We start from the raw sequence: 57,671 nt of genomic DNA on the forward strand, positions 1-57,671 counted from the left end.
GGCACGCGCGCGACACTGGGCGGCGACTATCCGGAAGCGGCCATGTACACGACGAGAGATTTTCTCGTCAAGTATCCGAATACCGTGCAAGCGGTGACGAATGCGATCGTCGAGGCCGAGCGCTGGATGGCGCACGCAACGCCCGAACAGGTCGCCGCCGCCGTGCCGCAGCAATATGCGCTGGCCGAAAAGGATGTCTTCGCTCGTGCGTACGCCAACATGCGAAGCTGCATTTCGCGCGACGGCCTGATGACGGACGCCGCCGCGCATACCGTACACGATGTCCTGACCGCATTCGATCCCGAAATCGGCAAAGCATCGATCGATCTGAAGGCCACATACGACAACCGTTTCGTCGAGAATGCGGACAAGCGTTGAACCGAGGAGACCAGACATGGAGAGCGACATCCGCATCCTGGCGGAGGGCCTGATGTTCCCCGAGGGACCGGTGGCGATGGCCGACGGCTCGGTCGTGCTGGTCGAAATCGAGCGCGAGACGATCAGCCGCGTATCCGTCGACGGCAGCGTGAGCGTCGTCGCGGAAACAGGCGGAGGGCCGAACGGTCTCGCTGTGGGTCCGGACGGCGCTTTCTACATCTGCAACAACGGGGGATTCCTGTTCCGTACCGTTGCCGGGCTCAATCGCACTCGGCCGGGTATCCATCCAGGCTATACGAGTGGGCGGATCGAACGGTTCGACCCGCGCACGGGCACGCTGACGACGCTCTACGACCGCTGCGGCGATCATCCGCTGTGCGGGCCGAACGACATCGTGTTCGACCACGAAGGCGGTTTTTACTTCACTGATTTCGGCAAGAACCGGCTGCGCGATCGCGATCACGCGGGTCTTTATTACGCGCGAGCCGACGGGTCGATGATCGTCGAAGTCGCGTATCCGCTTACTACCGCGAACGGCGTCGGTCTGTCGCCCGACGATCGCGTGGTCTACGTCGCCGAAACAGAAACGGCGCGCTTATGGGCGTTCGACCTCGAGGAACCCGGCCGGGCGCGCAAGCATCCCTATCCATCGCCGCACGGCGGACGTCTCGTGTGCGGGCTTCCGGGCTACCAGCGATTCGACAGCCTGGCCGTGGACGCGGCAGGAAACATTTGCGTAGCGACGCTCGTCACCGGTTGCATCACCGTCGTCGCGCCGACCGGCGAGGTGGTTCGGCAAGTCATGGTGCCCGACGGCATGGTGACGAACATCTGCTTCGGAGGCGCCGACATGAAGACAGCGTATGTCACGATGTCCGGCACCGGGCGTCTGGGTGTGCTGTCGTGGCCGGACCCCGGATTGAGGCTAGCTTATTCGTGATTGCCGGGCTGCTGCTGCGCGCTTGCGAGCAGGTGTTTGAGGAAGAGCTGGACGGGTGCGGGAAGAGACTCCGCCTCACGCACGCAGATTTTCCAGTGCCGCTCGGCCCACGGTTCGTCCAGCAGGACAGCAACCAGCGGCGCCGAGCTGACGTAGCGCTCGGCGTGATGCTCGGGCACGAGTCCCACGCCAAGGCGCGCTTCGACCATGCTGCGCACCGGCTCGAAGCCATTGACCCGGATAGACAGCTTGAGCGGATGGTCGAGGTCTGCCGCCGCGCGCAACACCAGCGAATTCAGATAGCTTCCTTCCTGAGGCCCCACGAGCGGATATCGCGCCACCTCGCGAAACTTGAGACGGCCGGCACGGCCCAGCGGATGATCGGGCGGCATGATGACCACGAGGCGGTCGCTTCGGTACGGATAGACCTGCAGGCCGGCAGTTACCGTGGTGCCGCCGAACACGCCGATATCGGCAGTGTTTTCGGAAACGGCGCGCACGACAGCAGGGCTCAGGCTCTCCTGAAGGTCGATGCGCAAAGCTGGATGGAGATCCAGGAAATCGCGGATATCCTTGGCGATGTACTGGACGATGGTGGAGAGGCTGGCGTGTAGCCGGATCTGACCGCGAACGCCTTCCGCGTGGTCGAGCAATTCGCTTTCCATCTGCTGGATGTCGCGCAGCAGCGTCCGTGCGTGTTGCAGCAGTGCTGCCGCCGCGACGGTCAATTCCAGCCCCTTGTTGCTACGCACGAACAACGCCGTCTTGAGGATGTCTTCGAGCTGCGACATGCGCTTGCTGAGCGCCGAAGCCGCGATGTTCTCGAATTCCGCAGCCCGCGCGATGCTCCCGTGTTCGCAGACGGCGACGAAAAGCTTCAGCGATTGGAGGTCGAAGCGCAAGTGAATCTCCGGGGACGCGATCGCTCGCGCCGCGACGTTTTCATGACGCGAGAATAGCCATGGAGCCGGCAGGAAGTCAATCGAGCGCAGCCGTCAGGGTGTCTGCAACCCGCCGTCCATCAAGCGCGTCTGCGTCCATAGCGTGACGTTACGCTCGCACGGATACTTCGCCGCTTCACGCTCATCGAGATCGACGCCCAAGCCCGGCTTTTCGTTGGCATGAACGAAGCCGTTGCGAAACTGAGGAAGTCCCGGGAACACATCGAGCAGTGCCTCACGCGGACCTTTCAGTTCCTGAATCACGAAGTTCGGCGGCTCGGTGCCCGACCATTCCTGCACGCCGAAATTACGCGATGCAAGGTCGATATGAATGTTCGCTGCGTGCGCGAGCGGCGACATGTCGCCCGGACCATGCCAGGCTGTCCGCACGCCGAATTGCTCGGCGAAGATCTGCAGTTTTCGCGCCGCGGTGATGCCGCCGATCTGACTCAGATGCACGCGAATGAAGTCGATCAACCGCTCCGTAATCAGAAAGCGCCATTCATACGGATTGTTGAATAGCTCGCCTTGCGCCAGCGGCGTCGTGGTTTTCTCGCGCAGCTGGCGCATCCATTCGCCTTCTTCGAGCGCGATCGCATCTTCGAGAAAGAACAACTCGAAAGGCTCGAGCTCGCGCGCGAAGCGAATCGCCTCCACCGGCTTCAGACGCTCATGCACGTCGTGGCACAACGCGACATCGAAGCCGATCTTGCTGCGGATGCCATCGAACAGCTTGAGCGTGTCGCGAATGTACTTGCGGCTGTCGAGGTAAATGCCGTCCGCAGCGCCTTCCGGCGCATTCGATGGCGCGCGGCCGAAGGCCCCGCCGCCGTATCCGCCGCTTTGACAGCGAACATGCGTGATGCCCTGCTCGCGATATCGCTGAATGTTGTCGCAGAGTTCGTTGAGATCGCGGCCATCCGCATGACGATAGATCGGCACGCCTTCGCGCACCTTGCCGCCGAACAACTGATACAGCGGCATGTTCGCCTGCTTGCCCTTGATGTCCCACAACGCCATATCGATGCCCGAGATCGCGTTGTTTTCGATCGGTCCATTGCGCCAGTACGCGTTCTGATGCATCAATTGCCAGAGCTCTTCGATCGCCTCGGCATCGCGCCCGATCAGCAAGGGCCGCAAGTAATCTTCGATCAGGCACTTGACCGCGAGATGCCGGTACGCGAAGGTCGCGCAGCCGAGCCCATACAAGCCGGGCTGATTCGTCTCGACCCTGACGACGATGAGATTGATGCCTTCAGGCGCGGTCAGGATGACCTTGACGTCGGTGATGAGCGTTGCCATGAGTTATTTCACGAGAAGCGAAGTCACGGAATCGGACTTGCTGCCCGTGCCTCCCTTGGGTGTCGAGCGCTGGCCGGTCTGCGCGGGCACCAGCATCATGAGGACGACCGACGCGAGCAGCGCCGCGGCCATGAACACATACGATGCGGAAGGACTGCCCGTCGCACCGTTCAGATAGCCGACGAGCCACGCGCCGAGGAAGGCGCCGAGCGCACCGCACGCGTTGATGAGACCGATCGCGCCGCCGAGCACATTGCTCGGAATCAGCTCGGGGACGAGCGCGAAGAACGGTCCGTAAGGCGCGTACATCGTGGCGCCCGCGATCACGAGCAACGTGAACGACAGCCAGAAATTCGACGTGCCGACGAGATACGAACCCACGAACGCGACCGTGCCGATCAACAATAACGGCCACACGAAGAGCTTTCGATTGCGCGTTTTATCGGACAGATACGATGCGAGCAGCATCAAAACGATGGCCGCGAGATACGGCACGGCGGAGAGCCAGCCGACCGAGACGATATCGATCGTTTTCGACGCCGACTTCAGAATCGACGGCAGCCACATGATGAAGCCGTATACGCCGATACTCCACAACGCGTGAATGGCGCAGCACTTGAGCACGATGGACGAACGGAACGCCGCCTTGTAGTCCCGCACCGGCGCGATATGCGCCTGCTCGGACTTGAGGATGGCATCGAGATCGGCTTTCTCCTTGTCGCTCATCCAAGGAGCATCGGCGGGACGATCCTTTACCGTGAACCACCACACGATGGCCCACAGAATCGCGGGCACGCCTTCGATCACGAACATTTCGCGCCAGCCGAAGTTGCGAATGAGATAGCCCGACACGATCGACATCCACAACACCGTGACCGGATTGCCGAGAATGAGGAACGTATTCGCGCGTGAGCGTTCCGTGCGCGTGAACCATCGGCTGATGTACATGAGCATGGACGGCATCACCGCCGCTTCGACGATGCCGAGGATGAAGCGCAGCGCCATCAACGTCGGAATGTTGCTCACCATGCCGGTCGCGGCGGCGCATAGGCCCCACAAGATGAGGCTCGCGAAGATCAGCTTCTTGACGCTGTTCTTCTGTGCGTAGATCGCGCCGGGCACTTGAAACAGGCAGTATCCGAGGAAGAACAGCGAGCCGATCAGCGACGAGGTCGCCGACGTGATGCCCAGATCCTTGTCGATGCCCGCGGCCGCCGCAAAGCCGTAGTTCGCGCGATCCAGATAAGCGAGGCTGTACGTGATGAAGATGATCGGCATGAGATGCCACCATCTTTGCGGTGCGACCGTTTTGATGTTGTCCATGATGTCTCCGATGTCAAAGTACGGCGAGCCAGCCGCCATCGACGTAAATGATTTGCCCGTTCACATAGCTCGATGCAGACGACGCGAGGTACACCGCCGTACCGACGAGCTCTTCGGGCTTGCCCCAGCGTTGCGACGGATTGCTGTTCTTGACCCACCGGTCGAAGTCCGCGTTATCCACGAGCGCCTGGTTCATGTCCGTCAGGATGTAGCCGGGGCCGATCGCGTTCGCCTGAATATCGAATGACGCCCATTCGGCGCTCATGGCGCGCGTGAGCATCTTGATGCCGCCTTTTGCGGCCGTGTAAGGCGCAACGGTCGCGCGCGCGCCTTCGCTCGTAAGCGAACCGATGTTGATGATCTTGCCGCCGCGCTTGCGCTCGATCATGCGACGCGCGGCTTCCTTCGCGACGATGAATGCGCTCGTCAGATTGGTATCGATCACGCGTTGCCAGTCGGCGAGCGCGAGCTCGATCATCGGCTTGCGGAACTGAATGCCCGCGTTATTCACGACGATATCCACTTCGATGCCCTCCGCATCGCACGCGGCGAACGCAGCGGCAACCGACGCTTCATCGGTGACGTCGAATGCGCGGCCGCGTGCGTCGAAGCCTTGTGCCTGCAGACGGCCGACAGCGGCATCGACGGTTTCGGCTTTCGTGCCGTTGACGATAACGCGCGCACCCGCCCTCGCCAGTCCTTCCACGAGCGCGTAGCCAATGCCGCGCGCCGAACCCGTGACGAGGGCCGTTCGGCCATTGAGATCGAACAACTTGTTCATGCGTGTTCCCTATGTGATGCGGTCGAAACGTCGACGCGAGCGCGTCCGCGCAGCCTCTTTGGCGAGGCTGCGTTCCTGGTTGCCAAACGATGATGTATTGCTATGAAGGCGTGTCGTTCACGGTGCGGGCAAGCGCCGCGCGATCGTCGAAGTCCTTTTCCGCTCGTTCGATCAGCGTGAGCACGGCTTGCTCCGCCGCATGTGCATCGCCTTGTTCGATCGCGATGCACAACGCTTCGTGCATCGGCAGCGAGCGGGCGGGGCCGCCCTCGATCTCCGAGCTCAACTCAAAGCTCGTGCGCAGAATTGCGGAGAGCGCGTTTTGCATCTGCTGAACAAACTGGTTGTGGCATGCCGTGAGAATCGCACCGTGGAACGCGAGGTCCGCCGGCACGTATTCGCCTTGTCCTGCAACGGCGCGCTCCATCGCCTCGAATGCGCGACGCAACGCGATGCGGTCCTCGGGCGTCGCGCGCTTCGCCGCGAGCTTCGCGGCATTCGGCTCGATGATCGTGCGCAGTTCCATCAGGTCGCGGATGAGGTCGTCATCGACCACGCCCGAACGTGCGCGCCATGTGATGACGTCGGGATCGAACAACTGCCAGTGCGAGCGCGGCAACACGATCGTGCCGTGACGGCGCCGCACCTGCAGCATGCCTTTCGCGGACAGCGACTTCATCGTCTCGCGAATCGTGATGCGGCTCACCTGCATGAGTTCGGCGAGTTCGCCTTCGGCCGGCAGGATGTCGCCCGGCGCGAATTTGCCCGCGCAGATCTGTTCGCCCATTTGATTGAGGACTTGCCTGTGCAAGGTCGGCATTCAGCTCCCTCTAGATCATACGTATGATTTGGAAGGTAGCAGACGATCTTTCATCGGAACAATCGGGGTTGACCCGGTGCAAGTGCATTGCCGGACGCGCGCATCAAACCTTGATATAGGTCGGCTCAACCATTCGGCGGGGCAGTCAACCTTTTGTACGGCTAGGCGGGCCGTTTCCGTTTCTTTAACGTTGAGTCATCGCTGTGCCGGTCCTCGGCACGCCGTCAGATCCAAGCAAGAGAAGGAAACATCATGACGCTCGACCTGCTTTCGCAAGCCGGGACGCCGCGCGCGCCCCTGATCGAACTCGAAGACCGATGGCGCAGCCCAAGCCCGCGCGTGCTGCAGCCCGCAGCGGATGCGCAGTCCGAGCGAATGGCAATGTCTCGCTGGCTGCATCACGGCGAAGCGCCGCTCGAAGCCGTCAACGAAGGCAGCGGCACGCATCATTGCGTCAGCCTGAATCTCCGGTGCGCGCAACTGATCTTTCGTCATGCGGGGCGCAAGCTGCTGCACGGGCGCGTGCCGGCCGGCGTGGTGCAAGTGACCGCACCCGCGACGCGCGTCTCGGCCGTGTTCGAATCCGCGATGGATGTGCTGCATCTCTTCGTGCCGCAGCGGGCATTGGCGGAATGCTACGAGGATCTGTTCCAGCGGCCGCATGCGGGCGACATCGTGCTCGACGATCCGAAGCTGATACGCGATCCCGCGCTCGAACGTCTGGGACAAGCGCTCGCCGTCTGCAAGACGGAAGGCGCGGCGCCTGGCAGAGTGTTCATCGACAGCGTCGCTTGTGCAATCGTGTCGCGGCTCGTCGCGCGTCATTTCTCGGCGCCGGCCGTGCGCGGACGCGAGCCTTCGGCGCTGCCGCAATGGCGCATCAACCGCGTATCGGAGTTCGTCGAATCGCATCTGGCCGACAACATCAGCCTGGCCGACATCGCCGCGAGCACCGGACTCACACGGATGCATTTCGCTGCGCAATTTCGGCGCGCCACCGGCATGCGCCCGCACGAATACCTGCTGCAAAAGCGCATCGATCACGCGCAGGCGCTTTTGCGCACCTCGAAGCACAGCATTCTCGATGTCGCGCTTTCCTGCGGATTCCGCTCGCAGGCGCACTTCACGACGGTCTTCAAGCGTCTGGTCGGCGCTACGCCGAAGCACTGGCAGACGACGCTCGACGCGGCATGAGCGCTTTCCGATCGAATGGCGCGACTTCAATGAAACGCCGCCCCAGGGCGGCGTTTTCGTGTCCATCAACGAAGATCGTTCACTCTCCCGCGTGCGCGCCGCCCGCGAGCTTGCCGCGGAAGATGTGATACTGATAAAGGTTGTAGCCGATCATCACCGGAAAGACGAGTCCGATGCCGATGAGCATGAACGCGAGCGTCGGCGAGTCGGAAGCGGCTCCGAGAACGCCCAGCTTGCCCGGAATGAAATCGGGGAACACGCTGATCGCCAGTCCCGCGAAAGACAGCACGAAGAGCGCTACCGATGCGCGGAACGGCCCGCGCGAACTGCCGAGATAGAGCGATGCCATGATGAACGCAAACGCGGCCACGGCGCCGAGTCCAAGCACGATCAGCAGATGCATGACGCCCGGTTGCGACCACCGCGCATGACCGATATCGCTCCTGAACCACGTCGCCAGCGTGAGCGGCGCGGCGGCGGCCACCGTGAACATCGCGCTCAGCAGGGACATCCTGCGCGCCCATTGCTCGACCATGCCCGAGGTCTTCCCGACGAGCCAGGTCGCGCCGAGCAGGCAGTAGCCCGCGACGACGCCCATCGCCGTGACGACGACGAACACGAGCGCCACCTTGCCGGGCGCGAGCCCCGTGATGACCTTGCCGAGCACGACGCCCTGCGAGAGCGCCGCGATCAGGCTGCCGATGCCGAACACCTTGTCCCAGAGCGGACCCTGATCCACGCTATGACGAAACTCGATTGCGGCGCCACGCATGATCAATCCCGCGATCAGCGCCATGACGGGCAAATAGAGATGCTCCATCAGCAGCGCATAGGCGGCGGGAAACGCGCCGAACAGTGCGCCGCCCAGCACGACGAGCCACGTTTCGTTGGCGTCCCATACATGACCGATCGACTGGACCATGACATCGCGGTCGGCGGACTGCCTGCGCAGCAGCGTGAGGATGCCGACGCCGAGATCGAAACCATCGGTGACGACATAGAAGACGAGCATCAGCCCGATCAGGCCGAACCATGTATCGGCGAGCATCGTATGAACGGCACTATCCATTTGCAGACTCCTGAGTTCAGTAACCGGTGACGGCGTTCGCTTTCGATCGAGCCGTTTCGCCGGCCATAGCGGCGGGCGGCATGATGTCCAGATCGGGGCCGGCGCGCAGCCAGCGTCTTGCGAGCACGAAGAACGTGAACAGCAGCACGGCGTAGAAGGCGAGGAACATCGCGATGCTGAGCGAGACCGAAGAGGCCGGAACCGACGAGACGGCATCGCGCGTGCGCTGCAAGCCGTACACGACCCACGGTTGCCGGCCGACTTCGCGCACGATCCAGCCCGCTTCCACCGCCACGTAGGGCAACGGAATGCAGAGCACCCACGCGAGCAACAGCTTGCGCCGGGCGAGCAGCGCATCGAGCTTTCCGCGCGTCTTGCGCAGCGCATACGCGGGCATCGGCGCAGCGCCCGAATCTTTTTTCTTGTGCAGCATAAACACGTCTCCTGTGAGTTGTCGACCGGATTGCCGAACGCCGTGACACGCCGCATCGCATGCGGTATGCGGCGGCGCGGATCGACTGATGAGTTGATTGAAACGGCGGCTTCAGATCCGATCGGCCGAATTAAGCCGTTCTTCGAGCGAACGCTTGATGCGCATGATGTTCGATATCCCGAACGACAGTTGATCGATCGGTTGTTGCTGTGCAACGAGATAGTCCGATGCAATCCGATAGGCCATCGCGCGTTCGCGGAGCAGCGCATCGAGCGCGGCGACAAGCGTCGATATCTCGCCCGACGTCACTTCGACTTGCAAGGATGGTTCTTCGACGGCTACTGTAGCCGCTGCATTCAGGACGGCGGATGCCGCGTGTCTTTTGGAGCTACGCATATCGGTTCGATTCCGCACAGTTCTTTTTAGACGTACCGACGGGTCCGTTCTACGGCTTCAACCGCCCTGATGCGACGGTCCACCAGGGCGTCATTCAGAACTGGTGGCGACAAGGCATGATGGGTAGTGCAAAGGCACATTACGAGGGCATCAAGGCCTTTTCCGAAACGGACCAGACAGAAGATCTTCGCGCCATCACCGTACCCACGCTCGTTTTGCACGGTGAGGACGACCAGATCGTGCCAATCGGTGATTCGGCGAAGAAGTCGATCGAGTTACTCGAGAACGGAACTTAAAGACATATCCCGGCTATTCGCATGGGATGTTGACCGTCAACGCGGACGTGTTAAACGCTGATCGGCTGGCTTTCGTGCAGGCCTAAGCCGATGCCCGTTTCGCAGCACAGTCGTGAAGCGGGCAGCCTTCCGAAGTCGGCCAGTTTCGGCCGCTCGCCAAAGTGACAGGGTGGCCAGTCGAACGGCCAGTTCACTCTGGAAGCTGCCAAATCCTCAATGCGCGGATAGAAACTCCGACGTGAGGCGCCTGGAGCGCCACTCGCGGTCTATGGCACATGGCGGGTGAGAAGGCACGGTACGCTCTTGCGGTGGACCAACCTGTTGACATGCTGGACCTGCCTAGCGGGCTGACTACGGTATGTCGCACCTCTAGCTATTGGCTCGCAGCGACTCCGGACTGCGGACGCGATTCCGTGGTCGGCTGCACAAGGCGCGCATGCAGGTGTGCGCGCATTCAGGACACTGAGCCATACGCAGGTCGGTCTCATCGCGATGGTGCCGCATCTGTTCACGACGATCGTCTTGGTCCTGCGGTCGCACAGTTCGGGTCGCCGTAACGAACGCCGTATGCATTCGGCGATTCCGCTCGCACCTTGCCGCCGCCGCGCTGCTCGGCACAGGTTTGAAGACGAACCCGTATGTATCGGTCACGATAATCATCCTGAGCCTCGCCGGACTCTATGCGTTCAAGTCGCCGTTGTGGGCATTGCCTACGCTGTTTCTCACGCGCTCGACCGCGGCCGTTTCCATCGCGATCATCAAATCGGTGAGCAATCTCAGTGGCTTCGTCGGTCCGTTCGCGAACCACGCAGGCTTTCGAGGCGGACGAACTGCTGGCGTGGCACGCCTGATTCAGGCCCGTCCGCACGAGCCGATTCGGTGATTTCGGAGTCGACTGCTACTTCGCACAGGCCGTCCTCTTCGCTTCGCTCAACGAGAGAGTTTCGAGCGGCGCAGGTCGCGGGCCTGCGCAGGGCGAACGTACCGCTGCCCTGAACGACAGCAACGGACTTCGTCGCGAGTTAGATCTTGTTCACGCCCTGGTAGCCCCGAGACATGTGGTCAATCGACCGGTTGGCGTAGACGACCGAATACTCGCGAGTCTCTCACGGTCGATATCGGAAAATAATCTCGGCACGCTCGCCTCTTTGGACGAGTAGATAAAGGGGGCGCATACCGGTCCTGACAAAAGTCTGGAATTGTCGTCGCGGCGGAAATGCACACTCAGCGCGTCCCATGAGTACCCGACAGCGTGAGAACACGTCGTGTGTGCGCGCGCGTCGATCCGTCCGGTGGGAGACATCTCGTATGCCCGTTTGCGGCATCCGATTCGAAGGTCCACCGGCGGATCGGTTCCTCTCTCCTGCGCGGCCGCATTAACCATTTGCTCAATCTTGACGCTGTTTTTTTCAACTTGGAGATGACATCCCGCTGGCAGAATTTGATCATCGCCGGAACACATCAAAGAAAAGCTCACAGGCGCGGCCGTCCCGACACCGCTTCACCGGCTCAGTGAGCAACATGACGGAGACACAGACAAATGAAATACCGGACCGCGCTATGCGTCTGCGCCGCACTTCTGAGCGCCTCTTCCGCATGGGCGCAAGACGAGGAAGAGGACGCACCGCCGCCGAAACCCGTCGGCGCCAGCTCGGTGACGATGTACGGCTTGATCGATCAGGGTGTCGAATTCGTCAACAACGTCGCCACTGGGAAGAACCAGACCGCGAACGGATGGCGTACAGGAGATGGCACCGCCACCTCTTACTTCGGCGTCCGGGGCAGCGAGGATTTGGGTGGCGGAGTCAAGGCGATTTTCGACCTGCAGGGCGGCTTCAGCCCGACGACCGGCGCATCGAGACAGGGTGGGCGCATCTTCGGCCGGCAGTCGTATGTGGGTCTCGACGGGAAATATGGCCGCCTGACATTCGGCCGCCAGTACACGATGCGCTTCTTCGGCATCTCGTTCATCAATCCGTTCGGAACCGGCGCGCAAGGTCTGACGACGCTCGACAACGGCATCGCCAATGCGCGCGCCGACAACGCCGTGAGTTATCGCTATTTTCTCGGCGACTTCGAAGGCGGCGTCAACTACAGCTTCGGCCGCGATGCCGTCAACGGCAACAGCAATGTCGCGACCAACTGTCCGGGGCAGACCTCTCCGTCGAATCAGTGCCGGGAGTATTCGGCGTTGCTCAAGTACGAAGGCCACGTCTGGGGCCTGGCGACGTCATACGAGCGCAACTATGGCGGCACCTCCGCGACGTGGGGCGGCCTGACCTCGCCCGATCTCACGGATAGCCGCTTCACGTTGGGCGGATACTTCATGATCGCGAAGGCGAAGTTTGGCGTGGGATGGATCAGGCGCGTGAACGAAGGTATCGCCACGCCGAGAAGCAATCTCGTATGGGTGACAGGGACGGTTCCGGTGACGCCGTTCTTCCATATCGACGGGATGCTGGCGCAACTCAAATACGAGCATTCGCCCAACAAGGCGGTGATCGAAGTGCTGCGCGGCGAATACCTCCTTTCCAAGCGCACGCTTCTGTATGTGACGGGCGAGCATATCAACAACTCAGGCACGCTGGCGCTTGCGGCGACCACGCTGTCTCCGGTGCCGACACCTCCCGCCGGTGGATCGCAGATATCCGTGATCGCGGGCATCCGGCATACGTTCTAAGACAGAAATCGGAGAAGCTTCGGTTTCTCCGTTGCGGTTTCGTCCAGTGGTTCAGGCAGCGGTTGTCGCGGCGGCCCTCGCGGCCGACATATCGGCCACTGCGCCAAACGCCTGTTTCCGCTTCAGGCTTCCCACGCCGATATCCATGTCCTGCAAGTACGCGACCTCGCGCTCGCTCAGCGAAAGATCCCGCGAATAGGGCCGCTGGGTCTGATTGAAGTCCCAGATCGCCTGCGCCGATGCAGCGTCGAAGCGCTTCTGGGCGCGCTTGCGTGCATCGAAAAAGGCGTCGTGCGATGCGGGCGACATCAGAAATTCGTAGAGCGCGCCGTAGGCCGCCATCACCGAAACCAATCCTTCGTGCTTGCCTGCAAGCGCATCATTCGATGCATAAGCCGTCTGGAACACGCAGCGCGGTAATGCCTGCCACAGGTTGCCTCCGTCGATGACATGCAGGCCTGCATCGTCGTTGAGATGCGAGATGCTGGAGCAGCAGGCATCGGCGGCGCCGCTTGCCACCGCATCGAAACATTGGTCGTTGCTGCCATGATCGATGAATTCGATCAGCGAAGCGTCGATGCCTTTTTCCGCCATCAGTTGCAGCATGAGCGTATGCAGCAGGCCGAGCTTCGGGCCGACCGCAACGGTCTTTCCGCGCAGATCGTCGAGCGTCGCCGGGCCTCCGGGTCTCGCGAAGAGCGTCAGCGCGCACTTCTTCATGCCGGCCCCGACGATCTTCACGGGCGCACCCTGTTCGATGCGCGTGAGTACGAGGTTGTAACCGGAGACCATGCACACGTCGGCGGCCCCGCGCGTGATGGCATCGAACGGTCCGCTCGTGCCCGGCACCTGGATGATCCGCGCATCGACGCCGTAAGTCTTGAAGTAACCGAGTTCATCCATCAAGGCGTTCAGCGTGGCGTTTTCCGGTCCCGGATTGCTGACGATGCGAATGTCAGTGGAAGCGGCCCTGGCGATAAAAGGCGCGGCGAGGCCGCCTGCCGCCAACCCCATTCCCATGGCGCCTGCCTTGCGCAGGAAGCGGCGGCGCGTCGAGTCGTACGTCATTGCGCTTGTCTCCGAACGCCGGTCGAACCGGCTGAGTTGAGTGAAGCCCTTTGCGAAATACCTGGAAATACACGCTTGCCAGCCTGCATTAGCGCGTGACGAGCGGCGCGCGCCATGCTACGGCATGCACGGTCGAATTGTGCCAACGCGTACGCCCCCGGTCGATTGAGTAAAATGTCCGACGACTTAACCATTCGCTCATACCGGAAGAGGAGTGTGACGTGTCGGCGGAAATCGACTGGTATCTGCAGATCAACCTCAAGGCGCGGCACCTGCGGCTGCTCGTGACGATCGATACGTACCGCAATCTGAGTCAGGTGGCAGAAGTCACGCACGTCACCTTGCCTGCGGTGTCGAAGTCGCTGGCGGAACTCGAACGCGGGCTCGGTCTCTCGCTTTTTACGCGTACCGGGCAGGGCCTCGTACCCACGCCCTACGGGGAATGTCTGACGCGCCACGCGCACGCCATGCTTCACGTTCTGCATCAGGCGCGCGACGAATTGAAGGCGCTGAGCGCGGGCACCGAGGGCAAGATTGAAATCGGCGTCCTGCCGGTGTCCGCGTCCATTCTGCTGACGCAGGCGCTGAAACTGCTCAAGGAGCGCTCGCCCGGCACCAATGCGAAGATCGTCGAAGGCTCCGCCGCGACGCTCCTGCCGGACCTGTGGCAAGGTCATCTCGATCTCGTGGTCGGCCGCCTGCCGCCTCCCGATACGCTCGGCAGCTTCGACGAAAAGGAACTGCTCGAGGAACCGGTCATGCTCGTGACCGGGCGGCATCACCCGCTTGCGCGGAAAAAGTCGCTGCAATGGACGGATTTGCGTCCGTATCCGTGGATCCTTCCGCCCATCGGTTCGATCCTGCGCGATCCGCTCGAACGCGCACTGGAAGTGCACGACGTGCCGCTGACGAACAACTACATCAAGACCGTGTCGCTGCACGTGATTCGCGCCCATTTGCAGGTCTCCGACTGCATCGCGGTAATGGCGGATTCCTCCGCGCGCAACGCCGCGCATCCCCAGCCGCTCCATACGCTGCCGCTGACCCTGCCGCGCCTCTTGCGGCCCGCCGGCGTGCTGTGGAACCGCGCGCGCACCCTCACGCCGAGCGCGCAACTCATGCTTTCCTGCCTCGAAGATACGGCGCGGCGTCTCTCGGAAGAAGCGCGCGCGGCCCGCTGAGTTCGCGCCCGGGCGCGACGCAGAGCGCGCGCGCACCTTAACCATTCACTCAACTCGACGGCTGTTTTTCTCAAACCACCGTATGAAACCCGCTGGCACAATTGACTCACGCTCACCTGATAACGAGCGGCGACTCGAACTGCCACCGGTCACGAAGCGTTTCCGGTAAAGGCTGCGGCGGTTCCGCGCATCTACACGGAGACAGCAAGATCATGAACTACAAGAGCGCGCTAGGCGCTTGTGCAGCCCTGTTCGGCTTCGCGGCGACCGCATTCGCGGCCCCGGCATCCCGTCAATCCGTGGAAGATTTCTATCGCGGCAAGGCGTTGACGCTCGTGGTCAGCGCGGACGCCGGCACGCCGACAGACATCATCGCGCGTCAGTTCTCCCGCTTCTTCGTGAAGTACGTTCCGGGACATCCCAAGGCCATCGTGATGAACGTGGTGGGCGCGGGCGGCATGGTCGCGGCGGCCTCGCTGCAATCGCGGCAGCAAAGCGACGGCACCGTGATCGGATTCCTGCAGCGTAACAATCTCTACATTCCGCTGCTCGACGAACGGCAGAACCGCTTCGATCCGCGCAAGGTGCGATGGCTCGGCAGCCTCAACAAGGTCGAATACTGCCTGGTATCCATGACGCGATCCGGCGTGACCACCGCCGACGATCTCAGCAAGAAGAAGATGTATGTCGGCGCGACCGGCTTCGCCAACGAGGATCGCACGCTGCCGGCGCTGCTCGACGAATACCTGGGCGCGAAGATGAGCATCGTGCCCGGCTATACGGGCCGCGGCGAAGTGTATCTCGCCATGCAGCGGGGTGAGGTCGATGGCTGGGCGTCCACCATCGACGGTCTGCAACAGGGCGAACCGGTGCGGCTGCTCAAGACCGGCAAGATGAAGGTGCTGCTGCATCTGGGCTGGACCAGTCCCGCGGCGTTCGCCAATGTGCCGAACCTGTCTTCCTACATCACGCGGCCCGACGTGAAGGCGCTGTTCAATCTCTTCATTCTGCCGTTTCAGGCGGGCCGTCCCATCGCCGTGCCGAAGGACGTACCGCAAGACCGTCTCGACGCGCTGCGCGAAGCGTTTGCGCAGACCATCGCCGATCCGGATTTCATCGACGCCATGAAGCAGGCGGGTTATCCGATCGATCCGATCAAGGGCGACACGGTGGAGCAGATCGTCGCCCGGCTGTATGCGACGCCCGAAGCGCAACTCGAAGATGCCCGCAAGCTCATCTTCAGCGCACACTGACCACGGCCCGAAGGCACATCAACATCAAACGGACCATTCACATGACGCCCGAAATCATCGACATTCATCCGCATATCATTTCGACCGATACGGAACGCTATCCGATCGCGCCTCAGCACGGGCACCGCTCCACGTGGTCGGCGACGCGTCCCGTCACCTTCGAGCAACTGAACGCCGAGATGGATGAAGCCGGCGTGTCGAAAGCCGCGATTGTGCATTCGTCGACGACCTACGGCAGCAACAATTCGTATGTCGCCGACAGCGTGGCGCGGTATCCGGACCGCTTCACGGGCGTCTATTCCTTCGACGTGATGGCCCCCGACGCGCTGACGGCCTTCGACTACTGGCTCGCGCGCGGTATGGGCGGCATCCGGCTTTTCACCGGCGGCGCCACGCATCAAGGCGACGGAAGCTGGCTCGTCAATCCCGCGACGTTCCCGGTCTGGCAACGCTGCGCCGAACTCGGCATGACGATGGCCGTCCAGACCACGCCCGACGGTTTGTCGATGGTGGCGGAACTGGCCGAGCGCTTTCCCAACGTGAAGATCGTGCTCGATCACTGCGGCCGCCCGAATCTGGAACAAGGCCCGCCATATGCGAACTGCGCCGCGCTGTTCTGGCTCGCGAAATACGACAACGTCTACATGAAGATCACGCCGCGCACGTTCGATCTCGCGCAGGCGGCGCCCGGCGGCGCGGAACCGTTCTTCGCGAAGCTCGTGGAAGTGTTCGGCGCGGATCATCTGGCGTTCGGCTCGAATTATCCGGCTTCGGCAGGACCGCTGAAAACGCTCGTAGAGCAAGGCAATGCGTGCTTCGCGGCGCTGAGCGACGAGGAACGCGCATGGGTATGGGGAGGGACCGCAAAGAAGCTCTATCCGATGCTGGCCGGCTGAGCATCGCACCTGCGCTTGGCTGCGACATCAATACAGGTGAGCCGACGAAGCTCGCCATTCCATCAGGATGAGACATGGAGTTCTTCAACGATGCAACGTTGATGGCGGCGGGACACGCGCTATCGACGCTCCTGCAGTTCAACCGGATCATCTTTCTGGTGTTCGGCGTGACGGTCGGGCTCGCAATCGGCTTGCTGCCCGGCATCGGCGGGCTGACGGGCTTTGCGCTGCTCGTGCCCTTCACGTACACGATGGACCCGTACGCCGCGTTCGCGATGCTGCTCGGCATGGCGTCCGTCATCACCACCTCGGACGTGATTCCCGCCGTGCTCTTCGGGGTTCCTGGCCACGCGGCGTCGCAGGCCACGGTGCTCGACGGCCTGCCGATGACCCGGCGCGGAGAAGCATCTCGTGCATTGAGCGCCTGCTATATGTCGTCGCTGATGGGCGGGCTGATCGGCGCGGTCATTCTTGCCGTGTCGCTGCCGCTGGTGCGCCCCTTCGTGCTGTCGATCGGCACGCCGGAGATGTTGTCGCTCACCGTGTTCGGCGTGTCGATGGTGTCGGCGCTGTCGGGCAACGCGCCGCTGCGTGGCGTCGTGGCGGCATGCTTCGGCATTCTGGTCGGCATGATAGGCACCAATGTCGCGACCGGACAGATGCGCTGGACCGGCGATATTCTTTACCTTCAGGACGGCATTCCGCTGGTGCCGATCATCCTCGGCATCTTCGCGTTGCCTGAACTGTGCGAGCTGGCGATCCGGCGCGCGGCCATTGCCGAGAACGTGCAATTCACATCAAGGCAGGGCATGCGTCAGGGCGTCATCGACAGTTTCCGCAACTGGTTTCTCGTGCTGCGCTGCGGCGGTCTAGGCGCGATCCTCGGCGCGGTGCCGGGCATCACCGGCGCGGTGACGGACTGGATCGCATACGGCCACGCGTTGCAGACCGCCAGAGGCGCGAGGGAAACCTTCACCAAGGGCGACGTGCGCGGCGTGATCGCGCCCGAGGCGGCGAACAACGCGCGGGAAGGCGGCAGTCTTGTGCCGATGCTTTCGTTCGGCGTGCCCGGCGGCGCGGCCCAGGCCATCCTGCTCGGCGCAATGATGGTGCACGGCTTCATTCCCGGCCCCGACATGCTCACGCGCCATCTCGACTTCACCTACTCCATGGTCTGGTCGATCGCGCTCGCCAACATCTTCGGCGCGGGCCTGTGCTTTCTCCTGAGCGGCCAGTTCGCCAAGGTCTCGACGCTGCGCTACACGCTCATTCTGCCGGTGATCATGCCGGTCATCTATGTCGGCGCGTTCCAGGGTTCGCGAAGCTGGGGAGACCTCTTCGTGCTGCTCATCGCCGGCGTGATCGGATGGACCATGAAGCGGCTCAGATGGGCGCGTCCGCCGCTGATTCTCGGCCTCGTGCTGGGCGTGCTGATGGAACGCTACATGTCGATTTCCTTCGTGCGCTACGGCACGGACTGGCTGTCGCGGCCGGTCGTCGTCGTCCTCCTGAGTCTTGCCGCGCTGGTCTTCTTCAAGCCGCTTTTCAGCGCGCTGCGCAGCGGCGGAGTCGCACAGTTCAAGCCGAGTGGATCGATCGTCCTGAAGCGCGAGGATGTGTTCTTCATCGGCATCGGGCTCTACATGCTGCTGAGTTCGCAAGACTGGCTGCTGATGGCGCGCATCGGGCCGACGGTTGTGGCGAGCATTCTGGTATTCGCGGGAACCGTCAGCCTCGCGTACAAGGTCTTCGTGATTCCGGCGAACGGCGCGGCGCGCGCCAGCAGCGGCGTTCATATGGATGTATCGGGCGATCACGATGAAAAGCTCGCCACGGTAACCGTGCTGTCGCGCGCCGCGCGCTTTCTCGGCTGGTTTGTCGCCTTCCTGGCGTGCATGTCGGTGATCGGCATGCTTCCGACCGTGCCGCTGATGATGGTGGCGTACATGCGCGTCGAGGGGCGCGAATCGTGGAAGCTCAGTCTGATCCTCGCCGTGTGCGTAACCGCGTTCCTCTATTTCGTCTTCGACCGGATTCTTCATATTCCCTGGCCGGACAGCTTCCTCGGACGATGGCTGCCGGGTCTGGGCGGAAATTGACTCTTCATTCAAAGGAGACTCGCATGGCGCAGGATCGGCTGGCGCGTATCGACGCGGAGCAGGCTACGGACGAACAGAAGCGGGTCATCGCGCAACTGGGGGCGGGGCGGGGGCGCATTCCGACGCCGTTCAACATCTGGCTGCATAACCCGCGTCTGGCCGAGGGCATGGAAATCATCGGCACGCATGTGGACCGTTCGCCCGTGCTCAGCGAAGCGGAAACCGAAGTCGCCATTCTCGCGACGGCGGTGTTCTGGAACGCCCCGTATGTGATCGCCAATCATCGGCGGCATGCGCTGAAGGCGGGCGTGCCCGATGCGGTCGTCAGCGCGATTCTGGACAAACGCCGACCCGCGGGCGAACATGGGCGCTTCGGCCTCGTGTGCCACGCAGTGAGCGACATTCTCGCGGGTGGCTCCATCGACGATGCGCGCTTCGCCGGGTACGATGCCGGGCTGGGCCGGGCGGTCATCGCGGAGCTGCTCGTGACGATAGGCTATTTCACCTCGATCTCGCTCGGCATGACCTTGCATGCGCTCGAACCGAAGGACTGAGCGCCATGCCTGCGCAATCCGATGCGTCAAGGCAGTGGGAGATTCAACGTGACGGGGCTTGACGGCTATTTGCAGGTGAACCTGAAGGCGCGGCATCTGCGCCTGATCGTGACCATCGATACCTACCGGAATCTGACGCAGGTGGCGGAAGTCACGCACGTCACGATGCCGGCGGTGTCCAAGTCGCTGGCCGAGCTGGAGCGCGGGCTCGGGCTCACCTTGTTTTCGCGCACGGCGCAAGGGCTCGTGCCGACGCCGCACGGCGAGTGTCTCATCCGTCACGCGCGGGAAATGCTGACCATACTCCATCAGGCGCGCGATGAAATGAAGGCGCTGAGTTCGGGCACGGAAGGCAAGGTGCATATCGGCATGTTGCCCGCTTCGGCGTCCGCGCTGCTGCCTCAGGCGCTCAACCTGCTGAAGGTCAAGTCGCCGGGAACGAACGTCAGGGTGGTCGAAGGCACGCGCGGCGCATTGCTTCCCGAACTCTGGCAAGGGCGGCTCGATCTGATCGTCGGCCGGCTGCCTGCGCCGGACACGCTCGGCAGCTTCGAGGAAAAAGCGCTGCTCGAAGAACCCATCACGTTGATGACCGGGCGGCATCATCCGCTGGCGCGGCGCAAGAACCTCAACTGGTCGGATCTTCATCCGTATCCGTGGATCCTGCCGCCGCAAGGCTCGATTCTACGCGATTCGCTGGAACGCACGCTCAGGGCGCACGATGTACCGCTGACGAACAACTACATCGAGACGCTGTCGGTCCACGTGACGCGCGCGCATCTACAGATCTCGGATTTCATCGCTGTCATGGTCGGCACGCCGGCCAACGACGACGCGCAGCCCCTGCATGCGCTTCCCTTGACCTTGCCGCGCTTGCTCAGGCCGGCAGGCGTGCTGTGGAACCGGAATCGCGGGTTGACGCCGAGCGCGCAGCTCATGATCGCCTGCCTGGAAGAAGCCGCGCAGCAATTGCAGAGCGGCAACTCGTAAGTCTTTGGAAAGCATCGATCACACGACGTGTATCTTGATTTGCGTGCATTAATTAGGCATCCATATCGTGTGAGGCAGCACCTTTACCAAACGGTTAAGCGTCACGCCGCTTTATTCAATAGACGGCGTCGGGCTTCTCAAAAGATCATGTCGTCAACAACACGATATTCCTCCATGGAGACTCAAGTGACAAAGAAGGTCCATCTCAAGCTCGCCATCGCCGAACATCCGCACACTTCCGCCATCCGCAACGGTTCGATTCCCATCGAGGGCGTCGACGCGGAATTCATCACCGTTCAGCCGCAAATCGGCGCGTTCCGGCGCATGGTCCGCGATGTCGAGTTCGACGTATGCGAACTGGCGCCGACCACGTACATCATCGCGCGTGCTTATGGCGCGCCCTTCGTCGCGTTGCCGATCTTCGTCGTGCGCCGCTTCCATCATTCCGGGCTGCTCGTGCGGCCGGACGCGGGCATCAAGACGCCCAAGGATCTTGAAGGCAAGAAGGTCGGCGTGCGCGCGTATTCGGTGACGACGGGCGCATGGACGCGCCAGGTGCTGATCGACGAATTCGACCTCGATCCTTCTAAGGTGACCTGGGTCGTCGATGACGAGGAGCACGTCACGCAACTCGAGCTGCCGCCGAACGTCATTCATGCGCCCAAGGGCACCTCGCTCGCAGACATGATGGCGAAGGGCGAACTCGTCGCAGGTTTCCACGGCAATGCGGGCATTGGCCGCACCGGCGACCCGACGGGCGGCTGGAAGGAAGTGGAAGCGGATTATCCGGACCTGTTCCCGAACGCGGAAGAACTCGAATCCGAGTACTACGCCCGCACCGGCGTGTACCCGATGCACGGCACCATCGTGGTCAAGGACTCGGTGCTTGCGGAACACCCGTGGGTCGCGAAGTCGATCTACGACGCGTTCGACAAGGCGAAGAAGGAGTGGCTCGCCAAGCTCAACGCAGGCGAACTGAACGACAAGAAGAACAAGAAGTACATCGAGCTGCAGAAGATCGTCGGCAACGACCCGCTGCCCTACGGTATCGAAGAAAACCGCAAGACAATCGAAGCGCTCGAAGCGACCGCCTTCAAGCAAGGCCTGACGCCGCGTCGCATGTCCATGGATGAGCTGTTCGTCGATCCCCGCGTCTGAACCTGCACGGAAAGCACAAGAACATGATCATCGATTGCCACGGTCACTTCACGACCGTTCCCGCTTCGTTCCGCGACTGGCGCGCCAGGCAGATCGCGGCCGCCGACGATCCCGCCAATGCGCCCCCGCTGTCCGGCGCGCACGTTTCCGATGACGACATTCGAGAAGGCGTCGGCAACGGTCAGTTGCGTCTGCAACAGGAACGCGGCGGCGACCTCACGCTGTTTTCGCCGATCGCGGGTCTCATGAGCCATCACCTCGGCAACGAGCGCACGAGCCTGGAATGGGCCGAAGTGTCGAACAATCTCGTGCGACGCGTCTGCGATCTGTATCCGGACAACTTCGTGCCGGTTTGCCAGTTGCCGCAGTCGCCGCTCGCGCCGCCGAAGAACTCGTTGCCCGAACTGCGCCGCTGCGTCGAGGAAATGGGATTCGTCGGCTGCAATCTGAATCCGGACCCAAGCGGCGGTTACTGGACCGGCAAGCCCATGACGGATCGCGAGTGGTATCCGCTCTATGAGGCGCTGTGCGATCTGGATGTCCCCGCGATGATCCACGTCGCCGCATCGTGCAATCCGTGTCATCACGGCACCGGCGCGCACTATCTCAACGCGGACACGTCGGTGTTCATGCAGCTCCTGCAAGGGGATCTGTTCAGGGACTTCCCGACGCTGCGCCTCGTGATTCCGCATGGCGGCGGCGCGGTGCCTTACCACTGGGGGCGTTATCGCGGCATGTCGCTCGAGATGGCCAAGCGTCCGCTCGAAGGTCTGCTGAACAACATCTTCTTCGATACGTGCGTCTATCACCATCCGGGCGTCGAGTTGCTGACCAAGGTGGTGCCGACGAGCAACGTGCTGTTCGGTTCCGAAATGATCGGCGCGGTGCGCGGACGCGATCCGAATACCGGCCAGTATTTCGACGATACCAAGCGCTATATCGACGCATGCGAAGCGTTGAGCGATGCGGACCGGCACGCGATCTTCGAGGGCAACGCGCGACGCGTCTATCCGCGTCTGGACAAGCACCTCAAGGCGAAAGGACTGTAATGAACATCATCGACATTCATCCGCACATCATCTCGGACGACGAGAAGCGCTATCCGCCCGCGCCGCTGTTCGGCAAGCGTTCGGACTGGTCGCAGGAACGCCCGAACACGGTCGAGGCCTTGATCGAAGCGATGGACGAAGCAGGCGTCGCGAAGGCGGCCGTCGTGCATTCGTCGACGACTTACGGCTTCGATAACAGCTATGTGGTGGACGGCTGCAATCAGTACAAGGACCGGCTCATCGCCGTGGGTTCGGTCGATATGCTCGCCGATGACGTGCAGACCGTCATCAGGAACTGGGCCGACCAGGGACTGGCGGGCTTGCGCATCTTCACGGGCGGATCGACCAAGGATTTCGATCCGAGCGAACTGGACAACCCCAGGTCGTTCAGGGCGTGGGAAATGCTCGCGGAGCTGAAGCTCCCGATGTGCATCCAGACCGGACCGGTCGGCCTGCCGCAAGTGCGCATGCTGGCGGAAAAGTTTCCGAACGTGAACATCATCCTCGATCACCTCGCGCGTCCGGACGTGCTCGACGGGCCACCATACGCGAACGCAGCCGGACTCTTCGCGTTGCGTGACCTGCCGAACGTCTACATGAAGCTCACGCCGCGCATCTTCGGCGACGTGAAGAAGGAAAAGGCGAGCGCCGAGACCTTCTTCCCGCGTGTGGTCGAGGCATTCGGCGCGCAACGGCTCGCATGGGGATCGAATTTCCCGACATCGACCGGCACGCTCAGCGAGATTCTCGCCACCGCCCAACAGGGGCTTGCATGCCTGAGCGACGAAGACCGCGCATGGGTCTTCGGCAAGACCGCACAGAAGCTCTATCCGGCGCTGAGCTGACAACCTGAACGAGAACGCATCATGTCAAACACCCGCCTGAACAGCATCATCCGTGCTTTCGAATCCGGCAAGCCCGCGCATGCCGCCTTCGCGAAACTCGACAAGCAGACTGCCATCGAAATGAGCGATGCGCCTTATGACGGCATCGTCTTCGAAATGGAGCACAACCCGTACGACGTGTCCGCGCTCGGCGACGCGTTGCAGTACATGCTCAGCCGCAAGCAGATTGCGGAGTCCGGTTCGGTTGCGCCGAAGGTGACGCCGCTTGCGCGCATCCCCGCCAATGGCGCGGAGATGAACCAGAGCTTCGCGAAGCAGGTGCTCGATCGCGGCGCGTACGGCGTGATCTGGCCGCACGTGTCGACGGTCGAGCAGGCCTACAACGCCGTAGCTTCCTGCCGCTATGCGCGGCCGAAGAACGCGCCGCTCTATGAGCCAAAGGGCCTGCGCGGCGACGGTCCCGCCAACGCCGCGCGCTACTGGGGCCTGTCGATGGCCGAGTACTACGAACGCGCCGATGTCTGGCCGCTCGCGCCGCAGGGCGAGCTCCTCGTCGGGCTGATGTGCGAGAGCACCCAGGCGATCGACAATCTCGGCGACATCCTCGCCAACGTGCCGGGCATCGGTTTCATTCTGATCGGCGAAGGCGATTTGAGTCAGGAGCTGGGGTTCCCGCGTCAGTACGAGCATCCGGAAGTGCTCGCGGCGATGGGGCAGATCGTCGAGACGTGCCGCAAGCACAATGTGGTCGTCGGCAATCCGCATGTGACCGCGAAGAATCATCGCCGCTTGCAGGAAGAGGGCTATCGCTTCCTGATGTCGGCACCCGCGCGCACGTATGGCGTGGTCGGTCTCGCACGCGAACTGGCGGGTTACTGATGAACGGCGCCGAAAGTCTCGTGGCGACGCTGGTGGAGCAGGGCGTCGATATCTGTTTCGCCAATCCGGGCACCTCGGAGATGCATTTCCTCGCTGCGCTCGGCGGCAATCCGGCGATGCGCAGCGTGCTGTGCCTGTTCGAAGGCGTGGCCACCGGCGCCGCCGATGGCTGGTATCGCATGAAGGACAAGCCCGCGTCGACCTTGCTGCACCTGGGCCCTGGCCTGGCGAACGGCCTCGCGAACATCCATAACGCGAAGCGCGCTTCGTCGGGGATGGTCAATGTCGTCGGTGAACATTCGGTGTCGCATCTCAAGTACGATCCACCGCTGACCTCGGATATCGAAGGTCTCGCGCGCCCGCTGAGTCATTGGGTGCGGCGCGCGGAATCGTCGAACACGATCGCCTGGGACGCGGCGCAGGCCGTGGCCAGGGCGAGCGGGCATCCGGGCCAGATCGCCACGCTCATTCTTCCCGGCGATACCTCGTGGCAACCCGTCGATGCAGCACCCGGGTTGCCGCCGAACCGCGTCGAGGCGCGCCGCGCGCCGAGCGCCGAGCGCATCGAACATGTGGCGCGCGTGCTGCGCTCGGGTGAGCCCGCGCTGATCATTCTCGCGAACAAGTCCACGCGCGGCGTGGCGCTGGAGAAGGCGGGACGCGTCGCGGCCGCGACAGCCGCCGTGCTCGGCTCGCAGTTCTTCACGGCGCGCATCGAGCGCGGCGCGGGACGTGTGCCGCTCGCGCGCATTCCGTATGCGGTCGCGCAGGCCCAGGCGTTTCTGAAGGACTACAAGCACATCATCACGGTCGAGACGCGCGAGCCCGTCGCGTTCTTCGCGTATCCGGACAAGCCGAGCCTGCTCAAGGCGGAAGGCACGCTCGTGCATCCGCTCGTCGAGGCGGACGAAGACAGCGAACTCGCCTTCGACATGCTGTTGCAGGCGCTCGGCGCGGCCGCCACCGCGCCGCTTCTTCAGGCGCGCATCAAAACGCCGGTGCCTGTGGGTGCGCTGAATCCGGCGAGCATCGCGCATGTGCTCGCGGCCGGCTTGCCGGAGCACTGCATCGTCGTGGACGAGTCGCTGACGACGGGTCGCGAATCCATGAGCCTGACCATGGGCGCGCGGCCGCACGATCTCATCAACAACCTGGGCGGCTCGATCGGTTATGCGACGCCCGTGGCCACCGGCGCGGCGCTGGCGTGTCCCGAGCGACGCGTCGTCTGCATGGTCGGCGACGGCAGTGCGATGTACACCATCCAGTCGCTCTGGACGCAGGCACGCGAAGGACTGAACGTCACCACGATCATCTTCGCCAACAACAGCTACGCAATCCTCAAGGCCGAATACGCCAACATGGGCGCGGGCGCGCCGGGAGAGCGCGCGTTGTCGATGATCGATATCGACAAGCCGCGCATCGACTGGCTGGCGATGGCGAAGAGCATGGGCGTGCCGGCAGTGGCCGTCGAGAAGGCGGAAGGCTTCTACAAGGCGCTGGTCGATTCGGCGCGCGAAGCCGGGCCGAGCCTGATCGAAGTACGGCTCTGACATCCAACGACACCAGCAACAGGAGCACACAGCATGACAACCACGCAAACCGAAGCGCCGACGTTGCGCGTCAATCTCGCGGAATACGCGGTGACGAAGGCCATGCGCAATGGTCAGGTTAAGTCTGATCTCGTGAACCTCGAATTCTGCGGACCGACGCCCGCGCACAACGGCTTTAAGGCGATGGTACGCGAGAGCAGGTTCGACGCGGGTGAACTGGCGATCGTCACGTTCCTCCAGGCGAAGGCCTACGGCAAGCCCTATGTGCTGCTGCCCGCGCCGATCTCGGGACGTTTCCAGCATCACTGCGCCGGATACAACATCGACTTCGGCCATCTCGATCCGAAGGATATCGAAGGCAGGAAGGTCGGCGTGCGCACCTACACGCAAACCACCGCGTTGTGGATTCGCGGCATCCTGCGGCACGAATACGGCGTCGATCTGGACAAGGTCACGTGGATGACGCTCGGCGACGGCCATCTCGCCGAATACAGCGATCCGCAGAATTGCCAGCGTTTGCCGGCGGGTTCGTCTATTCCGCAGATGATGCTCGACGGAGAGCTCACGGCCGCCTTGCTCGGAGAAGACATGCCGAAGGACGAACGCGTGCGCACGCTCGTGCCCGACCCGCAGGCTGCCGCGAGAGACTGGTTCGCTCGCACCGGCGTCGTGCCGATCAACCACATGTTCGTGGTCCACGAGAAGCTCTCGAAAGAACGGCCGGATATCGTGCGCGAGCTGTATCGCATGGTCGTGGAAAGCCGCGCGAGCGCGGACAGCGTTCCCGCCGTGTTCCCGCCGCTCGGCCTGGAAGCGAATCGCAAGGGCCTGCAACTGGCCGTCGACTGGGCGCTCGATCAGAAGATCATTCCGCGTCGTCTGTCGGTCGACGAGTTGTTCGACGATGTGACCGGTTCCCTCGGTTAAGGACCTCGGAGCGCAATGTGGACATCACCCGGGTCGAACGCGCGCGGACAGCGAACCGCTGGGCCATCCTCGTGCTGCTCGCGCTGGGGCTCATGATCTCGCACGTGGATCGCACCAGCATGTCCGCGGCGTTCGCCGACCGTCATTTCGTGCAGGAATTCGCGCTGACGCACGTGCAGCGCGGATGGCTCGGCTCCGCGATGTTCTGGGCGTATGGCCTCTTTCAGTTGCCGATGGGCTGGCTGGTCGATCGCTACGGCGTGAAGTGGCCGTATGCGATCTGCTTCCTGCTCTGGTGCCTCGCCGCCGCTGCGACGGGCGCCGTGACGACATTGTGGGCGCTCATCATCGTGCGTCTGATGATCGGTGTCGCGGAAGCCGTGGTGGTTCCGGCGACCTATCGCTATCTCGCCGATCATTTCGACGAAACGCGAAAGGGCACGGCGCTGGGCATCTTTTCCATCGGCGGAAAGATGGGGCCGGCGCTCGGCGCGCCGATTGCGGCGTGGCTGATCTCGACGGGCTCATGGAAAGCGATGTTCATGATCACGGGACTCGTCGGGTTGATCTGGCTGGCGCCGTGGCTGCTGATGCTCGAGAACGACTTTCCTTCGCGCGCGCAACTCGCCGTCGCCAGGAAGCGGGCAGCGTCGGTGCCGCTCTCGAACCTGCTGTCGAGTCCGGTCGTGTGGGGCGGGCTGGTCACCAACTTTTGCTACAGCTATTTTGCGTTCTACTGCATGACGTGGATGCCAGCTTATCTCGTCGAGCAACGCGGCCTGTCGCTCGGTGAATCGGGCCTATATGTGTTCTTCAGCTTCGTCGGGATCGCGGTCGTGGCCGCCCTCGCGGGATGGGCTGCTGACCGGATGATCGCACGCGGATTCGATGCCGTGATCGTGCGCAAGTCGTTCATCGTCGCCGGATTCGTCGGCGGGACGACCGTGTTGCTCGGCGCGTATGCCCGTTCGCCGCAGATGGCCTTGCTGTGGAACGTCGTGTCGCTTTCCCTGCTCGGCCTCGTGACGGCAAACAATCTGGCGCTCGTCAAACTCACGCTGGTTCCCAAGCAGGCGGTCGGACTGAATACCGGCCTGCAGCAAGTGGCGACGAGTCTCGCGGGCGGCGTATCGGCGAGCCTGTCGGGCTGGCTGCTTCATGTCGGGCACAGCTATACCTTGCCGATGCTCGCCATCTTCGTGTTCCTGCTGCTTGGGGCCGCCAGTACCGTTGTGCTGCTCCGAAGGAAGTGGGCGCCAAAGGTCAATGCTCCCATGCGTGACGTGTCATGACTCCGTCGCATCCGTCTTCATCGCCGTCCACGCAGAATCATCCGGACGATGTGACGTCCCTGCTGCGTCACGCGTCGCTCGTGCGCTTCCTGATCGCGCGGGTCGGCTCGATCAGCGCGCAGCAAATGCTGATGCTCGCGATCAGCTGGCACATGTACGACCTGACATCGAGCGCCTGGGATCTCGGCCTCGTCGGTCTGTTCCAGTTCGTTCCCGGTCTCGCCACGACGCTCATCGCGGGGCATTGCGCCGACCGGCTGCATCGGGGACGGATGGTTGCCGCGTGCCTGGCGTTGCAGGCGGTCGTGGCGACGCTTCTGATCGTCTCCACCGCGACGCACAGCGTAACGCGCGACGTGCTGCTGACGCTCTCGCTCGTGCTCGGCGCAATCAGGCCGTTCCAGATGACGGGGCAGCAGGCGCTCCTGCCGATGCTCGTTCCGCCGCGCCTGCTTGCGCGGTCGATGGCGCTCAGCACGGTGGTCCAGCAAATCTCGGTGATCGCCGGGCCGGCGCTGGGTGGGGTGCTGTTCGCGGTCAGCGTCGGCACCGTATATCTGACGAGCGCGCTGCTGTTCTGCATCAGCGCCGTAATGTACGCGTTCGTTCGCTACGACTACACGCCGCCCTCGCGCGAACCTGCCACGGCGGACACGATCCTCGCGGGCTTGCGCTTCATCTGGGGCAGTCCGCTGTTGCTGGGCGCGATCTCGCTCGATCTCTTCGCGGTGCTGTTCGGCGGCGCGACCGCGCTGCTTCCCGTCTACGCGAAGCAGATTTTGCACGTCGGACCGCAAGGCCTGGGCTTGCTGCGCTCTGCACCCGCCATGGGCGCATTGTGCATCGGACTCGTGCTTTCACGACGCGCGATCGTCAGCGGTGTCGGCAAGAAGCTGCTGATTGCGGTGGCGGTGTATGGCGTGTCGATCGCGGCATTCGGCCTCTCGCGATGGTTTCCGTTATCGCTGCTCTTGCTCGCGGTGTCGGGCGGGGCGGATACGATCAGCGTCATCGTCAGGCAGACCTTGATTCAGCTCGAAACGCCCGATCACATGCGGGGGCGCGTGGCGGCGGTCAACACGCTGTTCATCGGGGCGAGCAATCAGCTCGGCGAATTCGAGTCGGGCGTGAGTGCGACGGCGCTGGGCGTCGTTGGCTCGGTCGTGGCGGGCGGCTTCGCGACGGTTCTGATCAGCGTCGCCTGGAGCCGCCTTTTCAAGCCGCTCGCGACGCGCGACGCGCTGCATTGATCCGGCAGCGCGTTCTTTCCGGGTCAGGATGACGAGCGTGAAGTGGTGGCCATGAGAGCCTGCTTTTCAAGGGTGGTGCGATACATCGAGCGTGCCGGCATCGGTGCGCGGCTGAGTGTCCTGAATGAGATCTACGGTTTCGTCGATCCGAGCGAGAAACAGTCATGAGCGAACAGAGAAAATCGCTTCGGTTCCTGATGCACGACTGGTTGGGGCGAGCCGGAAACATTCGAATCAGTCGCGCGGCACGTTCGAGGGCCATGCCCTGGCGTGCGGTGCGCATCGAGATCATGGTTGCGTCCGAAGCCTTCGCTATCGTGTTTTTTCGCCACGACGATGGCTCGTGGTGCGTCTATCCGCCGACGTCTCCCTCGCTTGCGATGAACCCTGTTCCGACCTGAAAGCGCACGCAAGCGGCGGGAGCTAAGTGTCAACCCTCAATTGCTAACCCTGCTAGACTGTTTGAGCGAACTTCACGCATCCCGCGATGCAGTGTCGCCAGGCAAGCCTGGGAGGTGTTGCATGAAACCGCTCGTCAAAGCTGTTTCAGGGTTGGTCCTTGCCATTCCCGTTCTTTCCTTTGCGCAGACAGGCGACCAGTCCTTGACTCGCGCACAGGTTCGCGCCGATCTCGTCCGCGCTGAAAATGCGGGCTACAGCCCGACCGCCTGGGCGGATTTCCCTGACGGTGAAATACAGGCTGCCGAATTCCGCGTCGCTGCGCGCAAGGCGATGAAGGGCCGGGCCGACGAAGCCGGCCGTAACAGAACGCCCTAGCAGTCCGGCGACATAGTCAGATAGCCGCGTGACAGGACGGCACAGCCGGTTGGTTCATCTTCCCGATTGCGCCGTCCCGCTCGACCCGGAACCATAAGCCGTGCTGGCCGCGGCCTGCTCGCGCATGATGACGGCTTCGGCGCGTCGCAGGCTGCCGGGACAGTCGCCCGTGCAGTTACTCAGTGGATTGTAGCCAGCCCTTTCAAGCCGCGCGAGTTCCGCGCGGACGTGCTCGCGTGTGACTGGGTCGCTCGATTGAGCGGACGCCAGTGCGGGAAGCAGGAAAACGGCGGCGATGATGGTGGCGATCGAGGCGTTCATATTTACCCTTTGACATGTGTCTGCCGCGTGTTGCAGCAGCGATGAGACGAATTACACACTAAGGGTAAATACTGAGTCTATTGAATTAAAAGGCCTGAGGCTTGAGCATTTGGTCAAGCCCGAACCATTCACTAAAACTTGTGCGTCATCCCCAACACGATGCCTCGCGCATACGCACCGGGCGCGGTCGGGATGCCGCTGTATTGCGTGCCGTCGAGCGTGTAATTTGCTTGACCGTGGTTATCGATCAAACCGGCGGCCGCGTAGAGACTCGTCGCTTTCGAAAGGAAGTACTCGTAGGTGAGACCGATCTGCTGTGCGTCTTTTCCCTGTCCGGCGCGATCATGGGCATAGCCGTACATGACCGAAAGCAGATTGAATGGATCGAGCAGATAAGACATGGAGGCTTCGTAAATGTCGCGTTCTTCGCTATTGTCCGTCTGCCGTTCCGACTGATACGCGAGATACATGCGCAGATTTCCCGCGCGATATCCCGCCGCCGCGCGCCATACCTTCTGCACCGAACTGCCGGTGGGATTGCCTTGCGATTCATATCCCGCGGACAGGCGAACCGGACCGTTCACATAGCGCGCGACCACGTTATAGAAGTGCAGGCCATTGCTTGGCTTCATCGTCTGGTCGCGCAAGGAGATCATGGCTTGCGCGCTCAAGCCGTAAATCGTGGGCGCAAAATAGGCGATCGCGTTGCTTGCGCGCACGGTCACATCCTGAAAGTTGTTGATCGGCGATGCAATACTTTTCACGGCAGTCGGATCGATTTCGCCGTTCAGAAAAAGATATTCGGGCTTCTTCTGACGGCCGATGCGCAACTCGCCGAACGGTCCGCTCATGCCGACCCACGCAAGGCGGTTCCATGCGGCGGTCGGATCGGTCGCTGCGCCCGTCACGCCGGAGAAGCCCTGTTCGAGCTGGAAATTGACACGATATCCGCCGCCGATGTCTTCGCTGCCTCTCAAGCCATAGACGGTGGCGAAGAGTCCGCTCGATACCGCACGGCCGACCGATCCCTGACCGCCGTTCTGAAATTCGATGCCGTTATCGACGATGCCATAAAGCGTCAAGGACGATTGCGCTTGAGCATTATCGAATGCGCTTGAAACGCAAAGCGCCAGGGGCAAAAGAATCCGCTTTTTCATGGTGTCTCCGGTTTTAATTATTGAATGTCGATGCGCGGTGACCGCGACGCGAACGTTCGCACCAGGCGCGACGAGAAGCCGCGCGTGTTATGGCTTAGCGGCCGATCGAGGCGATGTGCGTGCGTTGCGCGCCAGGCGAGGCGAGCTCACGCTAAAGGACGCGAGCCTTTATAGACGGTCGACGGCGCGAGGCGGTATCGGCTCTCGCGGCAGGAATCGAATGCAGAATAGAGGATTGCGAACGATGCGTCCCTGTACAAAAGTAAGGTTCGCCGGGATTTAAGTCCGTTTATGGCCTGTTTGTTAAGGGATCGCGTCTTCTCGCACCGGCCCTGAAGAAAAGTGCCATCGAAACTCAGTTTTGTGTAGGGACTCGGGCGACGCCTTGGCCTATTCTTGCTTCCATCCGGAAGATTCAATCGAACATAAGAGAAAGGGCATATGGAGACAAGCAAACCCGGAGTGACGCGGCGCTGGGCAGTGCTTGCGCTGCTCGCGCTCGGCGTACTGATTTCCTTCGTCGATCGTACGAGCATTTCGGCCACGCTGGCGGATGCGGATTTCATTCGGCATTTCGCGCTGAACGACGTGGATCGCGGCTGGATCAACGCGGCGTTCTTCTGGTCCTACGGCGTGTTTCAGATACCGATGGGCTGGGTCGCGGACCGCTACGGCGTGAAGTGGCCCTATGCGATCAGTTTCGCGTTGTGGTGTATCGCGACGGCCTTTATGGGGGCGGTGACCGCGCTTGCGAGTCTCGTCGTCATGCGGCTCATTATCGGCATGGCGGAAGCGATCGTGATTCCAGCCAGTTACCGCTGGATTCGAAACAACTTCGACGAAAGCCAGAACGGTCTCGCCGTCGGCATTCTCGCGATGGGCAACAAGTTCGGCCCCGCGCTAGGCGCACCCGTAGGCGCGTGGTTCATCGTGCATTACTCATGGCAGACGATGTTCGTCGTCACCGGCCTGGTCGGGCTGTTCTGGCTCGTGCCCTGGCTCACGATGGTGCGCAGCGACTTTCCTTCGAAGGAGCAGATCGCGATCTCGGATCAGCGCGCGCGCTCGGTGAGCCTCGGCAACATCATGACGAGTCCGGTCGTGTGGGGCGGCATGATCACCAACTTCTGCTACGGCTATTTCACGTTCTACTGCATGACATGGATGCCCGCGTATCTGGTCGAACAGCGGAACCTGTCGATCTCGCGCTCGGGACTCTTCACGTTCTTCAGCTTTGCGGGCATCGCGATCGTCGCGGCTCTAGCAGGGTGGGCGGCGGATCGTGTGATCGCAAGCGGCCGCGATCCGATCCTCGTGCGCAAGGCCTTCACCGTGACGGGCTTCGCGGGCGGCTGCACGGTGCTGCTCGGCGTTTATGCGAACTCGCTCGAGATGGCGTTGTTCTGGAACGTGCTGTCGCTCTCGCTGCTTGGTCTCGTCACCGCGAACAATCTCGTGCTGTCGCGTCTCACGCTGATTCCGAAGCAGGCCATCGGGCTCGTGACCGGAGTGCAGCAGGTCGCGACGAGTCTCGCGGGCGGCGTGGCCGCGAGTCTGTCCGGCTGGCTGCTGCACGTGAGCGGAAGTTACGACCTGCCGATGATGGTCATTCTCGGCTTTCTGGTGGTGGGTGCGATGGCCACCATCGTGCTCTATCGCCCTGAATGGGCGCCGAAAGTCACCGAACAGCAAGGCACGCTGCGACGCGCCTGAATGCCTGGACATCGTTGCACTCATCACATTCAAAAGAGAAACACCAAACATGGCGAAGATCGTATTCGGAATGGCGGTGCCGCACAGCGGCATGCTGGGTCAGGCTCCGGAGGACTGGCTCATCAACGGCGAGCGCGACCGCAACAACAAGGAACTGTGGTTTCGCAACCGGACCTGGACCTATCCCGAACTTGAAGCGCATCGCGAGGCAGCGTTCGAGAAGTTCCTGACTATCGAGGAACGCACGGCGCGCGCTCAACGCTGCCGCGCAGCGCTCGACAAGATGGCCGCCGCTTACCGAGAGGCGGAAATCGACGTGGCCATTATTCTGGGCAAGGATCAGAAAGAGATCTTCACCCACTTATCGCCGTCGATCGCCATCTACAGCGGCGCGCAAGTGCACAACGGTCCGCCGCAGCGCGCCGTGTATGCGCCGGATCGTCATGTGGTGCACGACTGCCATCCGGAGCTGGCGACTTACCTCATCGAATATTTTCAGCGCGAGAACTTCGACCTGACCGATCTCTTTGCGTGGCCCGACAACGTGTGGATGAAGCCGCTGCCCGAGTATCCCGTGGTGCCGCATGCGTACAGCTTCGTCTATCACCAGATCATGGGCGATGCGCCGCCGCCGCATGTGCCGGTCATCATGAACTGCTTCTATCCGCCGACGCAGCCGTCGATGTCGCGCTGTATCGAGTTCGGCCGCATCCTGCGCGACGCCGTCACCGCGTGGCCCGAAGACGTGCGCGTGGGCATCTTCGCGTCCGGCGGGCTGTCGCACTTCGTGAATGACGAGGAGTTCGATCATCGCATCATGAAGATGCTGGCCGATTACGACTATGACGGCCTGGCCGCGGTGGACGACCGCTCGTATCAGTCCGGCACATCGGAAATCAAGCTCTATGTGAGCGTGATGAAGGCCGTGCAGGAAACCCGGGCGCAAATGACCCTGGTGGACTATGTGCCGTGCTGGCGCACGCCCGCCGGCACCGGCGAAGGCATGGGCTTCATGTACTGGAAGGCCGCCGAGTGAGCGGTCTTCGTCGACACGACATCACGCCAGGGACGCAAAGCGGCATGCCGACCCTGGCCTGCTTATAACGACTGGAGACATGCTTTGTATTCGAGGATGTGTTTCATGAAGCGCGTGGCGGGACTCGTCGTCGGCGCATGCGTAGCGAGTCAGGGTGTCGCGAACGCGGCATCGGACGATATGAACGGTGCGAGCGGCACCATGCTGCTGAACCGCGTGGGACCCGTCACGTCCGAGTTGTACATCGCCAATGCGGACGGGACCGACGAGCACAAGCTCTTGCCAACGCCGGGGTTCGATTACCACGCGTCGTTCTCGAAGGACGGGCAGTGGATCGTGTTCACGTCCGAGCGCGACGGACTGGGCGAATCGAATCTGTATCGCGTGAAAATCGACGGAACGGGTTTGCAGCGGCTCACGGATCACGTCGCCGTGGACGATGCCGCGCAGTTCTCTCCCACCGCCCCCGATGTGATCGCGTTCGTCTCGTCACGCAAGGGCGAGGCGGGCTTCGGCACGACGAACGTGTGGACGCTGAACATCGCGACCGGCGCGCTCACGAACGTCACGGGCGCCATTGCTTTCGATGCGTCGAAGCCGCACAGCTACTTCCGGCCTTCGTGGTCGCCGGATGGCAAGTGGCTGGCGCTGTCGTCGGATATCGGCTCGGAATGGCGCGGCCATAATCTGCCGGTCGGTTGGGAGCGCACGCAGGAGAGCAGCATCTACGTCATTCGGCCCGATGGTTCGGGATGGAAGAAGATCGCGAGTCATTCCGGCTTCGACGACGGTTCGCCGTCTTGGTCACCGGACGGCACGCGTGTCGTGTTCTATGAGACGCCGGTCGAATCGACGTGGGGCGCGCACCGGCCGGAAGGCATCAACGCGGTCAGTTCGCAGATCGTATCGGTCGCGCTGAGTGATCTTTCCAGAACCTCGCTGACCTCGACGCCCGGTTTCAAGGTGTTTCCGCATTATCTCGATGCCACAAATATCGCGTATCACGTCAAGGGCGGCGACACCGAAGGCATCTACACAACGGCGGGCGCGTTCCGCTCGACGTCCAACTCGGGCATTCGCTCGCCGCAATATTCGGCTGACGGCAGGAAGATGGTCTACGAGAAGGTGACATTCCGCCCCGCGCATCCGAACGGCACGCCGATGTTCAGCTTCGATCGCGCGTGGAACTACAAATATATCGACGTGTTTCCGCAACTCTCGCTGGATCGCAAGCAGCTCGTGTACACGGAGAAGGCGATCGGTTCATCGATTGCGGTCATCAATACGGACTTCACCGGTTATCGCCGCATCTATGATTCGCAGACGAGCGGTCTCGATCCCGACATGATCAAGAAGGGACTGGCCGGCGCGTTCCAGCCGACCTGGTCGCCGGATCGACAGTGGGTTGCATTCGGCATCGGCGACTGGTTTTTCACACGCGGCGCGGGGCCGGGGCGCATTGCGCGTATCAAGGTCGATGGCAGCATGAACGGACATCCGGAGATTCTCTCGGACGGCGCGATGAATGCTGGCTTTCCGAGCTATTCGCCAGATGGAAAGAAGATCGTTTATCGCGTGTCTAACACGACGCTGCAAGGCCTGCGCATTCTCGATCTGGACACGCACACGACTACGGTGCTGACCAGTGGTCAGGACAATTTGCCGGGATGGTCGCCGGACGGCACGAGAATCGTCTTCACGCGCAAGCAGGTGAACGCGGACGATCCGAACAAGTTCAACTACGACGTGTTCACGATCCATCCTGATGGCACGCATCTCGAGCGCCTTACATCGGACGGCTCGAATCAGGGTCACGCCGTGTGGACCTACGACGGGCGCATCGCTTATAGCTCGGGTACCTATGGCTTTCGCGACGAGCTCGCGCTGTACGACAACAGCTTTCAGCCCGACGGGCAAAACTGGGTGATGGACGCGGACGGCAGCAACCCGCACGCCATTACCGACACGCTCTGGGAAGAAGCGATGCCGCTGTACGTGCCGAATCACTGAAGCACGAATTCGCGTGGTTAAAGGAAGGCGTCGTGGCTGTGCACGACGCTTTTTTTCTTGGGCATCGCCTTAGGGAAATTCACGCGCGCGGCTAACAAAAATGCCAGCGAATCTCACTTTTGTGTAAAGGCTCTGGCGCCTGATTTCAATACCATGACCTGGCGTCCTACTAAAGAACCAGGAAAACGACGCATCGAGACCCGCAGCAAACAAGCACACGTCGGATTCACTTTGACGCTTCAGACGTCACGCGAATCTAACCGGGTGGATAAAAAAGTGGATGGAGACATGAAGAAACTTTCGACAGCCCTGAAGAGGCCGCTGATTGGCGCAGCGTTGCTGTGTTGCGTGAGCGAATATGCCAACGCCGAAGTCTACACCGCGCCGAACGGCTTCGAGCCGCCTCAGGCAAAACAGACACAGGTGAACCCGACCGCGCCGTTGTCCGCGCCGAGCCTGAAGTCAGGCGAAGAACTGGGCGAGCCGCCCGTCACGTGGAACGACACTTACATCGGTTATCGATACGGCAGCGACTTTCATTACCCGGGCATTGCGAAGGAGGTGGCGCAGAACATCGGCTCCCTCACGACGACGGGCGGTTTTCGCTACGGCAGTTACGCGTTCAATGTGGATTACCTCGTGTCGAATTCGGCGAATCCGGAGGCGGGCGGTCCTTCGTCGGGCGGCGCGCAGGAAGTCTATAGCGTGGGCCGCGTGGAACTGAGCGCGGGCAAGATACTCGGCCGCTCGGTGGGCTTCGGCTTCATTCGTGACTATGGCCTGACGGCGGGCTATGAGTTCGGCACCAAGAACGATGCTTATGGCGAGCGGGCGCGCATGATTGTCCTCGGACCGACCATCGAATTCACCGTGCCGCACGGCTTCTGGAATATCACGGCGGGCTTGCGCACCGAGAGCAATCACAACGGCATTACCGGTCAGGACGTGCGCTTTCATACGGCGTGGCACATCGAGAGTTCATGGCTCTTTCCGTTCCGCGCGGGTCCGGTGCCGTTCGTTTTGCGTGGGTTCGCGAGCGTGACGGGCCCGAAGGGCAAGGACGGCTTCGGCGTCGAAACACAAACGGAATTCCTCACGCGTCTTTCCTTGCTAGCCGATCTCGGTTCGTTCGCGGGACATCCGCGCACGGTCTATGCCGGCGTCGGGTACGAGTACTGGCATCACATGTACGGCACGCCATCGAGCGCGGCGCCAGGCACCGTCACCTCCGTGCCCATGGTGATGGCGGAAATTCACTTCTAGGCCGAGTGCTCGAACAACGCGGGCTCGGTGACACAGTCGCGCAATCCGTCGAGCGGCTTCGCGCTGATTGAAAAAAAAGTCAGGAGACAAGGTGAAGAAGAAGCTATCCGCGCTGACGGGCGTGGCGTGCGCCTGCATGCTCAATCTGGCGCATGCGCAATCGGCGGTCACGCTTTACGGGATCATCGATAACGGCATCGAATATCGGAATACAACCGGCGGTTCGGTCGCGCGCGCCGTGTCGGGCGGATTGTTCGCGAGTCGTTATGGACTGAAGGGCAGTGAGGAAATCGGTGGCGGGCTGGCGATCAATTTCCAGCTCGAACAGGGTTTTTCCGGCGTGACGGGCGCAGCCGCCAACGCCGCGGCGGCTTTTAACCGGCAGGCGTGGGTCGGTATGTCGGGCGCATTCGGCGAAGCGCGCATCGGCTTGCAGAACACGCCGCAATACATGTTCATCAACCCGGAACTGGATCCGGTGGCCGTGATGAGCATCGGCTCGCCGATGAACAGCTTCAACAGCCTGACGATTCGCGAAAACAACGCGATCTCTTATTTCACGCCGACGCTCTACGGCGTGACCGCGCAGTTCATGGTCGCGATGCGCGACTCGACGACTCAACCGGTCAACGGCATTCAGTTCTATAACGCGGCCGTGCGCTACGTGAACGGGCCGTTTGGACTTGCCGCCGGCTATGAGCAGGCTGCCAACGCGACGGGCACATCGATCCTGAAGGTATTCAACGCGGGCGGATCGGTCACTATCGGCGCGGCGCGCTTTTATCTGGCGTATCACACGGAACGGCAGACCGACGACAGCGTCAAGCGCGACGTCTATGAAGTGTCCGGCGCTTATTCTTTCACACCGGCAGACCAGCTCTCGCTCATGTACGGTTACGCGCACGACCGGCTGGGGCAGGGCAACAATGCACAGCAGATCGGCGTCACCTATTCGTATTCGCTCTCCAAGCGAACCACGCTCTACGGTTCGGCGGGATTCATTCAGAACCGCAATCAGGCCAGATTCACGCTCAATGGCACGGGATATACCGGTCTCGCGGTCGCACCGGGCACCGATTCGCGCGGTGTGATCGTCGGCATGGTGCATCGGTTCTGATCGATGTGTCGGGGTAAATTGCAGGCGCGTCGCGCGGAATTATATGGAAAAATTTCTATCGTTTTCGCGACCCTTCAGCGGGTTATGATCTCCTGGTCGTTAAGTCCCGCGTTACCTCGGGACATCGCAAGATGCAGCGCCCCAAGCTGCTGCACATGGTTGGAAAGCAGACGGCGGTCGTCAGGGCCGGTCGTCACGGCCAGTCAAGGAGAGGCAATGACACGCGGTGCCTCGGGGAAAAATCCGCCCCGATCCCAGCTCACGACGGTTCCGAAGGTTCGGCTCTATGTCGATGAACCCGAGGAAAATCAGTGGTTCGTGCATGTCGGCCATGTCACCGAGCGCGGGCGCTGGCGTACCGAGCCGCACGCGCATCCGGAATATGGCCAGCTCATTTTCGTGCGCAACGGGCGCGGCGTGATGAACCTCGAAGGCCGCAGCGTGCCGTTCGAAGGACCGTGCGCGCTGCTGCTGCCGACCGAATGCGTTCACGGCCTGGACTACGAGTACGACGCCGACCGCTGGGTCGTGACCATCGAAGTGTCCTATCTCGCGCAGGTCAATGCGCGGTTGCACGAATTCATCGCGCTGTGGGCATCGCCGCGCGTGATTTCGCTGACCGATTCCGACGCGGCCGGCATCGATGTCTATAACCTCATTCGAAGTCTCGCGCAGGAAGTCGATTCGGATGCCGTGGGCCACGTAACGGGAACCGAAGCGCTGCTGACCCTGCTGCTTCTCAGGTTGCTGCGCGAAGCGAGCCTCGACGAGACAGGCAACGAATCCGGTTCGCGTCACGATATCCGCGTGGTTGAACGCTTTCGCAAGCTGATCGACGAGCATTTTCGCGAGAACCTGCCTTTGCAGGACTACGCATCGAGGATGGCCATCTCGCTGGTGCAGTTGCGCGCGGCGTGCGCGTCGGCGGCGGAGCAGAGCCCGACCAAGATGATCCATGCGCGCATCATCACCGAGGCCAAGCGCAATCTCATCTTCGGCGACCTGTCGGTGGAACAGATCGCTTTCGGGCTCGGCTTCGCGGACGCCGCGTATTTCACGCGCTTTTTCCGTCGAGAAGTGGGGCAGGCGCCGAGTCAGTTTCGCGCGGCGGCACGGCAGCAGCAGCCGCAACGGAAGGCATCGTCGCAATAGCACGGCGCGCCCGGGTGACGATGAAAAAAGTCCAGGCGAATCGTCGAATTTTGCCGGGACGCGCGGTGCGGGATCGAATAGGCTAGTCATAACGTCATCCGCCATTCGACCATGTTTCATTTCTTTCGAAGCACCTTGTCGGTTTTCGTGCTGCTGCTCGCGGCGGCGCCGTATGCCAGCGCCGCGGGGCCCGCGCAGGACGCGCCGCACGAATGGGTCTACGTGGGCACGCAGGATCATCGCATCGAAACCTTGCGGCTCAATACATCGAGCGGCGAGCTGGCGGTCGTTTCATCGTCCGTCGGTGACATCCGGGCTACGTGGCTGATGGCGCATCCGCGCCTGCCGGTGCTCTATGCGGTCGACGACCAAAGCAAAAAATCGGGCAGCGTGACCGCTTTCGGCGTGAACCGCGAGACGGGTGATCTTCGGCGGCTTGCCGTGGTCGCGACAAAAGGCATCGGTACCACGCATCTCACCTTCGATGCATCGTCGGACACGATTCTCGCGGCGAATTACAACAGCGGTTCAGTGTCGAGCCTCGCGGTTCGGGAGGGCGAGCCGCAAGCGCCCGCATCGACGATCACCGAACGCGGCTCCGGCCCGAACAAGCGGCAGATGAGCGCGCACGCGCACGACGCGGTCGTCGATCCATCCGGACGCTACGTGCTCGCGCCCGATCTCGGCGCGGACCGCGTGTTCGTCTATCGCTTCGATCGATCGACGCACACGCTCTCAACGAATGACGCGAACTCGCCGCACGATTTCGTTGCACCGTTCGGCAGCGGACCGCGTCATATCGTGTTCGGCGTGGATGGGCGCTTCGCATATCTCGTCACGGAGTTGTCCGCCGACGTCATGGTGTTTCGATGGGATGCGCGGCAAGGGCGCTTAACGCTCGCGCAATCATTGCCGATTTCCACGGCGGGATTTGCGGGCGTGAAGAGCGGCGCGGAAATCACGGTGAGCGGCGATGGGCATTTCGTGTATGTGGCCAATCGCGGCGAGAACCAGATCGTCGTCTATCGTGTTGATGCTGTGAGTGGAACGTTGTCGGAGATTCAGCGTGTCGCGTCGGATGGCTCGAAGCCGTGGAGTTTCGGCATCGATACGACAGGGCGGTGGCTGGTGGTGGCGAATCAGGAAAGCGGTACGGTGAATGTGCTGGCCATCGACCGGAAATCGGGGTTGCTGAAGAGCGCGGGACGTTCGGTAAAAGTCGAGCGTGCGGTGACTGTTGCGTTTGTAGTTGGATGATCGATGTATGCAGTGTGCCGTTGGCACGATTAGCGTAGCGGGTTCGCAGAGTTTGGCAGTGGGCGCGAAGATTACGTCGTCGCGGGGAAATAAAGTGTCATGAACGGTGAGAGCAACCCTCACGCCTGACTCGCCGCTTCTCAGATCGGATGCGTCGTCACTTTGACGCTACTCCGCGCTGTGCCGATGACAATGCGGTGAGGGTGAATTAGACTGTGGTCTATTGGAAATGCAATGCACGGTCGGCGACGTAGCGACGTCTCATTCCGTTCGCATGGCGGATGTCATGGACCCACCGGCGTAGTGGCTGTTGAGGGTCGGGTTCTGCCTTCTGTCGCCTGCATCAGGTTTGAAGTAAACGACGCGCGCACACGCAGAATCATTTCATTGCGTTGCGTTGCGACGCTATAGCGCAGGAATGTCCGAGCGAATCGAGCATGCAGCACTCGTGCTTGTTGAGCAGACCGCGTGAGAGGCAACGTCGCAAGACTGACTGTCGCGCGGGCGCCTGCCGAAGCGAGCTCAGCCGTTGCCAGCAGCCGCTGGTCTGTGGCTGGGAAAAACAAGGACTTATCAAAGACGAGTTTCCGCCACAATCGGTCAAAGCATGGGGTTTTAAAACCCGAATGAAATGACATCGCATGTCATTGCTAAATCTCCGCCTTGCCAGCCATATTCGATTTTGTAGTTCGTTTCGATGCCTTTGCAGAATTCGCCCGTCTTGTCGGCAAAGGTTCGAACCTGCGAGAATTTCCACAAGCTGGTGTGCTGTGGGTCGTTCTCCATGGTGTAGAGATAAACAGAATTACACAGGCCCTGCGGCCGGACGTTGGCGAGCCATTTGTTTGGTCCCACCTTCTTGAATTTGACAGGGTCGTTTTGAAAAACCATGACTTTACAGGTTTTTGTTTAGGCAAGCGTTGATTGTTGAACCCACTTCTCGAAGTTCCGCCATCGTCGGGTTATTACATAAGCTGAACAGCTCCTGCAACTGTCGGATCGTCAAAGCATTTTTGCTCGTCTGGGCATTCCGTTCGACTTCCGCTCGGCGCCTAAGAATGTCGGTGGAGATCCGATCAGTTACCTTTCTTGGGTCATTGCCCGCCTCTGCACGAACATCATCAATCCGCTTTGTTACTTCAACCGAGAATTTCGCAGGATCCAGCGCGTAGTGAACCGACAGCTGAGTAAAGCGACAGATAACTTCCGCGCTGGAGGACGTGAAATCGAGGCATGGTCACAGAACGATTGCTCCCCTATCCAGTCGGTGACCGCAACACCCTCAAGTTGCCACTCACGGCATTATTCGCGATGATTCGCGCTCTTTCCCAAACGACGCTCCACAGTTCATCGGCGAGCTCGCACTCTTCTATGAGCCACCTTGTCATGCGTATCTGCTGCTGCAGCACACACCAGCGTATTGACTTCGCGAGTTGCTCGGTCATTCGCACGCCATAGCCATCCAGAAACGCGCGCCACATCTGGTCTGGCTCCGCCTGCATGCTAGCCTCTAGCCAAAGTGCGATCGCCGCGATATCAATGACTTGCGGACCCCGTCCACAATCGTCGAAGTCAAAAAGGGTGACCTGATTGCCCAAGATGCGCATGTTTTGCGGCCGCACATCGCCATGGCAGAAGCACCACGGTGCCGAGCGCGCCATCGGCGCCTTCGCGTTTCAGCGACGCGATTGCATCGGCGAGGTGATCCGCTGTGGCTTTAGAATGCAGTGCGATTTTTTCGATGGACCCTATTGCCGTGCTTAGCCCGGGTGAGCGCGACGGCGCTAGGGTGCTCAGGACCGGCTGCCGATGCAGGTCCGCGAGCGCGACACCGATAAGCGCGTAATCGCTTGGGCGATCAGCAGGTTCGTTTCCGCCAACGGGCTGGAAGACAGTAGCAAATCGCGTGGAACCGTCCGGGAGTGTCAGCGTTGAAACGTTCGACCCAAGGCGACTCGCAATCGGTCGACCTGCATCCAGCGCGGGCGTCGCTTGGATGGCATTCAGCACTGCCATCTCGGCGTGGATGTCCTCGAGCGATCGGTCGTGGCGGCAGAGACGGACATACGCGATCGCTTGACCCGTCGCCGCACTGAGCCGCATGGTCCAGTTGGCACCGGCAACGACAGTTTCGACCTCGCCCCGAAGGTGATAGAGATCGCGGAGGTGGGCCGCGACGACTGCCTCGCCTTTCTCGCGGTCAGTCGGCCTCATCGTGCGCTGTGATGCTGAGTCCACGCGACGATTCGTCCGAACGCGTCACGAATGTTTGCGGGACTCGCGTAGACATGATCTTCGCCCCAATAGCGGACGAACTCGACGGGCTTGCCTTGCCGGCTCAAGGCGACGAACATCGCCTCGGATTGGGCGATCGACACGTAGTCGAGGTCGCCATGCATCAGCAAGAGCGGGGCTTCGATTTTGTCGGCGAACAGTATCGGGCTATTGCGCATGTAGGAGGCGGGGTCCTGCCACGGCGGGCGGGAAAGATGAAAGAAGTCTTCGCACATGTCGGCGAAATGGAATTCCGCCTGGTGCCTCGACTCATAGCGCCAGCGCGGATCAAGCTGGCCATGAAGTGCGATCAGGTCCGAGACTCCGGCCAGCGAAATGCCGGAACAAAAATGCCGCGTCTTCGCTAGCAGCGCCATAACGGCCCAGCCGCCGGCACTTTGCCCGAAGACATGCACACAATCCCGGTCAATGATTCCTGCTCGTTCCGCTGCGTCCAGCGCGCGTCCGGCGCCCGTAGCGACCGCGTCGATCAAGTCGCCATCGGTGTTCTCGTCGAAAGGAAGATCGGGGTCCAGCACGACATAGCCTTGCGCTGCAAAAAGATGAGCGTTGTAAATGAAAGTCGGCCCTTCGACGAGCAGCGGAGCATCCGGATTGGCCGCTCGGTCGAGCGTCGGATAGACGAACATGACAGCCGGACGGCGGTCGCCCTCTCGCCAGTCCGGTGGCAACACACAGCGCATGGTCGTTACGCGGCCGCCCGGCAGTTCGTATTGGACCTCGAACGCTCTGCCGATGCGCACACCCGCTAGGTGCCCGTTGATTCGCAAGATAGTTCGCCATCTCTCGTGGCCGCGCAGCCATAAAAGTTCGGCCCCGGTGTTGCCGCGCGCGACCACCATGCGCTCGTCGGTCGCTTTATCATGCCAAAGTTGACGGTCGGTAGGGCGCATGGCCGTGTCAATGACGTCCGGATGGCTCGACGTTGTTTCGTCGCTTGCAAGCGCGGCGACGCCAGGATGCGCCGTATTCGGCTCGGTAACGGTTGAGATGCTTCGGTCCACGAGCGAGACGGTCACCTGTTCGTGGGGCGGCCGCTTCCTTCCGCCTTGTTTGACCGTCAGCCTGTTACCGGTAGAGTGTTGGCCCACCTGCATCGCGGCCCAGGCTTTTGGGGCGGCTTCGATTGTCGACCTTGCGCTCTCGATTCCGGCTGCACGGCGACCCGCGGGAACGACAAGAACGGAGAGGGTGTCGTCGTCGACCCATCGAAGTGACGGTTGCCCCTCGAATTCCATGGCGACGTCGCGATCAGCGATGGTCTCGACGCTGACGCTGTCTAGGTCAACTATGCACAGCCGAACCCAGTCGCGATGCGCGGCGATTGCGGCTATAAGTTTCCCGCTCGGCGACCAGTACGGCGATGTGATGCCCGCGCCGTCTGGTCCGCTGACGATGCGCGCGCTCCCGGTCTCGACATCGATGATATGTAACCGACCATGGTCGGCCCCCCAGAGAAACGGTCGCGTGGAACTCGGCAGTCCCGCGAGCCCTGCCGTCACGGAAACTGCAATGCGCTTCCGATCAGGACTCACGTCGAGGATCGGAATATGGGAGCCGTCTAAGCTTTCGAATGCTAGGACATCGTCGAGGCTCAGTGATCGGGGCGACGGATTTGAAGTGAGCATACGGCGCGCTTCGCGTTGAACGAAAGAACACATCCTATAATGCGTTCGCCAGGAGTTGCACGAAACCCTTTGTTGGTCGCGGCATCCTAAAGCGGCGCTGACCATCCGCGGTGCATGTCTTCAAAATGGCCTGTCGAGCCGAAGCATTCCTACTTGGGCGGGGCCACCTTCGGCCCCAACCGGCCGTTCGACATGCCGGCGTAAATCGCAGACAATCTCGCAGATTTACACCCTGGAGGCCGAGCGTAGAAATGCCAGATATGTCGACGAGAACTCGATCAGGCCGACGACCCCATGTCGATGAACTGTGGCGGTGACTGCTGGGGTTGCATTGGCGAGGTTGAGGCTGAACTGGGCTATGCCCAATCTGTCAATCAAGTCCGAGACGAACACGTTCGCGGACTTCGCTCGGGATGGATAGACGCTGCGAAGCAGTGACTATCACTAATCCTGTTCGGGTCACTGTCGGCCAGCTGCGGTCGTAGCACCATTGTATTGAGGAGCCGCTCGGATGGCTCATGACGTCCTCCGAGCGGCCACTACATCAAGCCAAAAGAAGCCGATGTCTCGCGCGTCAATGGTGCAGGACGCCCGGCCGGATGGGTTGATGCTCGGAGCTCATCATCGACTTGTACTCTAGGGACGTTATGCGCAAAACGCACTTGAACGTCACCGCAAATGAATTTGCATCGGCGTACCCGTCCGACTTGCGAGATCCAACCAGAAAGCGAAGTGAACCGCACCGGGAATCGTGGAGGCCGGTTGGGTTAAGTTAATGCGGGCATATCAGCGGCACTTCGGAGTTGCCTGTAGTAGTGTGCCTCAGCCTCAGCGGGAGGGATATAGCCGAGTGGTTCCATCAGCCGACAGTTGTTGTCCCAGGCGACCCATTCCAGGGTTGCGAGTTCGACAGATTCGCGTGTCGGCGGATTCAACCGGTCGTCGCAACACCTTTAATCGAGGAGGTGTTGCGTGGTGCGAAGTGCAAAGCAGGTGTATCGGTTGACGGGTCGAGCAGCGATGTACTCGCCAGGCGCCCCATCACTTGGACATGAGATTGAGCGTCGGTTTTGGCAACAGATCGCCACCGGCATTACCAGCGAGAAGGCGGCGCAGGCGGTAGGCGCATCACAAGCGGTGGGCTCGCGCTGGTTCCGCTATCGTGGCGGCATGCCACTATTCATGTCGAAACCTATTGCTGGTCGATACTTGTCGTTCGCTGAGCGAGAAGAGATAGCATTGCTCTCTGTCCAGGGGTTCGGGGTGCGCGAGATCGCCCGCCGTACATGATCGCGCATCAGCGAACGGTCCGGTCAAGTTTTCTGAACATGGTGGCCGTGTAATCGGTGTATTGATAGAAGGCGGCCCAGCCAGCGATTTGCCGGTTCAGGCTTTCCATCAGGTCCATCCGGTTCATGCCATAGTTGCCCGACAGTTGCTTGACTAACCGCTCGGCGAAACCCCGGTACTTCTCCCACGGGATGGTCGTCACCGGCCGCATGCGGCCGCGTGGTCCACGCTTGCGGATGATGCGGTGACCGAGGAAGACGAAGCCGTCGTTCACGTGTGCGATATGGGTCTTCTCCATATTCACCGTGAGCCTCAGTTCGCCTTCGAGGAACCCATGGCATGCTTCGCGCACTGCCTCGGCATGTTCGCGTGTTCCCTTGACCACGATCACAAAGTCATCTGCATACCGACAGTAGGCGATAGCCGGTTTCCACTGCCGGTTTTCTCGAACAGTAATCGGACGCTGCTTGAGAATCGCGAAGTTCCACGCCCTTCGATCTTTCCGCACCTTCTTGCTCAGATAGTTCCTTTCCATCCACGCATCGAATTCGTGCAGCATGATGTTGGATAACAGGGGCGAGATGACACCGCCCTGGGAAACACCTTCACTCGCGGCACGAAACAGATCACGATCAACGCAATCCGCCTTGATGAACTTCCAGAGCAGAGCAAGGAAACGCTGGTCGGCAATTCGCCTGCGGATTCCCTTCAGAAGAAGACGATGATGAACGGTGTCGAAGTAGCTGGCGAGGTCGCCCTCGATGACCCAGCGTCCGGCGACGCTTTGTTCACCACTGTCCTGCAACTGAAGCTTCCTTGACCTCGCGCTCCAGGGCCTTCAGCCGTTCGCGTTCGTCAGTCGTCACGCCATCGCGCTCGCCTTGGTCAACCTGATCGCGCTTGATCCATTCGTGCAGCGTCTGCGGCGTACACCCGATCATCGGCGCAATCCACTCGACCGCTGCCCACATCGACGGATGTTCGCTACGCTGCTCGCGCACTAAACGTACTGCACGCTCGCGAACCTCTGGGGAAAACTTGGTTGCCTTCTTGTTCATGGCTCCATTGTCTCAAGAGTGGGAGCCTCCACAAAATCCGGTGCGGTTCACTCCCTCGCTTGGACTCGTTTCCAGCTAATCGAGAAGTGGGCGTTTGGAAACGCGCCTATGCATTGAGTGTGCAAACTCATTGAACGCGTCCGACGCATTTTTTCAATGACTCGCTCCAGACACGTATGTAATGTCAACGCATTCGTTGTGCGCTGCGGAGTGACCATTCTCACTTACACGTTGCCGGGTCTGCTTCACACGCGGCGAGCCGAGTTTGTTGCGCACTCAAGTCGGCCTGAGCCTTCACTGCGTCGGCCTGCTCGGCCGTGGTGGACCGCCTAAACGGAGTCAGTACGTCGGTTACACCGGTAAGCGCGGCAGTGGTGCCCGAATTTTTCACGTACTGGATGGTAGAAATAGCGCCAGAGTCGGCCAGCATCAGAACAAACTGCTGCGTGCCAAATGCGGGAGACTTCGGGATATGCAGTGCGTAATCGCGATCCGAATGGTTTTCGCTTGGAAGAATGACATCCCGCAAGCCAACCGTTTGCTTGTTCTCGAACGGCCCCCATCGCAGTTCGATTAGAACGTGGACCATACGAGGCAACCGAATTTCCCCGCCGGACTGCGCCCGGTCGGTGACTGGCTGAACCACCTCAGCAGCATGAATGACGAGTGTAGGGGCAATGTACTTGCCGAGTGATGAGCTTTGAATAAGCGCATTAGTGCCGAAGCTGCCGGCGTCCGGCTCCATCACGCTTGATTCCTCCGAACGGGAGTGCACGAGCTCATTGAACTTCAGATTCTGCCTGGTATACGTAATCTTCACCGGTTTTGCTGATTCCTTAAAGGAACACCAACTAGCTTTTTGTCTAGCGCGAAGCCCGACGACAGAACCGCCCAATGTCACGGCTTGCTTGATGATTTCGGACCCCTCGCCCGTTTGTTTCGCGTTTATCGTTTTGAGCCTCGCATCATCCGTCAGCGTGACCGTCACATCCGTGTCGGAAAAAGTACCGCTAAGCATCGTCAAATCAAGAGGTCGCGGGGCAGTGAAATGCGCAGAATAGTCTGTTTTGACGGTTAGAAGTGTCGTGACCTGCACGTCCTTTGTCTTGCTGCAGAGGATAGTCTGAGACGCGGTAATAGCGGTGTTGGACTTGGGAAGGTAGTACGTCACCGTCGCTTTGGGCATCTGAGCGCAGCCCGTCTGCAGTGCGAGAAGTGAGGCCGTGCATGCGAGCTTTATGTTCATTTTTGCCCACTCCAGCCCAGAGACTTGCGGTGTACATGCAGACCTGGAGTAGCGTAAGCGATGGCACTCCGCCGCTTGTGTTGCTTCCCGCACGAAGCGACGCCGACTAAAAGCTTAAAACATCGCGCTTTCGTCCGTTATATCCTAAATAACCCGCTCCGAATCCGGCCTAAAAACATCGCCGCACAAACGTCGCTGTCGCGCAACAGCCGCCTGCATTCTTTTCCGTTAGCGTAACCCGTCAGCAGCTGGAAACGAGCGCGGGACGAGCATTCTTCTTCCCGCAGTTGCATGAGCCTGGCGCACGCGGCCTGTCCGACTTCACCGACATGGCCGAACTGGGAGTGACGATCGCTGGCGTGCCATTCGAACACCGGCTGTACCACTTCGTGCTCGCGTTCTCGCGCTGGGAATACGCTAATGTCGTTGAAGGCGGCGAGAGCTTCGAAGCACTGTCCATGGGATTGCAAAATGCACTATGGCAGGCCGGGGGATGTCCGCGCGAGCATCGCACCGACAGTCTGTCGGCGGCGTTCAGAAACCTCGCGGATAAAGACGACTTCACAGTGCGCTATGCGGCGCTGCTCGAGCACTACGGCATGAACGGGACGCGCAACAATCGCGGCCTGGGCCACGAGGACGGTAGCGTGGAGTCATCGCATCGCTATTTAAAGGAAGCTGTCGACCAGGCCTTGATGTTGCGCGGCCATCGGGACTTCGTTGATCGTGCGGCCTATGATGAGTTTCTGCGCGAGGTCGTCATGCGTCGCAACCGGCGTAACGCAGCGGCGTTCCGCCTTGAGCGCGAACAGCTCATGGATCTCCCGTTAAGGCGCACGACCGACTTCGTCGAGGAAGAAGCGCGCGTTACACGCTGCAGCACCTTCACCATACGCGGCATTCTGTACAGCGCGCCGTCGCGCCTGATCGGTCATCGTCTGAAGGTGCGCGTGTATGGTGACCGGCTCGACTGCTATCTGTCAGGCGCGCTGGTGCATAGCACCTCGCGAGGTTCGCGTGCCGGCGACAACCGCCGCGCACTTGATTACCGACACTTCATTGAGAGCCTCAAACGCAAGCCGCAGGCATTCAAGGGGCTTGCGTTTCGAGACGAGCTGTTTCCGCGCGAGGCCTATCGCCGGACCTGGGAACAGCTGGAGGCGAGACTGACGCAACGCGAGGCGTGCAAAGTCATCGTTGGATTGCTTGAACTCGCCGCGCTCGTTCGCGTCGAGGCCGTGCTGGCCGCGCGCCTCAACGCGTTGCTGGTTGACGGCAAGCTGCCTGATCTGAAGGCTCTACGCGAGGAGTTCGCGCCGCGTCACGCCGATTGCCCAAATGTCAATGTCGAGATGCCACCCGCAAGCAGCTATGACGACCTGCTCGACAAGGAGGTCGCATGAGCACGCATGCTTACGATGCCGGCCGTCTTGCCTTGATGCTCAATGAACTGCGCCTGCCGACCATCGCCCGCCTTTTGCCCGAGTTTGCGGAGCGCTCCGACAAGGAAGGCTGGCAGGCCACACGCTTGATCGGCGCATTGCTCGAACACGAACTGGCCGAGCGGGCCAAACGGCGCATTGAACGACATCGTGCCGAGTCGCATCTGGACCCGACCAAGACGCTTGCGACCTTCGACTTCAGCATGGTGCCGATGGTTTCAAAGGCACACGTCATGGCGCTCGCGACCGGCGATTCGTGGCTTGAGAAAGGTGCCACGGCGCTCCTGTTTGGTCCGCCTGGGGCCGGCAAGAGTCATCTAGGTTCGGCCATCGGACACGCGTTGATTGACGCCGGCTACCGGGTGCTGTTCACGCGTACGAGCGAACTCGTACAGAAGCTGCAGGCTGCGCGCCAGAGCCTGCAGTTGCCTTCAGCTCTTGCCAAGCTCGACCGCTTCGACCTGATCATCCTCGACGACCTGTCGTACGCCCGTAAGGACCAGGCCGAAACAAGCGTCCTGTTCGAGCTGATCGCCGAAAGATACGAGCGCCGCAGCCTTCTGATCACGGCCAACCAGCCCTTCTCGGGATGGAATAACGTGTTTCCGGATCCCGGCATGACTGTCGCTGCGATCGACCGACTCGTTCACCATTCGACGATCTTCGAGATGAACGTCGAAAGCTACCGTCGTCGCGCAGCCAGCGACAAACAGAACAACCGGCGCCGACAATCATCCAGCGACAAACATCAACAAGGAGCGACAACCATGACCGGATAACGACCGACAATCATCCCGGTCGACCGGCCAAGATGGTTATATGAACGCCCCCAATGCGCCAGGTCTTCTTGCGTGTTGCATCGACAGGATAGGTTGCAGCTTTATATGCGGCCTCATGCAGCCTCATACGCTGCGGGCCCCGATGAAATCCGCTGACTCGCTCCTCATTTGTCGCACGAGCTACGCGCTCAAACTATCTTTCAGGCTTAGCGAGTTCAGGTCCGACCTGTCTTGTCATCACGCTCGATTGCCAACGCAACCTTTCGACGTCATCCTGCAAGCTTCAATCTTCCATACGGTTCTACTGATCAAGCCGGTCGTGCACTGACATGCCCCTGGTTGTACGGCGTGCCATGTGCGAGAACTGCCCAGATTGTTCGGGCAATCTTGTTGGCAAGTGCTACGGTCACCACGTTGGATGGTCGCCGTTTCTGCAACTGCTCAGCCCACGATCCGGTGTGCTTGCCATGGAAGAGCACGCTGCGCGCTCCGTGGATCAGTAACGTCCGCACATACGTGTCCCCGCGCCGGCTGATGCCCAATAGCTGGATCTTCCCGCCTGTGCCGATCTGCTTTGGCACGAGACCGAGCCACGCGGCAAACTCCCGTCCGGACCTGAACGCCTTCGCGTCACCCATCGTCGCAACAGTGGCCGTCGCCGTCAGCAGGCCAACGCCGGGGATCGCGGCGATTGCCTTGCATGCCTTGTCCTCCTTCATCCAACTCTGCAAACGTCGTTCAATGTCAGCGACCTGTTTGTCGAGTCGATCAAGGTCATTCCAAAGGTCGCGTAACGAGTCGATCAGCATCGCCGGCAGACGCTCGGCGAGCTTCGCCAGCACCCCGGGAATCGCTTTATCCAGCGCGGCGCGACTCTTGGCCATCACCTCGCCGTATTCTGTCAGCAAGCCCCGCAGACTGTTCATCTGCATCGTGCGGAACTTGATCTTCTGTTGCCGCAACCGATGCAGCGCCAAAACGGCCTGCTGGGCTTCGGTCTTCACAGCGACGGGCTTGCTCGGCATCTGCGTGGCCATCCAGATAGCACGAGCATCGGCAGGATCGTTCTTGTTGCCGATGTTGAAAGCCTTGACGAACTTCGCCGGCATCAGCTTGACCTGATCGCCCATCTCCATCAATCGCCGTGCCCAATGCTGGGCACCGCCGCAAGCCTCCATTCCGATGAGGCAAGGCTCGCGATTCGCAAAATGCTCGAGGAATGCGGCGCGCTTCAGTTGCTTGTTCACAATCTCGCCCGTGCCGGCATCCACCCAGTGAAGCTGGAAGACGTTCTTCGCGATGTCCACCCCGACCGTCGTATACTTCATTTCGGACCCTCCGGTTAGCCTGTGAAGACCTCAATGATCTTCCATTTGGGCACTTTGATGCCGTCGGCCCGTGAGGGTCCACCTTCTCGGCGTCACCCATCTGGTAGGTGGGGGCGTTCATTCCATTTGTCGGTAAACCGGCCGTGCTGCTTGACGCTGTCCAGCCGTGGGCGGGACACAAGAGTTTCGTGCCCAAGACAAAGTCGGATGACGATTCGCCGTCTGAGGGCGGAGGCGGCTCGCAAGAGAACTGGCGCGGCGAGAAACGCAGCAACGACACGCATGAATCCAGCACGGACACTCAGGCGCGACTGTTTCGCAAGAGTCGTGGCACGGGCGCGGTGCTTTGCTACATGGGTCACGTGCTGACCGATAACCGGCATGGTCTCGTGGTGAACGCACAGGTCACGCAGGCCAACGGTACGGCCGAACGCGACGCGGCCGCGCAGATGCTTGCGGATGCTGCGCGATTTGCCGGTAAGACCATAACAGTCGGTGCCGACAAGAACTACGATACGGCCGGATTCGTGGCGACGTGCCGCGAGAACAAGGTGACACCGCACATGGCGCAAAACGATGCACGCGCGGGCGGTTCCGCGATTGACGCTCGAACCACACGATGGCCCGGCTATGCAATCAGTCAGTGCAAACGCAAACGCATCGAGCAGGTGTTCGGATGGGGCAAGACCGTTGGCAGGATTCGGCAGGCGATGTATCGAGGTCTGAAGCGAGTCGACCAGCTCTTCGTGCTCACTCAGGCGGCGTACAACCTCACTCGCATGCGAACGCTTGCTGCCAGGACAGCTTGAAAGAGTAAGCGAGAAGGAAAGCGGCATCGGCAGCACCTGAATCAAGGAAAAGTCGGCGTCAATTCATCTGGAACACTGCATCGCGCAAGCTCTTCCGAATAATCGAGTGCGCGTTCATTAAGGGGTATTTCAACGGCCTGCTAGGTGCTTTGACGGTCGATTATGGTGAAGCCAGTATCGATCTTGACGTGCACAGGCTGATGCCCGGCTGCCGAGCTTTGCGCAAAGCGCGACAGTAATGATTCGGCCGCTTTCACGCCGATGACGGCGCCTTCGACTCGCACTGTCGAAAGAGAAGGATAGATGTGCGCGGCAGAGCTTAGATCCCCGAAGCCCATCACAGCAATCTGCTCAGGTACGCTCATTTTCCGACTGGCTGCTTCGGCAAGCACCCCCTGCGCGAGCGTATCGGAACTGCATACGACGATTTCCGGCGGCGTCTCATCGAACAGACGGGCCGCGCCTTCGCGCCCCGCTTGCACGGTGGCCGGTGCAGGGAGGATCGCGAACGTAGCTTTGCCAATGCCGTGTTTCGCGAGTTCGGCGATCAGGCTCCTGCAGCGGCGCAAACCTCGCGGATCATCGATGGAAACGACGCCGAAGCGCTTGTAACCTTTCGCGAGAAGGTGCCGCGCGACTTGCTTGCCTACTTCTTCGTGCGAGAAGCCAATGACGGTGTCGATCGGTTTGTTGGTGAGATCCCAGATTTCGACGACCGGAATCTTGGCTTTGGCGAGCCGCTCGACTGTCGCCTTGGTATGGCTTGTACCGGCGAGCACGATCCCATCAGGCCGCCTGCCGAGAATCGCTTCGACTAAGGCTTCTTCGCGAGCTGTCGAGTAAGCGGTGAGACCCAAAAGCGTCTGATAACCCGACGCGGTCAATTTGTCGACGAGCGACTGCACGGTCTCCGCAAAGATAGAACTTGCGATGGTCGGCAACAGGATGGCGACCAGCCGGCTTTTGCTGCTGGCCAGTCCGCCCGCAAGCATGTTGGGCACGTACCCGGTGGCCTGGACCGCTTCACGCACTTTCTTCTGGGTGTCGCTACGAACGAGTTCCGGCCGATGAAGGGCACGGGAGACTGTCATCGGCGCAACGCCCGCCACCCTTGCCACATCGATAAGCGTCACGCTCTGGAGCACGCCCGCTTCGGTCGTTTGCCGGTTATCGCTTTTCTTGGCCATTTCAGAGTACTGGATCTAACGATTAGTGCGCAACAGCATTAGACCACGAACCGCATCGAACCCATGCGGAAACGCAAGCAGGCCCATGCCGCAAGGGTAAACGACAATGGTTGCGCAATCATTAGGCGTCAGCTGCGCGCACCGTCTGGCTGCGAGTTGCTGACAGCAATTGTTCGCGCTCGAGCGCGCTCAAATATTCGCTGGTACAACGCAAAGCGGATCAAGGTCTCCCTAGGCTCCCTGAGCCCGCTCGAGTACCGGCAGAGTCTTGGAATTGCGGCATAAATCAGTCCAAGAATTTAGCCGCACCCCCAAATGAAGCGCGCCACCTTCCGCACACGCGGGGCGACGTCCGGCTCGCGTTCCGAAACGTGCCTCATGCCGAGCCGCTCGCAATCAACCGGTTCCTCGCTGAGTACGCCAGCTACAAGAATGTCGGGGCTCACTGCTCCTCATCCGCAGCAGCAGGCTCGGGCTTGCACGCGCAGCTATACGCGGACTTCCCCCAATTGAAGAGCCGCGAAGTCTTTCCGATGCCCGGATTGAACGCGTTGGTCGGATCGAGTTCTTCGTAAAACGCACTGAGGGCCTCACTCGCCTTGTAAAGATGGCCGACATTGTGCTCGGCGGGATACTCGGCGCCGCGCGCATCGAGCAGCGCAAGAATGTCATCCTTGATGCGGTCGCAGTCGACGCCTTTCTTGACGAGATATTCCTGATGCAGCACGTGGCAGAAGAAATGGCCGCAATACATTGCGAGCTCGATGTCTTTCGTGATGTGCGACGGAAGCCGTTCGAACCAGTCGGTCGCGTTGCGCGGCAGCGCGATGTCGAGGGCGACGATATCTTCTACCGTCCTCGGATGAACGGCCCGATATCGAACCATTGCGCCACCGACGGCAAAGCGATTGAGAAACGCTGCCTTGCCTTCTTCTTCCGTGCACTCGAAGAAGTCGCCCTGTTTCGTTGGGAATCGGGATTTCAGGTAGGCGCGCGCCTCGTGCACGCCTTCGTTGCCCATCTTCAACAACAGATGGTGTTCGAATCGGTCGCGATAATCGATCAGCCGGCGAGGCAGATGCTCGGGCAGTAGCCGGCTCAATCCCTGCAATAGCCGATCGCTGACGGCATTGCCCAGGCCCGCCTTTTCGGTGATGCCGTCGAATCGGCTCTTCGCCGCAAACGCGCGCGGCACCTTGTCGGTGCCGAAGGCCTGTATGTACAGGAACATATCCTTGCCGTAGCGGCGGCTGATATCGAACGCGCCGCGGTGCATGTACTCGCCCGCGATCGGCAGGCTGGCGAAGCCGCCCAGAATGTCACGGCGTATCGTTTCCAATTCGGCCGGATCATTGCTGCCGAGATAGAACACCTGCGTATGTTCGTCCGCCGGAAAGGTATCGAGCCGCAGCGCAAAGACGGCAAGGTGTCCGGCCGAACCCGACGCTTCGTAGAGCCGGCGCGGATCGGCATTAAAACGCGCGGGCGTGGACGCGGTGATGTCACGGACATGCGTGCTGTACTCGCGGTCTGACGCCAGTAGCCCGGTGGCCGCCGGAATATCGTCGGGCAAGTCGTCCGCGTCGAGCCGGCCGAGGATGGCTTCGGCGGACTCACCGAGATCGATGCCCAGATGATTGACGAGTTGGAGTTCGCCGTCGGCCGTGATTCGCGCGTGGATCGACAACTGGGTGAACGCGGGGCCCCGGCGGATCAGCGAGCCGCCCGAGTTGTTGCAGACGCCGCCAGTCACCGAAGCGCCGATACAACTGGAGCCGATGACCGAGTGCGGTTCGCGCTTGAGCGGTTGCAGTTGCTTTTCCAGCTGATCTAGCGTCACGCCCGGCTGACAGATCACCTGCTCGCCGTTGCGAATCAGGTGGAGCCGCCGTAGACGCATAGCGTTGATGACGATAACCGGACGATCGTAGCCTTCGTCAGCCGGTGTCGATCCGCCCGTCAGCCCGGTATTGGCGGCCTGGCAGATGACAATGACGCCCGCGCGATGGCAGGCCTGCAGCGCACGCCAGAACTCGAGGAGCGTTCCGGGCTGAACGGCGGCGACGATCTGACCGCCGCCATAGCGATAACCCTGACGAAACCGTCGCGTTTCCGTAGCGCCCGTGAAGACGAACTTGCTGCCAACGATGTCGCCGAGCGACTGGATGAGTGCTTGCATAGTGGAAGATTCGATCTTGTGACGGTCTGCTGCGCCTTCACGCCAAGGCCGTGAATGAACCGATGGTCAAGACGGAGCACTACGCTCCCGCGTTCCCATCAATCTTGCTCGCGCGGATGTATGAGTCTTCCGTGCTGCGAATATGTGCACGCAGTTCCGTGCACGCCTTGCGCACGTTCCCGTCACGGATCAGACGCATGATTTCGGCATGCATGTCGTCACACGTGCCAACGGGCTTGTCGCCGACTGCAAGCCGCGCGCGCAACGCCTGAATCTTATCGGCAACGAGTTGATAGGCGGACTGCAGATATGCGTTGCCGCAGCATTCGAGAATCGCCCCGTGGAATTGAGCATCTTGCTTGCGATGGCGGCTGTCATCGTCGAGACTTTCTTCGCGGCCTATTTTCAGCGCCGCTGTCAGACGTTGTGCAAGCTCATCGGCGTCAAGGCGCATAGCCAGCTCGAGAGCCGACAGTTCGATGATCTCGCGAAAACGACAAATCTCGCGAACCTGATCCTCCGTCGGCTTGAACACCAACGTGCCGGACTGCGGAAGGATCTCGACCAGCCCTTCCAGCTTGAGTTGCAGCAGCGCCTCGCGCACCGGCGTTTTGCTGAATCCGAGCTTGAGCGCCAGCGCACTCTCGGACAACTGACTGCCGAACGGCAGTTCGCCATCGACGATCGCGTTGCGGATCATGTCCTTCGCGATGGCAGTCAATGACTTCGGGCGCTCCACCAGCTTTTCGATCTTCATGTTCAAGGGGCATCGACTATTGGTCGTATGACCGGGGCGGTGCTTGTTTCAAAGCACGGGCAGTTTTTAGGGATATTAGCACGCGCCGCTTGCACGCCCAAGAATTGATATCTAAGATATCAGTTAACGATCGGCGGCAGACGCGCGGCCGGGTCGTCCGAAGAAGATGAAGTCAACCGGAGGAGACACATGCGTAGCTTTCGCAATATCAGACACACGCTGGCGGGCGCCTTGGTCATAACGAGCGGGACGGTTTTCGCGGCGGCATCGTCACCGAACGTGGCACCCAGCGCGCCGCATATGGAAGTGGTGGCCGAGTGGAATCG

50 protein-coding genes and 8 pseudogenes (2 of these 58 only partly in view) are annotated in these 57,671 nt (G+C 61.2%); 35 read left to right on the top strand and 23 right to left on the bottom strand.

From position 1 onward, the window contains the following. Positions 1 to 378, top strand: partial view of an ABC transporter substrate-binding protein gene (locus tag NCT05_RS30600; protein WP_502801807.1) — the 3' portion only. The gene continues 648 nt to the left of window position 1, outside the view; 378 of the gene's 1,026 nt are visible here — the last part of the coding sequence; its start codon lies off the left edge, out of view; it ends in the stop codon at positions 376 to 378. Positions 379 to 394: 16 nt separating this feature from the next. Beyond that, positions 395 to 1,318: an SMP-30/gluconolactonase/LRE family protein gene (locus tag NCT05_RS30605; RefSeq protein ID WP_250503914.1), complete on the top strand. Its 924-nt coding sequence runs from the start codon at positions 395 to 397 to the stop codon at positions 1,316 to 1,318. Here the strand turns inward: NCT05_RS30605 and NCT05_RS30610 are convergent. The 5 genes from NCT05_RS30610 to NCT05_RS30630 all read right to left on the bottom strand — a co-directional run bounded on the left by NCT05_RS30610 (position 1,309) and on the right by NCT05_RS30630 (position 6,485). Further along, a complete protein-coding gene (locus NCT05_RS30610; protein WP_008346626.1) occupies positions 1,309 to 2,220 on the bottom strand; it encodes a LysR family transcriptional regulator in 912 nt (303 codons plus the stop codon). The two genes, NCT05_RS30605 and NCT05_RS30610, sit on opposite strands and share 10 nt — an antisense overlap. Before the next feature lie 93 nt (positions 2,221 to 2,313). Beyond that, positions 2,314 to 3,561: an enolase C-terminal domain-like protein gene (locus NCT05_RS30615; RefSeq protein ID WP_175980142.1), complete on the bottom strand. Its 1,248-nt coding sequence runs from the start codon at positions 3,559 to 3,561 to the stop codon at positions 2,314 to 2,316. A gap of 3 nt (positions 3,562 to 3,564) precedes the next feature. Beyond that, entirely contained in the window at positions 3,565 to 4,884 is a 1,320-nt protein-coding gene (locus NCT05_RS30620; protein ID WP_250503915.1) for an MFS transporter, read from the bottom strand. A 13-nt stretch (positions 4,885 to 4,897) separates the two neighbouring features. Next, a complete protein-coding gene (locus tag NCT05_RS30625; protein WP_250503916.1) occupies positions 4,898 to 5,665 on the bottom strand; it encodes an SDR family oxidoreductase in 768 nt (255 codons plus the stop codon). A 100-nt stretch (positions 5,666 to 5,765) separates the two neighbouring features. Then, positions 5,766 to 6,485 carry a FadR/GntR family transcriptional regulator gene (locus NCT05_RS30630; RefSeq protein ID WP_250503917.1) on the bottom strand — a complete coding sequence of 240 codons (720 nt, stop codon included), beginning with the start codon at positions 6,483 to 6,485 and terminating at the stop codon, positions 5,766 to 5,768. Between the two features lie 252 nt (positions 6,486 to 6,737). On the opposite strand from NCT05_RS30630, the gene NCT05_RS30635 reads away from it, so the two are divergent. Continuing rightward, the gene (locus NCT05_RS30635) at positions 6,738 to 7,679 is read left to right on the top strand and encodes a helix-turn-helix transcriptional regulator (RefSeq protein ID WP_175980139.1); all 942 of its coding nucleotides are present in this window, start codon (positions 6,738 to 6,740) and stop codon (positions 7,677 to 7,679) included. A gap of 79 nt (positions 7,680 to 7,758) precedes the next feature. Here NCT05_RS30635 and NCT05_RS30640 read toward each other — a convergent pair whose 3' ends face one another. The 3 genes and pseudogenes from NCT05_RS30640 to NCT05_RS30650 all read right to left on the bottom strand — a co-directional run bounded on the left by NCT05_RS30640 (position 7,759) and on the right by NCT05_RS30650 (position 9,502). Beyond that, complete coding sequence (locus tag NCT05_RS30640) at positions 7,759 to 8,748, bottom strand: cytochrome d ubiquinol oxidase subunit II (RefSeq protein ID WP_250503918.1); 990 nt, start codon at positions 8,746 to 8,748, stop codon at positions 7,759 to 7,761. Between the two features lie 16 nt (positions 8,749 to 8,764). Beyond that, positions 8,765 to 9,139, bottom strand: a pseudogene (locus NCT05_RS30645) (cytochrome ubiquinol oxidase subunit I); the annotation flags it as partial. Positions 9,140 to 9,292: 153 nt separating this feature from the next. Beyond that, positions 9,293 to 9,502, bottom strand: coding sequence for a hypothetical protein (locus tag NCT05_RS30650; protein WP_250437672.1), 210 nt, complete (start codon positions 9,500 to 9,502; stop codon positions 9,293 to 9,295). A gap of 89 nt (positions 9,503 to 9,591) precedes the next feature. Between NCT05_RS30650 and NCT05_RS30655 the strand changes: the two are divergent. The 3 genes and pseudogenes from NCT05_RS30655 to NCT05_RS30665 all read left to right on the top strand — a co-directional run. Then, positions 9,592 to 9,959, top strand: a pseudogene (locus tag NCT05_RS30655) (alpha/beta fold hydrolase); the annotation flags it as partial. A 536-nt stretch (positions 9,960 to 10,495) separates the two neighbouring features. Next, a complete protein-coding gene (locus NCT05_RS37055) occupies positions 10,496 to 10,756 on the top strand; it encodes a hypothetical protein (RefSeq protein WP_309806213.1) in 261 nt (86 codons plus the stop codon). 657 nt (positions 10,757 to 11,413) lie between these two features. Further along, positions 11,414 to 12,553, top strand: a complete 1,140-nt coding sequence (locus NCT05_RS30665; RefSeq protein WP_250437673.1) for a porin — start codon at positions 11,414 to 11,416, stop codon at positions 12,551 to 12,553. Positions 12,554 to 12,604: 51 nt separating this feature from the next. On the opposite strand, the gene NCT05_RS30670 is transcribed toward NCT05_RS30665, so the two are convergent. Further along, a complete protein-coding gene (locus NCT05_RS30670) occupies positions 12,605 to 13,621 on the bottom strand; it encodes an ABC transporter substrate-binding protein (RefSeq protein WP_250456996.1) in 1,017 nt (338 codons plus the stop codon). A 221-nt stretch (positions 13,622 to 13,842) separates the two neighbouring features. Between NCT05_RS30670 and NCT05_RS30675 the strand changes: the two genes are divergently transcribed. The 16 genes from NCT05_RS30675 (at position 13,843) to NCT05_RS30750 (ending at position 30,321) form a co-directional block, all read left to right on the top strand. Continuing rightward, positions 13,843 to 14,802: a LysR substrate-binding domain-containing protein gene (locus NCT05_RS30675; protein WP_250503919.1), complete on the top strand. Its 960-nt coding sequence runs from the start codon at positions 13,843 to 13,845 to the stop codon at positions 14,800 to 14,802. A 212-nt stretch (positions 14,803 to 15,014) separates the two neighbouring features. Then, complete coding sequence (locus NCT05_RS30680; RefSeq protein ID WP_250437676.1) at positions 15,015 to 16,055, top strand: Bug family tripartite tricarboxylate transporter substrate binding protein; 1,041 nt, start codon at positions 15,015 to 15,017, stop codon at positions 16,053 to 16,055. Between the two features lie 41 nt (positions 16,056 to 16,096). After that, the gene (locus NCT05_RS30685) at positions 16,097 to 16,951 is read left to right on the top strand and encodes an amidohydrolase family protein (protein ID WP_250437677.1); all 855 of its coding nucleotides are present in this window, start codon (positions 16,097 to 16,099) and stop codon (positions 16,949 to 16,951) included. Positions 16,952 to 17,025: 74 nt separating this feature from the next. Then, positions 17,026 to 19,050 (top strand): tripartite tricarboxylate transporter permease, encoded by a 2,025-nt coding sequence (locus NCT05_RS30690; protein WP_250503920.1) that lies wholly within the window; start codon positions 17,026 to 17,028, stop codon positions 19,048 to 19,050. A 23-nt stretch (positions 19,051 to 19,073) separates the two neighbouring features. Further along, entirely contained in the window at positions 19,074 to 19,604 is a 531-nt protein-coding gene (locus tag NCT05_RS30695) for a carboxymuconolactone decarboxylase family protein (protein WP_250437679.1), read from the top strand. Positions 19,605 to 19,652: 48 nt separating this feature from the next. Beyond that, positions 19,653 to 20,594, top strand: coding sequence for a LysR substrate-binding domain-containing protein (locus NCT05_RS30700; protein WP_250437680.1), 942 nt, complete (start codon positions 19,653 to 19,655; stop codon positions 20,592 to 20,594). A gap of 186 nt (positions 20,595 to 20,780) precedes the next feature. Then, the gene (locus NCT05_RS30705) at positions 20,781 to 21,752 is read left to right on the top strand and encodes an ABC transporter substrate-binding protein (protein WP_250437681.1); all 972 of its coding nucleotides are present in this window, start codon (positions 20,781 to 20,783) and stop codon (positions 21,750 to 21,752) included. A 23-nt stretch (positions 21,753 to 21,775) separates the two neighbouring features. Next, entirely contained in the window at positions 21,776 to 22,801 is a 1,026-nt protein-coding gene (locus NCT05_RS30710; protein WP_250456992.1) for an amidohydrolase family protein, read from the top strand. Beyond that, positions 22,801 to 23,646, top strand: coding sequence for an amidohydrolase family protein (locus NCT05_RS30715; protein WP_250503921.1), 846 nt, complete (start codon positions 22,801 to 22,803; stop codon positions 23,644 to 23,646). Before NCT05_RS30710 ends, NCT05_RS30715 begins: the two co-directional genes overlap by 1 nt. Positions 23,647 to 23,667: 21 nt before the next feature. Next, a complete protein-coding gene (locus tag NCT05_RS30720; protein WP_250503922.1) occupies positions 23,668 to 24,525 on the top strand; it encodes an HpcH/HpaI aldolase family protein in 858 nt (285 codons plus the stop codon). Further along, positions 24,525 to 26,075, top strand: coding sequence for an acetolactate synthase large subunit (locus tag NCT05_RS30725; RefSeq protein ID WP_250503923.1), 1,551 nt, complete (start codon positions 24,525 to 24,527; stop codon positions 26,073 to 26,075). Before NCT05_RS30720 ends, NCT05_RS30725 begins: the two co-directional genes overlap by 1 nt. Positions 26,076 to 26,108: 33 nt before the next feature. After that, positions 26,109 to 27,002 carry a phosphate ABC transporter substrate-binding protein gene (locus NCT05_RS30730; protein WP_250437686.1) on the top strand — a complete coding sequence of 298 codons (894 nt, stop codon included), beginning with the start codon at positions 26,109 to 26,111 and terminating at the stop codon, positions 27,000 to 27,002. 17 nt (positions 27,003 to 27,019) lie between these two features. Continuing rightward, entirely contained in the window at positions 27,020 to 28,294 is a 1,275-nt protein-coding gene (locus tag NCT05_RS30735) for an MFS transporter (RefSeq protein ID WP_250437687.1), read from the top strand. Beyond that, positions 28,291 to 29,544 (top strand): MFS transporter, encoded by a 1,254-nt coding sequence (locus NCT05_RS30740; RefSeq protein WP_284507591.1) that lies wholly within the window; start codon positions 28,291 to 28,293, stop codon positions 29,542 to 29,544. Before NCT05_RS30735 ends, NCT05_RS30740 begins: the two co-directional genes overlap by 4 nt. Positions 29,545 to 29,708: 164 nt before the next feature. Further along, positions 29,709 to 29,945, top strand: coding sequence for a hypothetical protein (locus tag NCT05_RS30745; protein WP_250456986.1), 237 nt, complete (start codon positions 29,709 to 29,711; stop codon positions 29,943 to 29,945). Between the two features lie 121 nt (positions 29,946 to 30,066). Next, positions 30,067 to 30,321 (top strand): DUF4148 domain-containing protein, encoded by a 255-nt coding sequence (locus NCT05_RS30750; RefSeq protein WP_250437689.1) that lies wholly within the window; start codon positions 30,067 to 30,069, stop codon positions 30,319 to 30,321. Between the two features lie 54 nt (positions 30,322 to 30,375). On the opposite strand, the gene NCT05_RS30755 is transcribed toward NCT05_RS30750, so the two are convergent. Both NCT05_RS30755 and NCT05_RS30760 read right to left on the bottom strand, forming a co-directional pair. Continuing rightward, entirely contained in the window at positions 30,376 to 30,642 is a 267-nt protein-coding gene (locus NCT05_RS30755) for a DUF4148 domain-containing protein (protein WP_250437690.1), read from the bottom strand. Between the two features lie 131 nt (positions 30,643 to 30,773). Further along, a complete protein-coding gene (locus NCT05_RS30760) occupies positions 30,774 to 31,799 on the bottom strand; it encodes a porin (protein WP_250503924.1) in 1,026 nt (341 codons plus the stop codon). A 441-nt stretch (positions 31,800 to 32,240) separates the two neighbouring features. On the opposite strand from NCT05_RS30760, the gene NCT05_RS30765 reads away from it, so the two are divergent. From NCT05_RS30765 to NCT05_RS30795, 7 genes are all read left to right on the top strand, one after another. After that, positions 32,241 to 33,512 carry an MFS transporter gene (locus NCT05_RS30765; RefSeq protein WP_250437692.1) on the top strand — a complete coding sequence of 424 codons (1,272 nt, stop codon included), beginning with the start codon at positions 32,241 to 32,243 and terminating at the stop codon, positions 33,510 to 33,512. Between the two features lie 49 nt (positions 33,513 to 33,561). After that, positions 33,562 to 34,548 carry a DODA-type extradiol aromatic ring-opening family dioxygenase gene (locus NCT05_RS30770; RefSeq protein WP_250437693.1) on the top strand — a complete coding sequence of 329 codons (987 nt, stop codon included), beginning with the start codon at positions 33,562 to 33,564 and terminating at the stop codon, positions 34,546 to 34,548. Positions 34,549 to 34,653: 105 nt separating this feature from the next. Next, positions 34,654 to 36,558, top strand: a complete 1,905-nt coding sequence (locus tag NCT05_RS30775; RefSeq protein WP_250437694.1) for a TolB-like translocation protein — start codon at positions 34,654 to 34,656, stop codon at positions 36,556 to 36,558. A 288-nt stretch (positions 36,559 to 36,846) separates the two neighbouring features. Beyond that, entirely contained in the window at positions 36,847 to 37,821 is a 975-nt protein-coding gene (locus NCT05_RS30780) for a hypothetical protein (protein ID WP_250437695.1), read from the top strand. Positions 37,822 to 37,912: 91 nt separating this feature from the next. Further along, positions 37,913 to 38,938, top strand: coding sequence for a porin (locus NCT05_RS30785; RefSeq protein WP_250503925.1), 1,026 nt, complete (start codon positions 37,913 to 37,915; stop codon positions 38,936 to 38,938). 216 nt (positions 38,939 to 39,154) lie between these two features. Continuing rightward, positions 39,155 to 40,090 (top strand): helix-turn-helix domain-containing protein, encoded by a 936-nt coding sequence (locus tag NCT05_RS30790; protein WP_250437697.1) that lies wholly within the window; start codon positions 39,155 to 39,157, stop codon positions 40,088 to 40,090. Between the two features lie 135 nt (positions 40,091 to 40,225). Next, the gene (locus NCT05_RS30795; RefSeq protein ID WP_250437698.1) at positions 40,226 to 41,347 is read left to right on the top strand and encodes a lactonase family protein; all 1,122 of its coding nucleotides are present in this window, start codon (positions 40,226 to 40,228) and stop codon (positions 41,345 to 41,347) included. 615 nt (positions 41,348 to 41,962) lie between these two features. Here the strand turns inward: NCT05_RS30795 and NCT05_RS30800 are convergent. The 5 genes and pseudogenes from NCT05_RS30800 to NCT05_RS30815 all read right to left on the bottom strand — a co-directional run. Then, positions 41,963 to 42,238, bottom strand: coding sequence for a hypothetical protein (locus NCT05_RS30800; RefSeq protein WP_250456979.1), 276 nt, complete (start codon positions 42,236 to 42,238; stop codon positions 41,963 to 41,965). Positions 42,239 to 42,603: 365 nt separating this feature from the next. Next, positions 42,604 to 43,008, bottom strand: a complete 405-nt coding sequence (locus NCT05_RS37060; RefSeq protein ID WP_350030096.1) for a phosphotransferase family protein — start codon at positions 43,006 to 43,008, stop codon at positions 42,604 to 42,606. Beyond that, positions 42,920 to 43,561 (bottom strand): aminoglycoside phosphotransferase/kinase family protein, encoded by a 642-nt coding sequence (locus NCT05_RS30805; RefSeq protein WP_250503926.1) that lies wholly within the window; start codon positions 43,559 to 43,561, stop codon positions 42,920 to 42,922. Before NCT05_RS30805 ends, NCT05_RS37060 begins: the two co-directional genes overlap by 89 nt. After that, complete coding sequence (locus NCT05_RS30810; RefSeq protein ID WP_250503927.1) at positions 43,558 to 45,303, bottom strand: alpha/beta hydrolase family protein; 1,746 nt, start codon at positions 45,301 to 45,303, stop codon at positions 43,558 to 43,560. Before NCT05_RS30810 ends, NCT05_RS30805 begins: the two co-directional genes overlap by 4 nt. A 734-nt stretch (positions 45,304 to 46,037) precedes the next feature. Then, a pseudogene (locus tag NCT05_RS30815) lies at positions 46,038 to 46,193 on the bottom strand (IS3 family transposase); the annotation flags it as partial. A gap of 70 nt (positions 46,194 to 46,263) precedes the next feature. Between NCT05_RS30815 and NCT05_RS30820 the strand changes: the two are divergent. Then, positions 46,264 to 46,554, top strand: a pseudogene (locus tag NCT05_RS30820) (helix-turn-helix domain-containing protein); the annotation flags it as partial. 13 nt (positions 46,555 to 46,567) lie between these two features. Here NCT05_RS30820 and NCT05_RS30825 read toward each other — a convergent pair. The 3 genes and pseudogenes from NCT05_RS30825 to NCT05_RS30835 all read right to left on the bottom strand — a co-directional run bounded on the left by NCT05_RS30825 (position 46,568) and on the right by NCT05_RS30835 (position 48,864). Next, positions 46,568 to 47,365 carry a reverse transcriptase domain-containing protein gene (locus NCT05_RS30825; protein ID WP_250437701.1) on the bottom strand — a complete coding sequence of 266 codons (798 nt, stop codon included), beginning with the start codon at positions 47,363 to 47,365 and terminating at the stop codon, positions 46,568 to 46,570. Further along, positions 47,355 to 47,618 (bottom strand): annotated as a pseudogene (locus NCT05_RS30830) (transposase); the annotation flags it as partial. The pseudogene NCT05_RS30830 and the gene NCT05_RS30825, both read right to left, overlap by 11 nt. 220 nt (positions 47,619 to 47,838) lie before the next feature. Beyond that, on the bottom strand, positions 47,839 to 48,864 hold the full coding sequence (locus NCT05_RS30835; RefSeq protein ID WP_250503928.1) for a hypothetical protein: 1,026 nt from the start codon (positions 48,862 to 48,864) through the stop codon (positions 47,839 to 47,841). 266 nt (positions 48,865 to 49,130) lie between these two features. Here NCT05_RS30835 and NCT05_RS30840 point away from each other — a divergent pair. Together NCT05_RS30840 and istB are read left to right on the top strand one after the other, a co-directional pair. After that, positions 49,131 to 50,267 (top strand): annotated as a pseudogene (locus tag NCT05_RS30840) (Mu transposase domain-containing protein); the annotation flags it as partial. Continuing rightward, entirely contained in the window at positions 50,264 to 51,085 is an 822-nt protein-coding gene (istB, locus tag NCT05_RS30845) for an IS21-like element helper ATPase IstB (protein WP_250437703.1), read from the top strand. The pseudogene NCT05_RS30840 and the gene istB, both read left to right, overlap by 4 nt. Before the next feature lie 308 nt (positions 51,086 to 51,393). Here the strand turns inward: istB and NCT05_RS30850 are convergent, their stop codons facing one another. Beyond that, the gene (locus NCT05_RS30850; protein WP_250437704.1) at positions 51,394 to 52,413 is read right to left on the bottom strand and encodes an IS110 family RNA-guided transposase; all 1,020 of its coding nucleotides are present in this window, start codon (positions 52,411 to 52,413) and stop codon (positions 51,394 to 51,396) included. 158 nt (positions 52,414 to 52,571) lie between these two features. On the opposite strand from NCT05_RS30850, the pseudogene NCT05_RS30855 reads away from it, so the two are divergent. Beyond that, positions 52,572 to 53,222, top strand: a pseudogene (locus tag NCT05_RS30855) (transposase); the annotation flags it as partial. A gap of 140 nt (positions 53,223 to 53,362) precedes the next feature. Here the strand turns inward: NCT05_RS30855 and NCT05_RS30860 are convergent. Next, positions 53,363 to 54,409, bottom strand: coding sequence for a LacI family DNA-binding transcriptional regulator (locus NCT05_RS30860; RefSeq protein WP_250503929.1), 1,047 nt, complete (start codon positions 54,407 to 54,409; stop codon positions 53,363 to 53,365). 192 nt (positions 54,410 to 54,601) lie between these two features. Here NCT05_RS30860 and NCT05_RS30865 point away from each other — a divergent pair. Beyond that, positions 54,602 to 54,694 (top strand): annotated as a pseudogene (locus NCT05_RS30865) (IS3 family transposase); the annotation flags it as partial. A 157-nt stretch (positions 54,695 to 54,851) separates the two neighbouring features. Here NCT05_RS30865 and dld read toward each other — a convergent pair. After that, positions 54,852 to 56,588, bottom strand: a complete 1,737-nt coding sequence (gene dld / locus NCT05_RS30870) for a D-lactate dehydrogenase (RefSeq protein WP_250503930.1) — start codon at positions 56,586 to 56,588, stop codon at positions 54,852 to 54,854. A gap of 79 nt (positions 56,589 to 56,667) precedes the next feature. Next, a complete protein-coding gene (locus NCT05_RS30875) occupies positions 56,668 to 57,345 on the bottom strand; it encodes a GntR family transcriptional regulator (RefSeq protein ID WP_250437197.1) in 678 nt (225 codons plus the stop codon). 279 nt (positions 57,346 to 57,624) lie between these two features. Between NCT05_RS30875 and NCT05_RS30880 the strand changes: the two genes are divergently transcribed. Beyond that, a protein-coding gene (locus tag NCT05_RS30880; RefSeq protein ID WP_250437199.1) for an L-dopachrome tautomerase-related protein crosses the window boundary here: on the top strand, positions 57,625 to 57,671 show its start. Its footprint extends 1,096 nt past the window's final position; the window shows 47 of its 1,143 coding nt (coding positions 1-47); its start codon is at positions 57,625 to 57,627; the stop codon falls past the right edge of the window.

The sequence above is a fragment of the Caballeronia sp. AZ7_KS35 genome (genome assembly GCF_023631045.1).
In the GTDB taxonomy this organism is placed as follows: domain Bacteria; phylum Pseudomonadota; class Gammaproteobacteria; order Burkholderiales; family Burkholderiaceae; genus Caballeronia; species Caballeronia zhejiangensis.

Excerpts from the sequence above, each read along its gene's own strand:
- NCT05_RS30605 (WP_250503914.1), top strand. The coding sequence starts at position 395 with ATGGAGAGCGACATCCGCATCCTGGCGGAGGGCCTGATGTTCCCCGAG.
- NCT05_RS30615 (WP_175980142.1), bottom strand. The coding sequence starts at position 3,561 with ATGGCAACGCTCATCACCGACGTCAAGGTCATCCTGACCGCGCCTGAA.
- NCT05_RS30620 (WP_250503915.1), bottom strand. The coding sequence starts at position 4,884 with ATGGACAACATCAAAACGGTCGCACCGCAAAGATGGTGGCATCTCATG.
- NCT05_RS30625 (WP_250503916.1), bottom strand. The coding sequence starts at position 5,665 with ATGAACAAGTTGTTCGATCTCAATGGCCGAACGGCCCTCGTCACGGGT.
- NCT05_RS30630 (WP_250503917.1), bottom strand. The coding sequence starts at position 6,485 with ATGCCGACCTTGCACAGGCAAGTCCTCAATCAAATGGGCGAACAGATC.
- NCT05_RS30635 (WP_175980139.1), top strand. The coding sequence starts at position 6,738 with ATGACGCTCGACCTGCTTTCGCAAGCCGGGACGCCGCGCGCGCCCCTG.
- NCT05_RS30640 (WP_250503918.1), bottom strand. The coding sequence starts at position 8,748 with ATGGATAGTGCCGTTCATACGATGCTCGCCGATACATGGTTCGGCCTG.
- NCT05_RS30665 (WP_250437673.1), top strand. The coding sequence starts at position 11,414 with ATGAAATACCGGACCGCGCTATGCGTCTGCGCCGCACTTCTGAGCGCC.
- NCT05_RS30670 (WP_250456996.1), bottom strand. The coding sequence starts at position 13,621 with ATGACGTACGACTCGACGCGCCGCCGCTTCCTGCGCAAGGCAGGCGCC.
- NCT05_RS30680 (WP_250437676.1), top strand. The coding sequence starts at position 15,015 with ATGAACTACAAGAGCGCGCTAGGCGCTTGTGCAGCCCTGTTCGGCTTC.
- NCT05_RS30685 (WP_250437677.1), top strand. The coding sequence starts at position 16,097 with ATGACGCCCGAAATCATCGACATTCATCCGCATATCATTTCGACCGAT.
- NCT05_RS30690 (WP_250503920.1), top strand. The coding sequence starts at position 17,026 with ATGGAGTTCTTCAACGATGCAACGTTGATGGCGGCGGGACACGCGCTA.
- NCT05_RS30695 (WP_250437679.1), top strand. The coding sequence starts at position 19,074 with ATGGCGCAGGATCGGCTGGCGCGTATCGACGCGGAGCAGGCTACGGAC.
- NCT05_RS30710 (WP_250456992.1), top strand. The coding sequence starts at position 21,776 with ATGATCATCGATTGCCACGGTCACTTCACGACCGTTCCCGCTTCGTTC.
- NCT05_RS30715 (WP_250503921.1), top strand. The coding sequence starts at position 22,801 with ATGAACATCATCGACATTCATCCGCACATCATCTCGGACGACGAGAAG.
- NCT05_RS30720 (WP_250503922.1), top strand. The coding sequence starts at position 23,668 with ATGTCAAACACCCGCCTGAACAGCATCATCCGTGCTTTCGAATCCGGC.
- NCT05_RS30725 (WP_250503923.1), top strand. The coding sequence starts at position 24,525 with ATGAACGGCGCCGAAAGTCTCGTGGCGACGCTGGTGGAGCAGGGCGTC.
- NCT05_RS30730 (WP_250437686.1), top strand. The coding sequence starts at position 26,109 with ATGACAACCACGCAAACCGAAGCGCCGACGTTGCGCGTCAATCTCGCG.
- NCT05_RS30740 (WP_284507591.1), top strand. The coding sequence starts at position 28,291 with ATGACTCCGTCGCATCCGTCTTCATCGCCGTCCACGCAGAATCATCCG.
- NCT05_RS30745 (WP_250456986.1), top strand. The coding sequence starts at position 29,709 with ATGAGCGAACAGAGAAAATCGCTTCGGTTCCTGATGCACGACTGGTTG.
- NCT05_RS30750 (WP_250437689.1), top strand. The coding sequence starts at position 30,067 with ATGAAACCGCTCGTCAAAGCTGTTTCAGGGTTGGTCCTTGCCATTCCC.
- NCT05_RS30755 (WP_250437690.1), bottom strand. The coding sequence starts at position 30,642 with ATGAACGCCTCGATCGCCACCATCATCGCCGCCGTTTTCCTGCTTCCC.
- NCT05_RS30760 (WP_250503924.1), bottom strand. The coding sequence starts at position 31,799 with ATGAAAAAGCGGATTCTTTTGCCCCTGGCGCTTTGCGTTTCAAGCGCA.
- NCT05_RS30765 (WP_250437692.1), top strand. The coding sequence starts at position 32,241 with ATGGAGACAAGCAAACCCGGAGTGACGCGGCGCTGGGCAGTGCTTGCG.
- NCT05_RS30770 (WP_250437693.1), top strand. The coding sequence starts at position 33,562 with ATGGCGAAGATCGTATTCGGAATGGCGGTGCCGCACAGCGGCATGCTG.
- NCT05_RS30775 (WP_250437694.1), top strand. The coding sequence starts at position 34,654 with ATGAAGCGCGTGGCGGGACTCGTCGTCGGCGCATGCGTAGCGAGTCAG.
- NCT05_RS30780 (WP_250437695.1), top strand. The coding sequence starts at position 36,847 with ATGAAGAAACTTTCGACAGCCCTGAAGAGGCCGCTGATTGGCGCAGCG.
- NCT05_RS30790 (WP_250437697.1), top strand. The coding sequence starts at position 39,155 with ATGACACGCGGTGCCTCGGGGAAAAATCCGCCCCGATCCCAGCTCACG.
- NCT05_RS30800 (WP_250456979.1), bottom strand. The coding sequence starts at position 42,238 with ATGGTTTTTCAAAACGACCCTGTCAAATTCAAGAAGGTGGGACCAAAC.
- NCT05_RS37060 (WP_350030096.1), bottom strand. The coding sequence starts at position 43,008 with ATGGCGCGCTCGGCACCGTGGTGCTTCTGCCATGGCGATGTGCGGCCG.
- NCT05_RS30805 (WP_250503926.1), bottom strand. The coding sequence starts at position 43,561 with ATGAGGCCGACTGACCGCGAGAAAGGCGAGGCAGTCGTCGCGGCCCAC.
- NCT05_RS30810 (WP_250503927.1), bottom strand. The coding sequence starts at position 45,303 with ATGTGTTCTTTCGTTCAACGCGAAGCGCGCCGTATGCTCACTTCAAAT.
- NCT05_RS30835 (WP_250503928.1), bottom strand. The coding sequence starts at position 48,864 with ATGAACATAAAGCTCGCATGCACGGCCTCACTTCTCGCACTGCAGACG.
- istB (WP_250437703.1), top strand. The coding sequence starts at position 50,264 with ATGAGCACGCATGCTTACGATGCCGGCCGTCTTGCCTTGATGCTCAAT.
- NCT05_RS30850 (WP_250437704.1), bottom strand. The coding sequence starts at position 52,413 with ATGAAGTATACGACGGTCGGGGTGGACATCGCGAAGAACGTCTTCCAG.
- NCT05_RS30860 (WP_250503929.1), bottom strand. The coding sequence starts at position 54,409 with ATGGCCAAGAAAAGCGATAACCGGCAAACGACCGAAGCGGGCGTGCTC.
- dld (WP_250503930.1), bottom strand. The coding sequence starts at position 56,588 with ATGCAAGCACTCATCCAGTCGCTCGGCGACATCGTTGGCAGCAAGTTC.
- NCT05_RS30875 (WP_250437197.1), bottom strand. The coding sequence starts at position 57,345 with ATGAAGATCGAAAAGCTGGTGGAGCGCCCGAAGTCATTGACTGCCATC.